This is a genomic window from Pseudomonas trutticola BRTCR10, assembly GCF_056155105.1.
In genome coordinates, this window is the sequence record NZ_CM149552.1 from 5,367,652 (window position 1) to 5,425,322 (window position 57,671).

Genomic DNA, 57,671 nt, shown 5'->3' on the forward strand with positions numbered 1-57,671 from the left:
ATCAACCTTAAATTCGAAACCACACAGATAGCCATCTTAAAAAGAAAAAAAATTAACCACGCGACACGATTAACCATTACTGAATTCAACTCTGAGAAATTTTATTTATTTTGGCTAAGTATATTTTGGCGCGCATCAACATCTTCACTACCAATATTCGACGCCGTCGAGTTACCATCAGAACTTGAAGAAATAATACGAAGCTCCCTTTTCGAGGGTTCGCTAGGCCGGCATACTGATGCTCTTCCAGAGTTACTACAGATCGGAGTATCTAGGTGGTTTTGGGCAGAAAACGACACAAGAGGCGTAATAACAAGCTTTAAGAAATTCACACACAACAACTCGATATGCTTCGTATTCTTAGTTAGCGGCCTGGCTATCATTTATCAGATATCAGGCAAACCTTGCGAGCCTTTACCTGAAGGGTTCAGCGTCGTAAGAAAAACGTTTTCATTCAGAATGAATAAATTATTTATTGGTCAATCGCCTATTCTCGATGAAATCATCGCCGCTGCTCAAGAAGCTGCCAAGCGCAACACAAACTTTTTAGATTGACTGAAATCCACGAGGAATACTCCCTCCAAATATTCAATAAATCGGGCCTGAAATTTCGCCAATTCGCAGTTTGGTCGGCCCATCTGCTGCTACACAGTCAACCATAGACAGATGCGGTCATGGGCAGAATTAAAAGGAAATGAACCACCGTTCATTTCCACTCCCACATCTAGCGTTAGGCCCTGTAACTCTCCACGACTACAGGATACGCTCGATGACTGCCGCAAGCCTTCGACCCATCGTTCCACTTTCACCTTCCGCCACTGATTTACTCACCCCCGATCAAGTGGCTGCCACTCTTGGCCTGTCGCATCGCACGCTCGCCGCCTGGCGCAGTTCGCGCCGTAATCCGCTGCCGTATGTAAAAGTCGGAAGCCGCGTGCGATATCGGCCTAAGGATGTGTCGACGTGGCTCGAAAGCCGCACGCACAGCGCTGCCGCAACTGCGAGGAACGAGAAATGAAAACCTCTCGCCTCCACTCCTCTGCAAACGACTCTACGCCAATCGACCCGTCGCTGACGCTCATCCGCATCGCCGAGGTCATGGCCATCGTCGGACTTGCGCGCCCCACCATCTACAAGCTGATGAATGAGCCAGAAAGCGGTTTTCCTAAAACCGTAAAACTCACGAACAGCAACGCTCGCGGCGCTCCAGTGGCCTGGGTTTTGTCGGAAGTTCAAGCGTGGGCACGTGGTCGCATTGAAGCACGTGATGAGGTGGCCGCATGAGCCGCTCAATTGCCAATCAAGCCTTGATGCATCCCTTTTCAGTGCTGCGCCGCATCGGCTTTTCAGCCGCCACGATGCAGCGCCTCGAGCGCTATCGCGGCCGACAAGACAGACAGGGGCGCGTGGTCAGCGTACTGAGCTGGGCCGACGGTACATGGTGCGCCCTCGCGCTTCGTTGCGAAAAATTTGGTGCGGTGATCGTTGATGAAAACCAGCAAACGGAAGCCTACGAAGACGCCCGCTCCATGATCGATGACGGCTTCCTCCCCCTGCTCAACCTGCGTTGGGAAGCCCACGCCTGAAACGAAAACGCCCCCGGCGGCAACCGGGGGCGTTTGAGGTCAATCTGTATGCCCGATCAATTTATGTCGCATCAAAATAATGCGCAAGGCTTCGTGCCGGTTGCGCTTGTAAAAACACGGAGTTATCCTGCCGCAGTCGTTGCAAATTCAACGACCGGGCGTAGGAACCCGAGAATTAGTAGGCGCATCAGCGCCCAGATCACAACTGCCGGCGTTTTTTTTCGCCCGCAGTATCGTGTTATGGCGGCTGTGTGTGGGCAGGCTTCGGCCTGGCCGGGTGCCTACTATCCCGGTATTCCTACCCCGCGCACAGCTGCCACCCAATCCCGTAGGAAGGACGGTGGCGGCTCCAGTCAGAAAGTAGGAGCCTCACCCATGCACGCCCTCATTCCATCCAAAAATCGCGCCGCTGCACACCGTGCAATGGCTCTCGCCGCTCTACACGCCAACTCCAGTCTTGCTACACGTCTTGCCCGCTACAACGCACATATGGCCAAAGCTCGCGCGCTCGAAGCCGCAGGCGGTGTCCAATGAACAACGCCCTGAGTTTTGCCCTGCCCGAAGACATTCTCAGCGTCAGCCAGCGCGCCGGGACCGGTGTACCGATTGACGCCATAGCCTGCGCAATTGAGCGCGCGGACTCGGTGCTGACGTTGCTCGAAGACCACTTTGAAGGTGAGTCGCGCCTCTCCAACCGTGTTATTGCCGCCGTCATTTGGGACGTTCGCGGCACCCTCGGTTTGATCAAAACCCTCGCTCTGCACGGTGATACCACTTCCGTTCCAGCGGAGCAGGAAGGCGGTGCGTTATGAACGCGTTGACCACGATCGGCCGCACGGATTTTTCGCCTGCTAATGCCAGCGGCTTGAAGTTATTTCGCGTCAACGCAGGCATCCCCATCGAAGATGCTCTGGAGCTAGCCTCTCAGTTGCAAGACCACGTAAATCTGCTCAACCGCGACGCCGCCATGAGCGACCAAGACGAACGGTTTAGTTGGCCTGCTCTGTATTTAGGTGAAATGGCAAAAGCGCTGCTTGATGACGTGGCTGACACCCTGTTCTCGCCGAGGGCCGACACATGAGCCAGCACCAGAGCAGCAAAGCGAAACGTCCGAGCTTCGCCGACGTAAAAGCCGCATCGCTGAAGGACATTGAACGTGTCCTAGCGCACTGGCTGCCCAACGAAAAGCGTGTCGACGGCGGCAAGGAATACACCGCCCCCAATCCGACTCGCACCGATAAGCGCGCCGGCTCGCTCAAGGTCAATTTGAACAAAGGCACGTGGGCTGACTTCGCCACTGGCGACAAGGGCGGAGACCTTATCGACTTGGTGCGCTACTTGGACGGCGGCACAGATATCGAGGCGTGCGTGAAGCTCACCGAACTGCTGAGCGTGAGCGTCGGTGCGGCGCGGTCGGCTGCCGCTCAAGGTAAAACCAAAGCGCCAACATGGACCGCCATACAGCCGATCCCGGCCGAAGCGATGCAACGTTGCCCGGTCCGCCATCGAGATCACGGTGCTCCGTCGAAAGTCTGGATATACCGTGACGCTAGCGGTCAGCCACTCATGGCGCTTTACCGCTTTGATCTCGGTCCAGATGAAGACGGCAAGCCTAAAAAAGTCTTCGCTCCACTGACTTGGTGCCAGCGCTCCAACAGCGAAACCACGCAATGGCGATGGCAGGGATTGCCTGACCCGCGTCCGCTCCTGCGCTTGGAAGAATTGGCACTGCGCGATTCAGCACCTGTCGTGTTGTGCGAGGGCGAAAAAGCCGCCGATGCGGCAAGCGAATTGATGCCGGACTTCGTGGCCATGTGCTGGCCCAACGGGTCTAACTCTTGGCACAAGGCCGACCTGACACCACTCAAAGGGCGCTCGGTTGTGCTTTGGCCAGACAACGACAGCAGCGGCAAGTCGTGTATGGAAGAAGTCGCCAAAAAGCTGCACGAAATCGGCGCCGAATCGGTCCGGTTCGTCGCGCTCAATGTGTTCAAACGCAAGCCCACTTTGAAGGACGATCAAGCAGCCTTCGCCAAAGGTGGCAAGTGGGACGACGGGGACGATGCCGCCGACGCACTCAGTAAAGGTTGGACGGCAGCACACGTCGCCGAGCTGGCGCGCAGCGGTGAGCTTTTAGTTCCTCTCCCACACGAGCAAGCTGACGAACCCGCAGAGCCAAAAGCAGCAGCCAAACAACTGGCAAAATCGAAAACTGATTTGCTGCCCGGTGGTTTTCGATTGGCCCCTGAAGGAGTGTTCTATACCGGCGATGATGGTGAGTCGCGGCCTGTTTGTTCCTCCTTGGAGATTCTCGCTCGTACCCGCGATGACAAGGGTCACAACTGGGGTTTGCTGGTTGAATTCGATGATCCAGACGGCGCTAAAAAGCGTTGGAACATTCCCGCTCGCAACATGACCGGCGACTTCGGCAAAGACGTATTGGGGCCGCTGGTGGATATGGGATTGCGCTTGCCTGGTACGCGCTCCGGCCGCAATGCCCGCAACGATCTTCAGAGCTACCTGCAAGGTTTCGATAGCAACGAACGGGCGCGCTTGGTCACTCGCCTTGGATGGCATGGACCTGCATACCTGCTACCCGATCAGCAGATCGGCAATAGCCATGAGCATCTATTTTTTTGTGATGCTGGGGCGCAGCTTCCTCCCATCAGCGAGGCCGGCACACTGAAGCAATGGCAACAGCAAATCGGCGCACTTTGCGTAGGCAATCACCGCTTAGCGTTTGTCGTCAGCGCGGCTTTTGCTGGGCCGCTGCTGCACTTGCTGGGTCATGAATCAGGTGGCTTCCATCTGTATGGCGACAGCTCCGGCGGCAAGACGACTCACCTACAAGTTGCCGCGTCGGTGTACGGCGGGCCGAGATTGGTCCGGTCGTGGCGCTCCACCGACAACGCGTTGGAGTCGATTGCCGCCGCGCATTCGGACGGCGTCTTGGTACTCGACGAAATCGGTATGTGTGATCCGCGCATCATCGGTGAAACGGTGTACATGCTCGGCAACGGCACGGGCAAAGCTCGCGCCAATGATCGAGGGCTAGCGGGCCGTCAGGTGCAAGAGTGGCGTTTGCTGTTTCTTTCGACCGGCGAAAAGACACTTGCACAGCACATGGCCGATGCAAACAAGGAGCTAAAGGCGGGGATGGAAATCCGCATGCTCGCCGTGCCTGCAGATGCGAGCAAAGGGCTGGGCATGTTCGACGTGCTGAACGGATTCGAAGACGCCGCCGCCCTGTCGGACGCGCTCAAAGCCCGCGTAGGCAAATACTACGGTACGCCGCTTACCGCGTTCCTTTCGGCACTGTGCAAGCCCGGTGAAATGCTCGGCTGGACAGCCATGCTGCGGCGCACGGTGGAGCGCTTTATCGCCAAAGCTCTTCCTGCATCCGCCAGCGGTCAGGCGCATCGAGCCGCTGCTCGCTTCGGTCTCGCCGCTGCAGCTGGTGAACTGGCGACGGCACTTGGCGTTACTGGCTGGCCGGAAGGTGCTGCGACCACAGCGGCGCAGGTTTGCCTCAATGCTTGGCTCGAAGAGCGCGGCGGTGCCGGGAACATGGAAGGCGACGCCATTGTGAGTCGATTGCAGCAAGTGATCGAGCGATTCGGTGAAAGCCGTTTCACACGCTGGGACGGTCTTGCCGCCAAAACCGACGATCACGCACCACGGACGACCGACCGCCTCGGCTTCCGGCGCACAGTTGAACACGGCATGGGCGATGGGGTTTACACGTTAGTCACCTACTACTTCCTGCCCACTGCGTGGAGGGCCGAAGTGTTCAAAGGCATGAGCCTCACCTTGGTCAATCGGGAACTGATCGAGCGCGGGATTTTGGAAGCCAGCGCGGAAGGTCGGGCTGCGCAATCGGTGCGGCTCCCTGGGCTCGCAAAAACGAGAGCGTACGTGGTTCACGCCAACGCCCTCCTCTCCTCTGAAACCGAAGCCGCGTGAAGTATTGGCGGATCGAGGAGAGCTGCCGGCCGCTTCGGGTCTGGCCCGCCCGGAATAATGCGTACAAACACTACAAATTTTGAAATGGAAGAATTCTAATGAGCGAACTTCAAAAGCAACTCAAGCACCATCAAGCGGAACTGGAACGTCTCAAAAAGGCGCTACCGAATCTTAGCGCGGCGGCAAAGGAGGCCAAACGCTTCCACGCAAACAACCGCATCAATAGAGCGCCTTATCCTCGCGAAATCACTGATGCGTTTGATAACGCTAAATCTGCTATCGAGGGTCACGCTTCGGAGATCAAGCGTATTCAAAGGCTGATCGACTGGGAAGATGGCACCCGGTTCGCGAGCGCCAACATCAAAAAGGCTCAGAAAGGAATCAGTCAGGTACAGAGCGACCTGCAAAAGCTGCAGGACAAACGCCTAAAACTGTCGACCAAACTGCAAAAGCTTGAGGATGAGAAACGAGCCGAAGTCGAGAAGGCCCAATATGCGGAGAAACAAGCCGCGGCGAGTTATGCGGTAGCTCTCAGTGATGGAGACGATGCAGATGAGCAGCATGCGGAGAAGGTGCTGCGTCTCGCCTCCGAAGCACTGGCAACGGTGACACGTGGCAAGCGAGGATTGGCAGCGACCGCGCAAGCCTTGAAAAACGAAGTAGAGAAGCTCGATGTGGAAATCATAGAGATCAGAGAGGTTTTGAAAGATCTTCGTCAGCGGCAGCTACGCGTAGCGCGGATCATGTGGGCTGACCGCATGGACAAGGCCGCTCAGGAATTTGCCGCTGTCGCAGCACACTTGGAAGCCACCGAGAAAGCCTTGGGATGGAGAAGCTCGTTGAGTGAGCTCTATGTGCCTTTACAAACCCCGTATGGGGCTTCGTGCATCAGCGAGAAGACGATCCGAGATAAAGCACATGCGCTGTCCATGGAGCAGTTGCTAGCCGCCTGACTCACCGCATCGCCGATACCTACGGCGATGCTTTCCACCCATAACCGGATCACCAAATCGCGGAACACCAAACGTGTTCCGTATAACTGGTGTTCCGGTTATTTGTATTTGGTGTTCCACCTCTGGAAGCCCCTAATTACTTGGCCTCTAGCGTTTCTGGAACACATGGAACACATGGAACACCGCGTTTTCACTACCTACGAATTAGCCTCCCCTCGCCCCTATTCACGGTGTGAACCTTCAGCACGAGCGGACGCGACGGATCGCTCCAGATCCACCGATCTACTGTGTCTGACTCCTCCCAGGCGAAGGAGTCGGAGCGGCAGATTTTACGGGTCCTCCCTAAGGGGGGCCCCCTACACGGGTTATCAGACTCGCAGCTTTCCTCTAGCTGAGACTTTCGTAGAGATGTCCGTCTTTATAAAGGAGTTACTGCCACGCTGGCATGACGTGTACCAAATCACTCAAAACGCTGCTCGCGTGTTAAATCTTGACTAGCCTCTTTTTCTCGCTGAGCCTTAATGAACTTCCCAGCAAGAATATTTTTCTCTTCCACTACAACACGCACTTCTACCATTGGAAAATCTAAAAGCGCTGAAAAAGCTTTCGCCCTCAACTCTAAAATATCAGCCAATGAATTCGTCCATGAGTCAGGGCTAATCTTTTCAAAGAACACTTCTATAATGTCGGTTTTATTAGCAGCTGCTGCCAATACCGCTAGCGCATGCTCGCTAATTAAAAATCCTTTTGGAGGATCAATATTTTGGAGACTATCAGCAACTGGCAAATACACAGTTAACGCAGAAGCGATAAACTGAAGTTTTTGTTCATCCTTCTCACACCAATCAATTAGCCGATGGACAGGCACAGAATTTAACGGAGAAGCCTCTCTAGAAACCCTATCTTTAAAAAAAACATGAACCGCTTGTTCAACAGGCTTATCTTTTCGAAAAATTCTATCCAGCAACAATTCTGGAAAATTTTTAACAACAGCTTCGATTATATTTAAAATTTCAAAATTATATAAACGATACGACATCAGCCCCTCGTATAGCACATCTATGATCTCGACAACTTTAGTAGTTATCACAGAGGCTGAAAGACAAACAGCCAACACTAAATCGATGCTATGACTGGGGAGGCCTTTAATTTCATTTCGATGCATCGTCAAAAGAACATGGAGTGAGTTGGTCCCTATAGATACCAACTCATCTGACGGAGAATAGCTATTACCTTTCTCAGCAAAAAACCTCATACCTAAGATATCCAGCGAAGTCAGAACACCGCAATCCAACCTATTTATGGATGTTAATATGCAACATAAATCAGAGTCGGAAATATTGCTGTGAGCTTGGCCATGTCCAAGCTGTCGAAAGCGCCACGCATCTACCTCTTTACTGTCAGCTAATAAAATAAGCTTTTGGATGCCCCAATCATCTATAGGGCTGGCGCACAGCAAAAATATGAAATAAGGAGAAAGCTCAGGTGCCTCAAGAACGCATTGCAGAATGAAGCGAGCACATTCAGTATCTGCGGTGTACACCTCATTAATAAAGCCTGCGAATAACCCTGGCTCTATAGTTTCCTGCTTTTGGTCTCTCATCAATTGCAGAAGATACTCAAACATTCCATACGGCTCACTACTCCCTCGCGCAAGCCCTTTACCAAACAACCGAAGTGAATCGATTTGTTTACTCCACAACTTATCTCCGATTGATTCGAGTAGCCTGTAGTCCGACGCAGCGCGGACACCTAATAAAATAACCCTCTCATGAATCGCATCCACTTGCGCGGTATAATTATCTGAAAAACTTTCCGACTGATCCCAAGTATTGGTTAGTGCATAAGCCTCAATCTCAGCATTAACCCCCATGGGAGCCGTCAATTTTTCCAGCGCTTCCAAGCGAAGTAAAAGCTCACCGCCAAAATTTTTACCACGAAACTTAATGGTCCGTTGTATGGATCTCCAAATTTCAGTCCACTTTCCTTCAGCGCCATACTTTTTAATCACTTCCTCCAATTCTTCAATGCATCCCGCGAAGGTCCACAACCCCATAAAATGCCTTGCAATTAGAGTTTTCGCGAGTGACTGTGTTTTTTTATCTGTAGATTCCAGACAAGCGTGAAGTTGCTTGATAAACCCTCTATACCAAGCCAGGCCTTCACTCTTATTTGCTGGGACCCAACCATATGTTCTAGTCCTCGCACCAAAATTAAAACTAGCTGAAGATGACCAATTAGAAACTTGAAAAGCAGAGTCAAATAACTTTTCTGCAATTTCCTGATGACGACCATTACTCGAAACTATTAGCTGCCCAGCAACTTTCTGCCGTAACGAAGGTGGCGCATTAGTTCCTGACAAATAAAGAGAAAACAACTGATCAAGCCTACCAACAATACTATTATTATTCTCATCAACCTTCTCAGACTCAGCAAACTTCAATATAACCTGCACAGCTCTATCAAACAAACTTTCATCATAAGCAATTTTACATAACAAATTCACAAACCGATTGAAAGACTTATTATCTCTAGATGCAAACCCCTTCTCATTCGACGCCAAATCAATTGCATTAAGAACCACAACAGGAAATACCGGAGCTACATATTCCAAAGCCTGCAACTGTTCATCGTTACAAGTTGCTACATCCTGCAAAGGCCCTCCAAGCCTAACCCAAGAGCCCGCCAAATCATAAGCAAGGTCTATATCGTGCAAATAACCAATTCTGTGCGCACACGACACTAATAGCCGTGAATTCTCAGGTTTAAACAACTCAGAATTTATCTCATCTACTGAAATATTCTCCAAAGCTCGCTTTGCCAACCGATTGGCAAGAGCATGTGGAAGCACGGCACGCCAATTTCCGCGTTTTTGTGACAGTTGTCGCCTCAACAACTCTGCGTGAGATTTATATAGCTCGCGTCGACTAGCCCCACCAATTAAAGCCAAAACCTCCAGCTCGTTATTCAATAACGCCGAGTCCACATTGAATGAATATACAAGCGATAAAATCGCAGCATGCTCCATTAAATTTTCACTGCTTTCCTTTCGCTGGGTAAATAAACGATAAAACAGCTCCTCATCGGTAAAATTTGAAAGTGTTTCACCTGCCTTTACCCGGTCAGCCAACGCTAATGCAATACGGGCGTTACCTCCGGCAAACTCTGATATCTTATCGGCATTAGGCGGCCCCAGATTTGGAAATCGTTTCTGCACCAACTTTGAAACGTTTCCCTCACTAGATGGCTCCATATGGAACACCATAGTTTCTTCTGGATGATCATCAGAAATATCATACTCAATAGTTAATAAACTTAGTTTTACACCGCCTTTAAAAATCAGCTTCTGCAACCTTCGATGAACATCAGGAGGACAATTATCTAGCACAACATAGGCGCAAAAATTATTAGCAATCAGATAGGAAACCAACTCTGAGGCAGAAGGAGAGATCTCATCACCCAAATCTGCATAGATCACATCGGTCGAAGGAATCACATCTTTGCCAACACTTGACTCAAATAGTGCCTGAGCAAAACGTGTTTTCCCTACTCCCGACAGGCCAGTAATACGTACTACGCTCCCAGCGGCGCGAAGCTGCTTACGTACCAAATTTATCCCATCTAGTAATGACACAGGGTCCGCCATACCAGAACTTTTATCCAGAATGCAGGGGTGTTCATCCTGTAGGAAATCATCAGAGCCAGCAGGAGCGGACGTCCATCGGCCAAATGGAAGCCAACCTGATAATTGTTTACCTAATTTTGATCGAACCCATAAACCAACGCCAGGATGTTGCCGTAGCCAAACGGCTAAGCGATCCCTACCGTAAAAATCGACGACTAGATTATTTTTATCCTTTAAATCAACAAGTGCTGCCTTCATGCTTGCTACACGTTCAGAAAGCATTTTATCGGTGCAGTCATCTTTCCCACTTACAATTATGTAAGCGCCATTCTTGCCTGCCAAGCTCCTAATAACTTCCTTTGGCTGCCCTTTGTATAGCATTTCCTTCTTACATGCAGCTTTGCCCATGCTGTTTTTCTTTACTTGAAATCCTGTATTATCTCGAACTACAAAACCCGGCTTCGTGAGACTTCCTGCCCCCCTGACATATACATCCAATCCACCATCCGGAGCCTCTTGAGCGCCTCCCCAAAATACACAGGAGGGCTGTATTTCTTGTCGAGACAACTCTGCTTCACACAATCTCGCCACCAACTCTCTTAGATCGCCGTCGGTAAGATCAGATATATCAGCCGGGTCGAGCTCAAAAAACTTCATGAAAGCACTCTTTTAAAGATTATTTTCGGACCCACTGCCCATGCATCCTGCGCGTGGACCAGTTTACGGCTACATTCAGCTTTTTAAGCACTCTTATAGGCTCAATTGATAGCTTTAATAAAAGTAGACTAATAATTGGAATCGACCATCATGATTTCATTACTTTGTTCCAATCAATATCGTATCCGGCTTCTTGAAGTTCCCGGCCCAACGCCTGCTTCCAATTGCCCTCCATCGATTCATAAACCACTCCAGCGTAATCAGTCGGAATTTCCAATGTCCCTCGCTTGAGCGCGCAGACTTTCCCTCGCCCAAGTCGACCAATGAAATAACCGAGCTCTAGGATCACATTTTGCCGAGCACGTGGCCCAGGTGTTCCCCCACGAACGCAGCCCTCATCATCAGGAGTGAGCAGCACCACAGCAAATCCAACATCACCGTATGCCTCTACTTTCTCGATGACGGTTCGTCCCTGGTTTGCTTGCTCATGCAAAATGACGGCTTCAAAACCAATTCTTTCGAGAAAACGAGCAACCATTTCGCGTGAACCATCATCATGGCCATGAACCACGAACACGCGACGCGAGAGCGCTTCAGAAACGGCCAATGTGGAAGTAGTGCCGTGGGATTCGAGCTCAAAGTCTGCGAGATCCTCTCTCAACGTCCGCAGGGCTTGATTTAGGAGAGCGATAGCTGTCTTGATGTGCTTCTCGATCGGCCCAATGTAATCGGGCGAGACGTCACCCGCCCAGAACCTTGGGTAGTACGTGAGTTGAGCAGCACCTTGAAAATGGTTGTAGGTGGATGTGTTTTCGCCAAAGCATCGTGCCAAGGTGTCCTTGATGGCTATCTCTAGACCTTCAAGCTCGGGCGTATTACCGCGACGAACTGTGTTCACCTCAAATGCTTCAAGCTCAGAAATTCGATCTTGGAGTCGATCGATTCCTCGCTCAATATTTTGACGGGACGGTTGAGGCTTTACAGCGGTTGGCATCGCTGGGGGCTTAGCTCGAGCCATCGAGGACATACTCCTTTAAGTGGTGAAGGCATTATTCCATAATGGGAAATGTGCCAGCATCCATCAGGCTGTATCCCTGCATGTATCCCTGACCATAAAACCTTGCTGCAAGCCACGGTTTATATGGTGCCCTACAGTCTCCCTCGGGCACCAAAATTAAGAAAGGTCTTGCTTAGCAAGGCCTTTTTTTTCGCCTGCAATAAAGCTCTGACTTGTGTAGGAGCTGCCGCAGGCTGCGATCTTTTGATCTTCCGCTTCTTGGCCATCAGCCCCGAAGGAACCATCCCATGGAAACGTCACTGGAAACAGTCGCCCTTTTCTCCCTCAAACTCGCTTATGAGGAAGAAGGCCTGAGCCCGATTTTGCGGGACGATATGGTCATGGGTGACTATCAGAAAGACATTTTCGAACTGCTGGTGCGCCGGGGTGATGTGCAGACCATTCAGTTCAAAATCAATGAATGCCTGGGCTTGGCGATGGATGCTTTGGGCGGTGTCGAGAAGCCGCTCGGCCGTGAGCTGCACAAATTATCCGCCGATTTGAGCCAGGCGCAGTCGTTGGAGCAGCTTGATCAGCCGCTCCTCGCGCTCAAGGGATACTTGAAAGACATTCTGTAATTGAACGCGCCACGCGCTTACAGCAAATGCCTGGAGATGTACTTCGAAATTTCCACCATCGACGTTTTCCCGGTGAACTCGAACTTCACCTTTCCCAGCGAAGAAAAATAAATCTCCAGCTCCGAGTCCAGATCGAACGTGCCCGACGTTTCCACGGAGTACGCGACGATGTTCTTGTACGGCAGTGACGTGAAATCCTTCTTGCTGCCGGTGATGCCCTGCACATTGACCGCGATGATGCGTTTGTTGGTGAACACCACGCCGTCGCGCATGGCTTTGTAGGAATCGATCACCTCTTCGCCTTCCAGCAGCAATGCCGTCACACGCTCGGCGTATTCGTCGTTCTGCTTGAGTTTGAAGAAACCTTTGTTGTTGAAGTCGATCATCTGTCCATCCTTTGGTTGAGAAAGATCCCGTCCTCATCAAAGTCCGTTACGCCGATGAAGAGCGTGGCGCGACGCTACTATTTTGTTATCTTGCCGTCCATCTTCAGCGCGGCTCATCAGCACGCGCTGTTTCAAAGTTTTTGCAGGTTAAGGAAAGGATCGAATGGAGTTTCTGTGTCTACTCGCATTTCTGGCGGCATGGGGTTTCATGTGGCGCTGGGTGGTGAAGAACCGCGGTAACTGGAATCTGTTTGTCGGCAACGTTCTCGGTGCGGGGGCGGGTTTTATTGTCGGCATTGTGGTGTTCTCCATCACGTTCTCGCTGTTCGTGCCGGAGCGCAAAACTGCGCAAAAGCAGATTCAAGAGACTGTCACTCAAAAGGTCGAGCCTGTTGCAGTGATGCCTGAAGCTGAACCTGCCCCAGAACCGGCTCCGACGCCGCCCCCCGTTACAGTCGTGCCGCCTGCACCTGCAACTGCAACTGCAACTGCAACTGCAACTGCAACTGCAACTGCAACTGCAACTGAAAACCTTCCGGCCTATGTCGCCAGCAGTCCACAGAATGAGCCTTCGCCGCCCGAGTCCGCTTTACTGCCTAACTTCGGCAAACGCCTGCCCGCTGCACTGGCCGAGAAGGACTTCAAGGATAACGTGAGCAACGACTTCGCCGTTTTGCGCCGATTGGCCGGCAGCAATCCAAATGCCGACAAATCCTTGATGGCTTTCATGATTTGCGAGCCCTTCATCAAGAGTGCCATGCGTTTTTCAGCGTCGACGGTGATCTCGAGTGCCCGGGACGCCAGCAGCCAGCGCTTCAAGGATCAGACCTACACCGTCAGCAGTACCGCCACTGCCCGCAACATGTTGGGCGACGATGTCCGCTACCATTTTGATTGTTCAGTGCAGCAACTGGACGGCAACGATGCCGGCAAGGCTGCGTGGCGACTGCTCGATCTGAAGTTGAAGAAGAGCGACTCTTAAGCCTCGTTTAAGAGATCAAGGCGTCGGCTGCGCTATCATCGCCGGCCTGTGCGCCTTGAGCTCTGACCCGGATGTCTCCAACACTTGATGACCTGAACTCCCTGCCTGCTGTTTTGGCCGGCCCACTACTGCGACGGCTGGAGCCGACACGACTGGTGATGTGGCTGGTCGGTACGCGTCCACTGTCGCTGACTTTGCGCCTGCAAGGTGTAGGAGACATCCCTCTCGATTCTGCGAAGTGCACGGTCATCCCCGTAGGCAGTCGGGCGTTCGTTCACCTCATCGATATCACTCTCGATTGCGCCCTGCCCTTCGACACCTTTATCGACTACGACTTGCTGATCGATGGCGAGAAAGGCATAGCCGATTGGGCGCCGCACCTGCTTTATGCCGATACCACCCGCCCGAACTTTGTCCTGCGCTCCCGGATAGATCAGTTGCTCCACGGCTCCTGCCGCAAACCGCATCACCCGGCGGCGGATGGTTTGCTGTGTGTCGATCAACTGCTGGCGGCGCAAACCGATCCGCAACAACGCCCGGCGCTGTTGATGATGAGTGGCGATCAGGTCTACGCCGATGACGTAGCCGGCCCGATGCTGCGGGCGATCCATGCCTTGATCGAGCGCCTCGGCCTGCTCGACGAACACCTCGAAGGTGCCGTGGTCAGCGACAGCGCGAAACTCTACGAACACCCGGCCAGTTACTACCACCGTGCGGATTTGTTACCGGCTCTGGAGAGCAACGAGACGTTGCGCGAGCGATTTTTCGGCGGTGCGCGTAAGCCGATTTTCACCAGCAGCAGCGCCGACAATCACCTGGTGACGTTTGCCGAAATCATGGCGATGTACTTGCTGGTGTGGTCACCGGTTGCGTGGACACTGATCAATCCGCAGCCTCCGCTACTGACGCCGGATCGCCTCAAGCGATATGCACTCGAACAGACCCGGATCGACGCCTTCAAGGCAGGCCTGGACAACGTCGCCCGAGCGCTGGCGCATCTGCCGAGCCTGATGATTTTCGACGATCACGACATCACCGATGACTGGAACCTTTCCGCGCAATGGGAGGAAACGGCCTACGGCCATCCTTTCTCCAAACGCATCATCGGCAACGCGCTGATTGCCTACATGCTGTGCCAGGGCTGGGGCAATAACCCGGATGCCTTCAAGGATGTACTGGAGAAAACCCGACGCCTGGCCGCCAGTGGCGATGACCATTACCTCGACAGCCCGGTGCAGGACGAACTGATCGATGACTTGCTGCGCTTTCAGAACTGGCACTTCGTGATGCCGACCAGCCCGGCGCTGGTCGTGCTTGACACGCGTACCCGACGCTGGCGCAGCGAAATGACGCTCAAGCAACCGTCGGGTCTGCTCGACTGGGAAGCCTTGAGCGAACTGCAGCAGGAGCTGCTCGATCACCCGTCGGCGATCATCGTTTCGCCCGCGCCGATTTTTGGTGTGAAGCTGATTGAAACGGTGCAAAAGGTCTTCAGCTGGTGCGGTTACCCACTGCTGGTGGATGCCGAGAACTGGATGGCCCATCGTGGCGCCGCGCAGGTGATCCTGAATATTTTCCGACACACACGTACGCCGGGTAACTACGTGGTGCTGTCCGGCGATGTGCATTATTCCTTCGTCTACGAAGTACTTATCCGACACCGCAAGGCCGGCCCACGGATCTGGCAGATCACCAGCAGCGGGATCAAGAACGAGTTTCCGAAAACCCTGCTGGAGTGGTTCGACCGTCTCAACCGCTGGCTCTACTCACCGCGCTCGCCACTGAACTGGCTGACCAAACGTCGACGTATGCGCATCGTGCCGTACACACCAGAACATGCCGAGGCAGGTGAACGACTGTGGAACTCAGCGGGGATCGGTCAGGTGTTTTTCAACGAGCAAGGCCAGCCACGCGAGATCATTCAGCACAACTCCAATGGAGCGGCGAAGACACGGATGCTGGCGCCGGATTTGTCGGAATACCCGGACTAAGACCTTGCACTGTGATTGCGGAAGCGAGCCTGCTCGCGAAAGCGATCAATCATCCAGCACAGATGCCGACTGATAGGCCGCCTTCGCGAGCAGGCTCGCTCCTACAGTGCTACTTGCAAGCCGTCAATGCGCGGTCAGTGCCCGCACCACACCTCTGACAATCATCCCCACCTCCCGCTCATCAATCGTCAGCGGCGGCAGCAGCCGTATGGTCTTGCCGCGCGTGACGTTGATCAGCAGCCCATGATCCCGCGCCGCGATCAGCGTCAGGTCACGAATCGGCTGTTTCAACTCGATGCCGATCATCAAACCCTGACCACGAATCGCCAGCACATTCGGGTTATCCGCGAGTTCTGCGCGTAACAGGCTCAACAGACGCTCACCCTGTACCCGCGCATTTTCCAACAAGCCTTGCTCATCAATGATTTCCAGCACCGTACAGCCCACCCGACAGGCCAGCGGATTACCGCCAAACGTACTGCCATGGCTGCCGGGCGTGAACAGATCCGCCGCCCTGCCCCGCGCCAGGCATGCACCGATCGGCACGCCATTGCCGAGTCCTTTGGCCAGGGTCATGACATCCGGGACAATGCCTTCATGCTGAAACGCAAACCACTCGCCCGTGCGGCCGATACCGGTCTGAATCTCGTCAAGCATCAGCAGCCACGCATGCCGGTTGCATAGTTCACGCAAGGCTTTCAGATAACCCGGCGGTGCCAGTTGCACACCACTTTCCCCCTGAATCGGTTCCACCAGAATCGCGACGATCCGCTCACCGTGTTTGCGTTGAACATGGTCCAGTGCAGCGAGATCACCGAACGGCACTTTGACGAAATCCCCCGGCAATTCGTTGAAACCCAGGCGCACCGCCGGCCCATCACTGGCGGACAACGTACCGAGTGTGCGGCCATGAAACGCGTTGGCCATCACCACCACCAGCGGCTGCTCAATGCCCTTGCGCCAGCCGTACAACCGCGCCAGCTTCAAAGCGGTTTCGTTGGCCTCGGCCCCGGAGTTGTTGAAGAACGCCTTGTCCATTCTCGACAACTCAGTCAGCCGGTTGGCCAACTGTTGCTGCCAATCGATGCTGTACAGATTGGACGTATGCAGCAGCAATCCCGCCTGTTCGCTGATCGCCGAAACGATGCGCGGGTGCGAGTGGCCGACATTGGTCACCGCCACCCCGGCGACCGCGTCCAGATACTCGCGACCGGCCTGATCCCACAGGCGCGTGCCCAAGCCTTTGGTGAAACTCAGGGCCAGTGGTTGGTAGGTGTTCATCAGCGCGGCGGTCATGACTTCAAACTCCAGTGAAGGTCGGTGTGCTCGCAGTATGGTTAGCCACCAGAACTGGATAAACTCGGTAAAACTTCAATCATTTAAAAGCCGGACTTGATAATGGACCTGTTTCAGTCGATGAGCGTCTACGTCAAAGTGGTCGAATCGGGGAGCATGACGGCGGCCGCGTTGCAGTGCGACATGTCGACGACGATGGTAGGCAATCACCTGCGCGCGCTGGAGCAACGGCTCGGCGTGCAACTGCTGCAACGCACCACGCGGCGCCAGCGACTGACCGAGTTCGGCAGCGTCTATTACCAGCGCTGCCTCGAAGTGCTGGGACTGTTGGCTGACTCTGAACGCCTCGCCGAGCAGGCCCTTGATGAGCCTCGTGGCATCCTGCGTATTACCGCTCCTCTGACCTTCGGCGTTGAGCGCCTGGCGCCAGCGCTGAGTGAATTTTCCCTGCAATGGCCGAAGGTCAAACTCGACGTGGTACTGACCAATAGCCGCCCGGATCTGCTGGAAAGCGGCCTCGACGTCGCCTTCCGCCTGGGTCACTTCGAACAGTCCAACTTGATAGCCCGGCCCCTGATCGACTACACCCTGACCGTCTGCGCGGCGCCGGAGTATGTCGCAAGACGAGGCATGCCGCTGACGCCACAAGACCTGCAACAGCATGACTGCCTGTCCTTTGCCTACCCCACCGGCGATGACTGGCAATCGGTGGAAAAGCGCTGGCGCCTCAGCGGCCCGGACGGCGAAATCATGGTCGACGTCAGCGGGCCGATGCTGATCAACAGCTCCGCCGGCCTGCATCAGGCGGCACGTACGGGCATGGGCATCGTGATGCTGCCCGATGCCCTGGTGGAAGAGGATTTGCGCGATGGCCGACTGGTGACGGTCATCCCCGACTACCAACCCCCGAGCCGACCTCTACACCTGTTGTATGCCCCGGATCGTTATCGCCTGCCCAAGCTGCGGCGCTTCGTCGATTTCGCGATGCAGGCATGGGGCAGATCCTAGTTCCTCTAACTCACCACGTCCGCGACAAGGAGTCGACCCACCGATGAACAACTACCTGACCGTACGCGATCTATTGCCCGCCGAAGTGGAATCAGTGCGCCTGTTCCTCGGCCAGCATGGATGGGGCCATCGAACCGGTTCAAGCGAAGACTTTGCACAGCTCATCGCCAACTCCCAACGCACGGCCATTGCCCTCAAAGGCACATGCATCGCAGGTTTCGCCCGCGGTATCAGCGATGGTTTATCCAACGGTTATCTGTCGATGGTCGTGGTCGACGGGCAGCATCGACGCGAAGGCATTGGCCGGGCATTGGTTGAGCACGTCATGGGGGATAACCCCGACATCACCTGGGTGCTGCGCGCAGGCCGTGAAGGCGCCGAGGCGTTTTTTGCCCGCCTGGGTTTTCAAACGTCGCTGATTGCGATGGAGCGCCCACGACTGAAGTAACCCTTAACGCTATGACACCAGCTATGATCTCCCCTCTTTTTTCAGCAAGGACGCTGCGCAATGCTCGCCATTTTGCAAAACACCCCACTGTGGGTTTATGTGGTTTTTCTGATCATGGTGTATTTCGGCCTGAAGGCTCGCAAGCCTCAGCACGAGACCCGGTTTTCGCTGCTGTCGACGCCGCTGGTCCTGCTGGTCTGGTCGCTGCTTTCGCTGAACCTGTCGGTTGATCCCGGTTTGACGCTGGGCGGCTGGTTGATCGCTTTGACCCTCGGTGCCCTGTCGGCATGGCTGATCTTTTCCCGCAAGGGCGTAGAGCTCGACGACCCGGAAACCGGATTAATCGTGCCGGGGACCTGGAAAGCACTGGTGTTGTTGCTGCTGTTTTTTGCGGTGAACTACTACTTCGGCTACCAGGATGACGTGCACCCGGACCGCACTACCGAAGCGGACATGTTGTTGCTCAAGGCTGTAGCGTCGGGATTTGTCTGCGGACTGATCAGCACCCGCTCGCTAAAGTTCTATTGGCTGCTGCGAACGCTTCAGGCGCAACGCCCGCCTTTGGGTGCTTGATGAGTCAGCGGTAAAAAACTCGACCGCCAGCCCGTTGCTCCGTGACAACGCCGCCCCGCTCCCCTAAATTAGTCGGCCTGAAAAAGCCCTGTGCTTTCTCATCTCCACTCAAGTTAAAAAGTAGTGAAATTTCAATGTCCGATTTCAACACCGCTGAATCCGTCGTTACCGAATCGTCCAAAGCGGAATACGAAAACTCCATCAATCTTTCACAACACCTGCCACAAGCCAAAATCATCAGCGAGATGGTCCTCGACGCTTTTCAGTCGAACCGCGAAAGCGACCAGATTCGCGAGCTGCGCGCCGCGATCCGTCAGGCCCACGACAGCTTCGATGACGACAAGGCCTATGAGCTGATGGGCGAACTCAAGGCTCTGAAAGACGCCGAAGCCGCCGACATCGCCGCACTTGAAGACCTGAGCAGCAAGTTCTCGATCGGCCGCATCCTGTCCTGCTTCAAGGACGATCCGGCCTTCCAGGAAATCGTTTACGGTCTCGCGCTGAAAGTTCTGAATCAAACCCATCAGGCGATCAGCAACCCGAGCGGCGGCAAGAGCAAGGCCGCCAAGAAGAAAGAACTCGAAATCTTCACCATCAGCAAGGACGGCGCCAGTGTGACCTTGCCGCTGCGCACTCCACGTTCGCGCTTGAGCGTTGACCGCGAAGCGCTGGAGTTCCTCGGTTTCACCTTCGTCGGTGAAGGCGAAGAGGCGGAACTGGAAAGCGAAATATTCGTTGATAACGCCGGTACCGAGCAGGCTGTAAACCGCAAGAACATCATCACCGCGCTGCAACAGCAGACCGCATTCGATGGCTACAGCATCGCCGCGCAGTAATATTTCGGCGCTGACGAAAAAGCCCCGCACTGAGATTCAGGCGGGGCTTTTTGGTTTTCGGCTTGGGAGTTATGCGTCGGAGTGCAATGCCGCAATCATGTCGACTTCGATCGCCGCATTCTTCGGCAACTGATACACACCGACAGTGGTACGCGTGTGCCGGCCGGCATCGCCGAGCACATGGCTGAAAACATCCGATGCACCGTTGGCCACTTCACTCAGGTCAACAAAGTCCGGCGTCGACTTCACGTACACAGTGACCCGTAGCAACGCCTTGATCTTGTCCAGCGAACCGACTGCATCGACGATCAGCGCCAGGCAACGCATCGCACTGATGCTCGCAGCAGCCTGGGCATCCTTGAGGGTCAACTCCAGACCCACCCGACCGGGGTACTGAATCTTGCCGTTAGTGCGCGGCACCATGCCGCTGATGTACAGCTCATCATGATGACGGATCAACGGTGCGTAATTGCCACCGGCGGTGTTCTCGCCATAGATGTCGTAATTCAGCTCTTGTGCCAGGGCAATGAAGCGCTCGTCGCAGGTCATCCTCTCAGTCATTTCGCCCAGCCTCTGAATCGATGCGTGAAATATCGCGGAGTAGAACAGTTGAGCGCCGAGGGAATGGCATGGCGCTATCACTGGATCCAAATCTAGGTCTTTTGAAAGTACTCCGCAACCTTCGAAATCGGCGGCGCACGCCATCGCGAGCAGGCTCGCTCCCACATTCGATTGGCGTCGTTCACAAATCCCCTGTGGGAGCGAGCCTGCTCGCGATGGTGTCACCTCGATTCAGCATAATTCACCCAATAAAAAACCCCGCACATCTCTCAATGTGCGGGGTTTTTCTTCAAGCCTTTGAGCCTTACGGCGCGTACGTCAGCAGCAGCTCGCTTGGCACCTTGAAGTCCAGGGACATCATGACGCTCAGGGCGGTGATGGTGAAGATCGAGAACACGAACAACTTACGTGCCCAGACCGTGTCATCCACTGCCTTGTAGCCGGTCCAGGCCATGTACAACCAGTACATGCCCATGGCCGCGGCGACGGCGAGGTAGCTCATGCCGGCGTAACCGCTGAAGGTCAGCATCAAGGTCGCCACGAGGAACGCCAGGATGTAGAGCAGGATGTGCTTCTTGGCCACTTCAATTCCGCGCTTCACTGGCAGCACCGGAATCGATGCGGCCAGGTAATCGTTGAAGCGGAAGATCGCGATGGCGTAGGAATGCGGCATCTGCCACAGGCTGAACATCACCAGCAACGTCAGCGCGGCCATGTCGAAGCTGTTGGTTACGGCGACGTAACCGATCACTGGCGGCATGGCGCCCGACAGACTGCCCACCAACGTGCCGTGAACCGACTTGCGCTTGAGGTACAGGCTGTAGAAGCCGACGTAGATCACGAAGCCGATTACCGCGAACAGGGCGGCCAACGGGTTGGCCACCTTGTACAACAATGCAACGCCGAGAACACCAAGGATGGTCGCGTAGACCAGGGCCAGTTTCAGGGAGATCAAGCCCTGCACCAGTACCCGGTTCTTGGTGCGTTCCATCTTCAGGTCGATGTCGCGGTCGATGCAGTTGTTGAACACGCAACCGGAGGCGACAACCAGGGATGTACCGATCATGGCAGCCAGAAACACCGCCAGATCGACATGCCCTTTCGAGGCCAGGAAAAACCCGCCTGCCACAGAAAGCACGTTACCGAAAATGATCCCCGGTTTGGTGATTTGGATAAAGTGCTTGAGCGACATCGGGTCTTACCTCACTTCGCCATCATGAACGTGTGGATGCTGAACATGATCCACAACGACAGGCCAACCAGCAGCAGGATCACGATGGCCGTGAAGACGAACGCGATCACGTTGTTACGCTGTGCCACCGAACGGTCCAGGTGCAGGAAGTAATACAGGTGAACGATCACCTGGATCACTGCGAACAGCAGGACGATTGCCAGTGTGGTGGCCTTCGGCAGGCTCGGGTACATCACCAGACCGAACGGGATGACGGTCAGAATCACCGACAGGATGAAGCCGATGGCGTACGACTTTACGCTGCCGTGGCCAGCATCATGGCTGTCATGGGAGTGTGCATTAGCCATTACAGAGTCCCCATCAGGTAAACAACGGTGAATACGCAGATCCACACCACGTCCAGGAAGTGCCAGAACAGGCTCAGGCAGCTCAGACGGGTCTTGTTGGTCGCCGTCAGGCCGTGCTTGTTGACCTGGTACATCATGATGCCCATCCAGATCAGACCCGCAGACACGTGCAGACCGTGGGTACCGACCAGGGTGAAGAACGCGGACAGGAAGCCCGAACGGCTAGGACCGAAGCCCTCGGAGATCAGCAGGTGGAACTCGTTGATCTCCATGGCGATAAAGCCTGCGCCGAGCAGGAAGGTCATGAACAACCAGCCCAGAACCTGCTGCTTTTTACCTTTGTACAACGCCAGCATGGCGAAGCCGTAGGTGATCGAACTGAACAACAGCAGAGCAGTTTCGCCCAGCACGTATGGCAGTTCGAAGATGTCGTGGCCCGACGGGCCACCGGCTACGTTGTTTACCAGTACTGCGTACACCGCGAAGATCGACGCAAACAGAATGCAGTCGGTCATCAGGTAGAGCCAGAAACCGTATACGGTCATCTCGCCCGAATCGTGGTGATGGTCATCGTGCCCATGTTCACCATGGGCGTGTCCGGCATTGGTCACTAAATTCGACATGGTTTAAGCCTGTTCCAACGAGGTTTCAACACGGGTGGCACCGGCCGGGATTTTCCCTGCCGCGACCAGACGCTTGTGCTGCTCGGCTTCGATGCGCTCGATCGTTTCAACCGGAACCATATAGCCCTGGTCGTCACGTGCAGCGTGGATCACGAAGTAGATGACAGTGCCGGCCAGGCTGGCGATTGCCAACCACCAGATGTGCCAGATCATCGCGAAACCGAAGACGGTCAACAGTGCGCCCATCACTACGCCAGTGGCGGTGTTGTTCGGCATGTGGATCGGCTCGTACTTGGCCGGACGCTGGTACGCGGTACCGTTTTCCTTGGCTTCGGTGAACGGGTCGATGCAGTCAGCCTTAGGCAGCACAGCGAAGTTGTAGAACGGAGGTGGCGACGAAGTCGACCATTCCAGGGTGTGTGCATTCCACGGGTCACCGTGATCGCAAACGTTCTCTGGCTTGTTGCGGTCACGTACCGACACGTACAGCTGGATCAGCTGGCAGGCGATACCGACAGCGATCATCACCGCACCGAACATGGCAACGTACAGGTACGGTACCCACTCAGGGTTGGTGGTGGCGTTCAGGCGACGGGTCATGCCCATGAAGCCCAGTGCATAGAGCGGCATGAACGCGACGAAGAAGCCCGAGATCCAGAACCAGAACGCTGCTTTACCCCAGCCTTCGTGCAGCTTGAAGCCGAACGCTTTCGGGAAGTAGAACGCGAAACCTGCGATGTAACCGAATACCGCACCGCCGATGATCACGTTGTGGAAGTGCGCGATCACGAACAGGCTGTTGTGCAGAACGAAGTCAGCACCCGGGATGGCCAGCAGTACGCCGGTCATGCCGCCGATGGCGAAAGTCACCATGAAGCCCAGAGTCCACAGAACCTGGCTGGTGAAACGCAGACGGCCCTGGTAGATGGTGAACAGCCAGTTGAATAGCTTCACACCCGTCGGGATGGAAATCAGCATCGTCGCCAGACCGAAGAAGGCGTTGACGCTTGCACCCGAACCCATGGTGAAGAAGTGGTGCAGCCAAACCATGAAGCCCAGTACCGAGATCGCGCCCGAGGCGTAGATCATCGAGTGGTGGCCGAACAGTTTCTTGCCGGTGAACGCCGAGATCACTTCCGAGAAGATGCCGAATGCCGGCAGGATCAGGATGTAAACCTCAGGGTGGCCCCAGGCCCAGAACAGGTTGACGTACATCATTGGATTGCCACCAAGTTCATTGGTGAAAATGTGGAAATCCATGTAACGGTCGAGGGTCAGCAGTGCCAGGGTAGCGGTCAGGATCGGGAACGAAGCCACGATCAGAACGTTTGCCCAGGTGCAGGTCCAGGTGAAGATCGGCATGTCCATCAGTTTCATGCCAGGGGTACGCATTTTCAGCACGGTCGCGAGGAAGTTAACCCCCGTTAGCGTCGTACCCAACCCGGATAGCTGTAGCGCCCAGATGTAGTAGTCCATCCCCACGCCAGGGCTGTATTGCAGACCCGACAGCGGTGGATAAGCAACCCAACCGGTCTTGGCGAATTCGCCGACGCCCAGGGACAGGTTGATCAGCACAACGCCGGACACCAGCAGCCAGAAGCTCAGGGAGTTCAGGAACGGGAACGCAACGTCACGCGCGCCGATCTGCAGCGGCACTGCAAGGTTCATCAGGCCGGTGAAGAATGGCATCGCCATGAAGATGATCATGATCACACCGTGAGCGGTGAAGATCTGGTCATAGTGTTCAGGCGGCAAGTAGCCAGGCGAACCCTCGGTGGCCATGGCCAGCTGGGTACGCATCATGATGGCGTCGGCAAAACCGCGCAGCAGCATGACCATGGCGACGATGATGTACATCACGCCGATTTTCTTGTGGTCGACCGACGTCAGCCACTCGGTCCACAAGTAAGTCCACTTCTTGAAGTAGGTGATTGCAGCGAACAGCGCCAGACCACCGAGGGCGATCATGGCGATGGTCACCATCACGATCGGCTCGTGGAATGGGACTGCTTCCCAACTTAATTTACCAAACATCGTTTACTCCTCTGCCCCGGCAGCTGAATGCGAACTCGAGTCAATTTCCGTGGCCGCCACTTCTTTCTCTTTCTTCTCGTGCTTCAGCGGCTTGCCCGGCTTCATACCTTCGTACTTGTCGACGATGATCTGGAACTGGTTCGGCGTGACCGAGGAGTAGAGCTCGACTGGGTTGTTCTGGCTTGGCTTGGCAAGGGCTGCGTATTCAGCTTGATCAAGCTGTTTAGGTGACTTCTTGACTTCACTTACCCAGGCGTCGAAATCTTCCTGAGTGGTGGAGATAGCTTTGAACTTCATGCCGGTGAAACCCGCGCCGCTGTAGTTGGCGGAGATACCGTCCATTTCAGCGTTGCGGTCAGCGATCAGGTGCAGCTTGGTCTGCATGCCCGCCATCGCGTAGATCTGGCCGCCCAGACCCGGGATGAAGAACGAGTTCATCACAGCGTCAGAGGTGATCTTGAAGTTGATTGGCGTGTGCGCCGGGAACACGATCTTGTTGACCGTGGCGATGCCTTGTTCCGGGTAGATGAACAGCCACTTCCAGTCCAGCGCGACCACTTCGATGGTCACAGGCTTGACGTCGGATTGAATCGGACGATAAGGGTCCAGTTCGTGGGTCGAGATGTAAGTGATGTAACCCAGGGCAATGATGATCAGGACCGGGATGGTCCAGACTGCCACTTCGATTTTGGTCGAGTGCGACCATTTCGGGGTGTAGACAGCGTTCTTGTTCGACGCGCGGTATTTCCAGGCGAACAGGAAGGTCATGACGATAACCGGCACAACGACCAACAGCATCAGCAGCGTGGCGGTGATGATCAGGTTGCGCTGTTCCAGGCCGACCTGGCCCGTTGGATTGAGCAAGGTCATGTTGCAGCCTCCCAGCAACAACGTGCCGAGCAGCGGCACTAGGCCTAGTAATCTGGGGTACCTGTTTTTACTCATCTCACGACCTCTAAAGCAGCTTGCGCAATGCAGTTGGGTTTTGATCGCCAACACTTCACCCTGCCAAGGGTTGGCATTTTCTTTGGATTGAATAAGGGCCGCCCGTCGCGCGTCAGACGCTCGACAAAACCTGGGACAGCGGTCAGTTCTTATTCGAATTCGTGGTCAAAGGCCTTGTTACAGACCAATTCCATTTGGTGCGGAAAGTTGGAAGGCACCGACACCTGGGTGTCTTGAAAGCCTCACGACTTGCTCGACACCCGACTTCCTGCTCACTCCTTAATAAAGGCTGAACAGTGCCGGGAATTCAGTGCGGGCGATTGTAGATAGGTAGCGCCCTATACACCATGTCTTATCCCGAAATAATTTTTATCCGTTCGAGCAACAATCCATCGCCATTTTTTGCAAAAGTGCCGCATGTTATCGAAATCGATTCTCAACAAAAACAACAAAATTTGTAGGTGTAGCCGCCTCAATTCAGACAGCTCTGACGGCATTTTCTGCAGGCCCGATCAGCGCAAAGCCCGATACCCCAAGGCTTTTGGCCATCTGCCAGGTCTTGTTAAAACTGCCTGATCTGGCACACACGTGCAAAAGCGCAAAAACACCGAAACAGACCAATCCTTTTTTGTAACAGCACACCAATCCGCGTCACTGAAGAGACCTGCGACACGGCGTGTGTGACAACATGTCGCACACCTGTCACACCCTCCCTTGCCGTTCGTCACGGTGTTTTCACAAACACTCTGAAATGCAAAACGCCCCGATTTGCTGATACGCAAATCGAGGCGTTTTCTGTATCGGCCAATGCGCCGAATAGTTGATTCAGCGCAGGGCTTTTCGGTTACGCGAGGTCAACAGCGGCACCAGGATCACCACCAATACAAATGCCACCAGTGCCCATTGCGCCAACGACAGACCGAGGATCGGCGGGTACGGCGTCGAGCAGAAACCGTCGACCTGGAAACCCAGCGGGAAGATCTTCGCCAGCGGCAGATCATCGACAATCGGCTGCAACACATCGATGCCGCAGCTCACCGCCGGATAGAACTGGGTGTACACGTGATGCCCGGCCACACCGGCCCCAGCTATCGCACAAATCACCACCAGCACTTCAAACACGGTGATGCTGCGCCGCGTGCGCATGGCCGCGCCAATGAAGGCGAACAGCGCGATCAGCAGCAATGCATAACGCTGCAAGATGCACAGCGGGCACGGCGCCTCGCCGAGCACGATCTGCATGTACAGCGCGCCACCGATCAATGCCAGGCAGATAATGCCCAGCAGCACCAGAAAGCGCCGCTCACGTCCCAATCGAATCGTTTCCTCGCTCATCGCGTTTCCCTTGTATGTCCATGGTTCAGCTGGCCGGCGGCTGCGCTTGCAGTTGCGCCATCAGGCTGATGCTGTCTTCGATATGCCAATTGGCCGCGATGCGACCGTTGTCGATCTGATAGATATCGGTTGCCCGGAAGTCTACACGCTGGCCCTGCCCTTTGAGAGCCTTGAACGTGCCAGTGAAATGCCCGCGAAAGTGCAGATGCACCACCACGCGATCTCCGGCGACGATCATTTGCTCGATGTCGCAGCTCAAATCCGGCACCGCCGTGCGAAAGAACTTCGACGCCAGCAACGGCCCCGTCGGCCCCTGCACCCGGCCTTCGGGCGGCGTCTTGTCGACAAACTGCGGCGACAAGGCGGCCGTGGCCAGTGCCTCTTCGCCACTGTTCCAGAAACTGCCGTAACGCCGTGCTGCCAGTTCCATGGCTGCAGCCTGTGCCTTGGGCAGGCTCTGATCGACAATCAGGGTCTGCGGTGTGATCAAAGCAGATTCGGCAGAAGCAAACGGGCTGGCCAGCAAAGTGGCCGACAGGCTCAGGGCAGCGAAGCTGATACGACGGGCCAAGGTGAGGTGCGACATGAGGGCGATCCTGATCAGGTAAACGAACGAGCGCCTATCATCAGCATCGGGGAATAAACGATAAACCGGTTAAGAAACGATTAACCTTTAAACACTTTTTAAGAATCAAGACCGCGTAACGGCCAATCGCGGGCAAGCCCGCTCCCACAGGTTCCAGCGTCGTTCACAAACTCTGTGCACGCCACAAATCCTGTGGGAGCGGGCTTGCCCGCGATGCAGACGACTCGGTCTCAGGAATTATTCCAGAGCAGAAGCCGGCCCGAAGAACTCGTAACGGCTCTGCTGCTCCGGCACGCCCAGCGCTTTCAGATGGCGCTTGATCGCCCCCATGAACCCCTTCGGCCCAAGGAAGTAAGCGTCGACATCACGCTGCTGGGGCAACCACTCGCCGAGCAACTCCTGACTCAACATCCCGACCTTGTCCGCCGCTGGGCTCACACCATCGTCTTCGGCGTAGCAGTAGAAGCGCTTGAGTTGCGGATGACGCTCGGCCAGGCCGTCGATCCAGTCGCGGAACGCATGCACGCTGCCATTGCGCGCGCAGTGGATAAAGTGCACCGGACGTTCAGTCTCCAGCGCCGCTTCCAGCATCGCCAATGTCGGGGTGATGCCGACGCCGCCGCTGATCAGCACCAACGGCTTGTCGCTGGCAGTCAGGGTGAATTCGCCCGATGGCGGGAACAGCTGAATGCTTGCGCCGACATGCAGTTGATCGTGCAAGTGATTGGAAGCACGGCCACCCGGTTCACGCTTGACGCTGATGCGGTACTGACCTTTGTTTGCCAGTGCTGACAGCGAATAGTTGCGGCGGATTTCCTCGCCGTCGAGAATCAGTTTCATGCCGATGTACTGGCCGGGCTCAGCCGCGAGGATGGGACCTTTGTCGGCCGGTTCGAAGTAGAACGAAATGATTTCCGCGCTCTCCTCGACCTTGGCCGCGACGATGAACTCGCGCGCCCCGCGCCAGCCGCCGACGGCTTGTTCTTTCTGGTCGTAGATTGCCGTTTCGGCGCCAATCAGGATATCGGCCAGTTGTCCGTATGCCGCGCCCCACGCACTCATCACTTCTGGCGTGGCGATTTCTTCGCCGAGCACTTCGGAGATGGCGCGCAACAGGCAGGCACCGACGATCGGGTAGTGCTCCGGCAGGATTTGCAGAGCGACGTGCTTGTTGATGATCTTCGCCACCAGATCACCCAACTGGTCGAGCTGATCGATGTGACGGGCATACATCAACACGCCGTTGGCCAAAGCCCGGGGCTGATCGCCGCTGGCCTGATGCGCCTGGTTGAACAATGGGCGAACTTCCGGGTATTCGGCGAGCATCATCCGGTAGAAGTGGGTGATCAGCGCTTCACCACCGCTTTCCAGCAGAGGCACGGTGGATTTGACGATGGCACGATCCTGGACGCTAAGCATGGGGTGACTCCTGAGCTTCGATGAAAAGTTACCTTGGGTTTATCAGTTTCCGTGCCAACTTATTTATCGTTGAAAATCAATAGCTTAAAAACAACGTAGTCAAATCGACTCAAAGCACCTTATAGTCATCGCGACTACATCTTGTCTCTTTGACTACAACACCATGACTGCCAAATCCTTGCTCACTGCTCTGCTGCCTCTGGTTTCCGACCTGTCCCGCGAATTGCCTGAGGGCGAACGTTACCGACGCTTGCTCGAAGCCATGCGCGCCCTGCTGCCGTGCGATGCCGCCGCACTGCTGCGCCTGGACGGCGAATCGCTGGTGCCGCTGGCGGTCGATGGTTTGAGTGCAGACACCCTCGGTCGGCGCTTCAAGGTCAGCGAGCATCCGCGTTTCGAGATTTTGCTGGCCGGGAATGGGCCAACCCGTTTCGCCGCCGACAGCGACTTGCCCGATCCTTACGACGGCCTGGTTGATGGCCTCGACGATCACCTTGAAGTCCACGACTGCCTCGGCTGCCCGTTGTTCGTCGATGAAAAACTCTGGGGCCTGATCACCCTCGACGCCCTTGATCCCGAGCGTTTCGAACCCATCGAACTGGATGCCCTGCAAGCCTTCGCCAGCCTCGCCTCGGCCACGGTCAACGCTGCCGAACGCATCGAGCGGCTGGCAATCCGTGCCGAAGACGAACACCAGCGCGCCGAGGTCTACCGTCAGGCCAGCGGTCAGCAGAACCGCGAAATGATCGGCCAGAGCAAAGCGCTGAAACGTTTGGTGGAGGAAATCAATCTGGTCGGCGGCAGTGACCTGACCGTGTTGATCACCGGCGAAACCGGGGTCGGCAAGGAACTGGTGGCTCAGGCCATTCACGCCGCCTCACCGCGCGCCGACAAGCCGATCATCAGCCTCAATTGCGCCGCGCTGCCGGACACGCTGGTGGAAAGCGAACTGTTCGGCCACGTGCGCGGCGCGTTCACCGGCGCCACCAGCGACCGTCGCGGCAAATTCGAACTGGCCAATGGCGGCACGCTGTTTCTCGACGAAGTCGGCGAGTTGTCGCTGACCGTGCAGGCCAAATTGCTGCGCGTGTTGCAGAGCGGCCAGTTGCAGCGCCTGGGCTCGGACAAGGAACATCAGGTCGATGTACGCCTGATCGCCGCAACCAATCGCGACTTGGCCGAAGAAGTGCGCAGCGGTCGCTATCGTGCCGACTTCTATCATCGCCTGAGCGTGTACCCGCTGCGGGTGCCGGCCCTGCGTGATCGCGGGCGTGATGTGTTGCTGCTCAGCGGCTTCTTCCTCGAACAGAACCGCTCACGCATGGGCCTCAACAGTCTGCGCCTCAACAGCGACGCCCAGGAAGCGCTGCTCGCCTACACTTGGCCGGGCAACGTGCGTGAACTGGAGCACTTGATCGGGCGCAGTGCGTTGAAGGCGCTGGGCAACTGCAAGGTAAGGCCGAAGATTCTCAGTTTAAGTGCCGCCGATCTCGATTTGCCGCGGGAGGTTGTGGATAACCCGGTGGAGCCGGTTACCGGGGTGGTGGCTTCGTTACCGCTGATCAGCGGGGATCTGCGCGCCGCTACCGAGGAATATCAGCGGCGACTAATTGCTGCGGCGCTGGAGCGCAATCAGGATAACTGGGCGAGTGCGGCGCGGGAGTTGGGGCTGGATAGAGCCAACCTCGGCAGAATGGCCAAACGCCTGGGCATGAAATAGTCACTTCCTGTTGCTCGAATGAGTCCCTGTGGTGAGGGGATTTATCCCCGATAGACTGCGAAGCAGTCCCTTCTTTTGAAATAAGGAGCAGGGCCGCTGCGCGCCCCATCGGGGATAAATCCCCTCACCACAGATACATCCCTGCCCACCCGACAACCAACCTAAAGCCCAACCTTTTGACGCCGATAACCCGGCATCAATAGTTTCTGGCGATTTGCACCCTCGCCCATCACCTTTTTCCACAGAAGGTTTATATGTCTTCCACCAAAGCCCGCGCAGATTCACTTTCGCTTCTGCTGTTCACTTTGCGCAGCGGCAAGCTGATGGCGATCAACCTGCTGAAAGTCAGTGAAATCATCCCTTGCCCGCCGCTGACCAAGCTGCCGGAGTCGCACCCGCACGTCAAAGGCATCGCCACGTTGCGTGGTGCTTCACTGTCGGTGATCGACCTCAGCCGCGCCATCGGCGAGCGTCCACTGGAAGACCCGAACGGCGGTTGCCTGATCGTCACCGACGTCAGCCGTTCTAAACAGGGTCTGCACGTTCAGGCAGTGAGCAAAATCGTCCACTGTCTGACCACTGACATCAAACCGCCGCCGTTCGGCTCCGGTGGTTCGCGCGCCTATATCACCGGCGTGACCTCGGTGGACGGTACGCTGGTGCAAGTGCTGGACATCGAAAAAGTCATCCACAGCATCGCCCCGGCACAGATCGAAATGGCCCCGACCGACCTCTCCATGGAAGACGCCGACGTCCTTGGCAACGCACGCATTCTGGTGGTCGACGACAGCCAGGTGGCGTTGCAGCAATCGGTGCACACCCTGCGCAACCTCGGCCTGCAATGCCACACCGCACGCAGTGCCAAGGAAGCCATCGACTGCCTGCTCGACCTGCAAGGCACAGCGCAGCAGATCAACCTGATCGTCTCCGACATCGAAATGTCCGAGATGGACGGTTACGCCTTCACCCGCACCTTGCGCGAGACTCCGGATTTCTCCCACCTTTACGTGCTGCTGCACACCTCGCTCGACAGCGCGATGAACAGCGAAAAAGCGCGACTGGCCGGGGCCAATGCCGTGTTGACCAAGTTCTCGTCGCCGGAACTGACCCAGCGCTTGATCGAAGCGGCCAAACACGTCGCCGCCAACGGTCACTGAGCCTTGGGCGAGACGTATTGCTTGTTGATGCGGCGGGATCTGGGCACCGCCGTGCCGGATATCGTCTGGCCGAAAGGTATCGAGATCAGCACTTACCAACCGCAACTGGCGCCCGCCGTGCATGACCTGATGCAACTCGGCTACCTACAAGGAGGCGGTCGGGTCCCAGCGCTCGAGGTCTGGCAGCAGCGCTTTGAACGCGATCCGGAATACGATCCGCAACTGTGCTTCATCGCCATGGATGCCGAGGGTGTCGTCGGTGTGGCGCAGTGCTGGACCAGTGCCTATATCAAGAATCTGGTAGTGCATCCGCGCGCTCAGGGTCGAGGTTTGGGCCGGGCGTTGCTGTTGAATGCATTCATAGCGTTTCAACAGCGGCGTGAAGGATTTGTCGATTTAAAGGTGCTGGAAGATAACGTTCGGGCGCAGCGGTTGTATGAAAGTGCCGGAATGTATGTGGTCCGCCGGGAGATTGTGCCGGACTGATCGTCCGTCATCGCTGGCAAGCCAGCTCCCACAGAGATCGGCGCCGCTCACAACTCTTGTGAGAGCTGGCTTGCCAGCGATGGCGACCTCAAAGACAACTTTTCACCCTGAGGCATACTCCAACCTTGGCCACTACCCAAGGACGCCCACCATGAAAACCGTGACCCTCAGTTTGCTTAGCCTGCTCTGCCTCACCGCCCTCGCCTCCCAGGCCCACGCCTCCAGCCCCGACGCCTGGGCGGCCTACGACAAGACAGTCCTGGCCAGTTGCACCAAGGCCAGCGGTTTGAAAAACGCCAAACCCATCGGCACTCCCGCGCAATTCGATGACCGCGTCGGTTACACCGCCGTGTTGCTGCAAGGTCAATACCCGCAAAAACACATGAAAGGCCAGCAAGGCACCGAACTGTGCCTGTTCAACAAACAGTCGAAAACCGCGTTTGTCACCGAGTGGGACTCAATCCGCCCGACCGCCAAGACCCGGTAAATGGCGCATAATTTGCTTCGATCCCGGTCTGCATGGCGGCTTTACGTCGCTGCTTAACACCTTGATTGAAGATTGATCGTCCCATGAATACGACGTTTTCCTGCGTCGGTTGCGGCAAGTGCTGCACCGACCACCATGTGCCCCTGACCCTCGCCGAAGCCCGCATGTGGGCGGCGGATGGTGGTCAGGTGATCGTGCTGGTGGAGGCCTTTCTCGGCAATGGCCTGGGCTTGCCGGCGCAGCAGCGTGAACACGCCGAACGGCGATCGGTGGTGGTGCGCAGCGGCGCAACCGATGCGCACGTGGCAATCACCTTTGCCGCGTACAACGTCGGGCCGTGTCGAAATCTTGACGAAGACAAGCTGTGTCGCATCTACGAGCGACGGCCATTGGTGTGTCGCATTTATCCGGCCGAAATCAATCCGCACATCCCGCTCAACCCGGCTGCCAAGGAATGCCCGCCGGAGTCTTGGGAACAGGGGCCGGCGTTGATTGTTGGCGGCGAGTTGGTTGATCAGGAACTGGTCGAACTGATCCAGCGCTCGCGGCAGGCGGATCGCGATGACATTCGGCTCAAGGATGCAATTTGTGCGGCGCTGGGGATTCGTACCACGGCGCTCAAGGGCGACGGGTTTACCGCATATCTGCCGAACATGGACGCTTTTGCGGCGGTGGTTGATCAGGTGAGTGCGCAACCGTTGAGCGACGTAGCCAGTGAATGGCTGTTTCATTTGTCCGGGGATGATGTTGCCGGGCAAGTGCTGGCAGCAGGGGCGCAGGTGGTGAGCGAGCCGGCGCAGACGTATGCGTTTATTCCGTTGCGGGTGGCTTGATCAGCGTTTTGTAGAGACTGGACCGGCCCCATCGCTGGCAAGCCAGCTCCCACAAGGTTTTGCCTCGTGCGCCAATCAGATGAACACCGGCAAAACCTGTGGGAGCTGGCTTGCCAGCGATGGCGCCAGTTCAGGCAACTTCAATCCCGAACCCGCCGCCGCCCCCAGAATTCCCGCGCCAGCAAGCGCAAGTCCCCCGCCAGCCCCGCCACATCCTCGGAATTGCGCTGACTCTCGCGCCCCTCATCCACCGTCACCTCGCACGCCGTGCGGATGCTGACGATGTTGCGATTGATGTCCTCGCTCACCGCACTCTGCTGCTCCACCGCCGCCGCAATCTGCAGACTCATCTCGGTAATCTGTTCGACCCGCTCGCTGATCCCGTCCAGCGCCCGCGCCGCGCGCTGCGCTTGTTCGACGCTGTTTTCCACATGCTCGCTGCTCTGCTGCATCACCAGCACCGCGTCGCGCGCGCCGGTTTGCAGGGTGCTGATCATGCGCTGAATTTCGTTGGTCGATTGCTGCGTGCGTTGCGCCAGCCCGCGCACCTCATCGGCCACCACTGCAAACCCGCGCCCGGCATCCCCCGCCCGGGCCGCTTCGATCGCCGCGTTGAGCGCCAGCAAATTGGTCTGTTCGGCGATGCTGCGGATCACCTCCAGCACCCCGGAGATCTCACTGCTGTGGCCTTCGAGTTGATGAATGACCTCGGTCGCCCGGCCAAGCTCTTGCGCCAGGCGCAGGACAGCGCTGCGACTTTCACCTACAAGCAAATGCCCTTCGCGGGTTTCCGTCCCGGCCAGGTCCGCCGCCACCGAAGCCTGCTGCGCATGGCTGGCAACCTGCGCGACGCTGGCGGCCATCTGATGAATCGCCGCCGCGACCTGATCGGTTTCCGCCTGCTGCGCCAGTGAACTGCTATGGCTGCTTTGCAGATGATCGACCAGTTGCGCCGCATGCCCGGCCAACTGCTGCGACGCGTCGCCAATACGCCCCACCACTGCGCCAACCTGTGCTTCGAGCATCTGCAAGGCAAACTCGATCTGCCCAAACTCATCGCGCCGACCGGTATAAATGCCTTGGCTCAGCGGATTGTCCGCCACCTTGCGCGCACGCTCGGTCAAGCGCTCCAGCGGCCGCAGGATCCAGCGCACGCCCAGCGCACAACTGCCGCTGCCGATGACAAACGCCGCAGCATTAATCTCCATCAATTCCGGTCGCAGCCAAGACTCAAGCGTCAACAGCCCACCGAGCAACACACTGGCCAGCGCCGTAATCCGCGCTCGCACACCGATATTCGGCAATCGCCAACGCGCCACCTCCTCGCCGCGCAACTGTGCATACGCCCGCTCCGCTGCCGCGACTTGCCGCGCATCCGGCCGGGTGCGCACCGACTGATACTCAACGGCGGCGCCGTTCTGCGTCACCGGTGTGACATAGGCACTGACCCAATAGTGATCACCGTTCTTGCAACGATTTTTCACCATGCCCATCCAGGATCGCCCGCCCTTGAGCGTCTGCCACATATGCGCAAACGCCTGCGCCGGCATGTCCGGATGGCGCAGCAGGTTATGCGGCGTACCGAGCAATTCGTCGCGGCTGTAACCGCTGATATTGATGAAGTCGTCGTTCGCGTAGGTGATCGCGCTGGTCAGATCAGTAGTCGAAAGAATATTCGCATCCAGCGCAACATCGACGTTGCGGCCGGTCACCGGGAGATTGATCTTCATGGATAGCGCGCTCGTATTATTGGAGGAGTCGGCAGGGCTGCTGACTCTAAGCGCACTCATTGGTTAAATATTGATCTGGCTCAGGGGATGAGCACTTAGCCATCACTGCGACGGAAAATCGCAGTAGATGGCTGAAGGCGGGATGAAACTCAGCGCTTGCCCATCGAGCGACGGGTACCCGGCGGCGCCATGCCCGGGGTCTTGGTGTGGCCGTTCTTGGCGCCGTTCTTGTACCACGGCTGATTCGAGCCTTTGGCAGCGGCCAGTTCACCCGGTTTGAACGGGAACTTGAACGCCGGGATCTCGGCTTTGGTTTCGTTGGCGTCAGCCATTTCAGCCATTTCAGCCGCGACATCGCTCACGGCGTCGTCAACCGGCGGTTGGGTCGGGGAAGTCATAAAAGCTCCGGAAAGCATAAAGTCGGGCCCGAACAGTGAGCCGCGAAGGCGCGCAGTATACCTGTGCGCCGCAACTCGGCAGCTGAAGATTTAAGCCACAAGCCGAACGGTTTACAGGTACGTGATGGTGACGATGCCTTTGTCGGTCGAAGTCTTCAGTGGCTCAAAGGTCATGGTCATTGGCAGCGTTTCATGGCTGCACACATTGCGATAGGCATCGATGTCGAGCTTCAGGCCGGGCTTGAGTTCGACCTGGCGTGATTCGCTGGAACTCAATGCACCGACTCGACCGACTTCACAGCCGGAATCGACGATCTGCCCGGTAAACCGGATCTCGCCGGATTGATTGCCAGGCGCGGCAAAGGATGTCAGTGGAAGCAAGAGAAGCACGTACGGCAGAGCGGTTTTCAGCTTCATTTCAAGACACTCCGGTGTGAGCGGCCCAGAGAAAACCCGGGCTACACAATTTTTATCCGCGAGCAGGGACGGATCTTGAGAAGCGTAGTTGGCAAATGGGTCCCGAATTGGGACTGATCGGTCCCTTTTGGGGACCGTTATACCGCCATCGCGAGCAGGCTCACTCCTACAGGGGGAATGCATTTCAAATGTAGGAGCGAGCCTGCTCGCGAAGAACGATGACGCGGTGTTCTTGCGTGATCAGGTTTGCGGATCAACCCGATCCAGCGCCCTGTTTACCGCCAGCTCGGCGAGTATGACGATCTGCTGGATCGCCAGCGCTGTACTGCGCTGCGGGCGACTGAGCTGGTCGGCCAGGTCACCGGCCATGACATTGGCAGAAGCCAGAGATTCGCAAGCGTGGGCGAGCAGACTTTCGGTGTCGATGTTCGGCTGGATAAGGAACATCGTACTGGGCTGACGCGGTTTGACCGGTTCGGGGCAGAGGTAGAAGTCGAGGGCGCGTTTTATGGCTTCGCGGGTTTTGATCTGATCTTCGGCGCGGATGGCGTCTTCGAGTGGGGTTGGGGTTTCGAGGGGTGGATCGGGTACGGGCTTAGTCATGAAATCGGTTCTCACTGATCGGAGCCAACCAATTGCCGTTTCTCACGCGACGAATTGGGTGGCAGCTATGTGCAGGGTGAGAAACCGGGCAAGAACCACCACCTCCGGCCGGACCGAAGTCCGCCCGCACACAGCCGCCATAGAAATGCAGGCAGCGATGAACTGGCGGCAATTATGACGATACTGCAGGTGGAATAATACTTAGCCCGGGTTCTCACACCCGATCGCCGAGTTTTCGGCGACAACCCAAGACTAGAGAGCCCACGTCCGACGGACAACCTGAAAACCTTGTGGGAAGGTTCTGGTTATTTGACTCATATTTAAACAGCCCAAAGTAATCGGCTGACTGGACAGACCTCTTCGCGAGCAGGCTCGCTCCCACACTGAACCGAGTACACCTGCCAGAGATTGGTCGGCTATCAGGTCGCCATCGCTGGCAAGCCAGCTCCCACAAGGGTTGAGTACACCTGCCAGAGATTGGTCGGCTATCAGGTCGCCATCGCTGGCAAGCCAGCTCCCACAGGGGTTGCGTTCATCTGGCAGAGATTGGTCGGCTATCAGGCCGCCATCGCTGGCAAGCCAGCTCCCACAGGGGTTGCGTTCATCTGGCAGAGACTGGTCGGCTATCAGGTCGCCATCGCTGGCAAGCCAGCTCCCACAGGGGTTGCGTTCATCTGGCAGAGACTGGTCGGCTATCAGGCCGCCATCGCTGGCAAGCCAGCTCCCACAGGAGTTGAGTTCATCTGGCAGAGACTGGTCGGCTATCAGGCCGCCATCGCTGGCAAGCCAGCTCCCACAGGGGTTGAGTTCATCTGGCAGAGACTGGTCGGCTATCAGGCCGCCATCGCTGGCAAGCCAGCTCCCACAGGGGTTGAGTTCATCTGGCAGAGACTGGTCGGCTATCAGGCCGCCATCGCTGGCAAGCCAGCTCCCACAAAAGAGCAAAATAAAAATCAAAATCAAAATCAAAAGATCGCAGCCTGCGGCAGCTCCAGGGAAGATAAGTACAACCCGCACGCGGCGCATGCCGCCCCACTCAACACAATGAGCGTTAGCTCGAGTACCGCTCTTGATCTTGATCCACGGGCGACGTCGGAAGGCTGAGCGGAGGGATTGATTCGGGCGTGGGAGCGCAGCGACCGTTTGGCGAAGCCAAACACAGCGAGAGGAGGTGCAGCGAAGCAAACCGTAGGCGCTGCGCCCGGATCGATCCCGGAGCGAAGGAACCCCGAGCCCCAGCGAGCGGGCCGCACGTAGGAGCAAGCGTTTTTGGTTACTTTTTAGGCGTTTGTAAAAAGTGACCCGCCGTAAGGGCGGAACCGTAATCAGCCACACCCGCAAAAACGGATATACACACAGAGAAAACTGACAGCGCTGACAGCCAGCCGTCACCCTCCTGACCCCCTAACAAGTTTATAAAGACCCTAACCCTACCCAAATTCCGTCCGGCGCCGACTTCGCATGCGAATCCAAAAGAACAAAGCCCTGCTAGCCCTAGTGATCGTCCTGGCCGCCGCCGGCACATGGTGGGCAATGAAACCCGCCCCAACCAAACTCGCCACCCCCACCGCCATCCCCGTGCGAGTCATAGCGGTCAGCGAAAAAGACGTCCCCCGCTACACCAGCGGCATAGGCTCCGTACTCTCCCTGCACAGCGTCGTAGTGCGCCCACAAATCGACGGCATCCTCACCAAAATCCTCGTCAAAGAAGGCCAGCTCGTCAAAGCAGGCGACCTGCTGGCCACCATCGACGACCGCTCCATCCGCGCCAGCCTCGACCAGACCCGCGCGCAACTGGGCGAAAGCCAGGCACAACTGCAAGTCGCCCTGGTCAACCTCAAACGCTACAAACTGCTCAGCGTCGACGACGGCGTATCCAAACAGACCTACGACCAGCAACAAGCCCTGGTCAACCAACTCAAAGCCACCGCCCAAGGCAACCAAGCCTCGATCGACGCCGCACAGGTACAACTTTCCTACACGCAGATCCGCTCCCCAGTCACCGGCCGCGTCGGCATTCGCACAGTCGACGAAGGCAACTTCCTGCGCATGACCGACACCGCCGGCCTGTTCACCGTCACCCAGATCGACCCGATCGCCGTGGAATTCTCCCTGCCGCAACAAATGCTCCCGACCCTGCAGGGCCTGATCAACGACCCACAGCGCGCACAGGTCAAAGCCTACATCGGTGCCGACACCGACGGCGAAACCGGCAACCTGCTCGGCGAAGGCCACCTCACCCTGATCGACAACCAGATCAACGCCAACACCGGCACCATCCGCGCCAAAGCCGAATTCGACAATGCCAGCCAAAAGCTCTGGCCCGGCCTGCTGGTCACGGTAAAAATTCAGACAGCCCTCGACAAAGATGCGCTGGTCGTACCGCCCACTGTCGTACAACGTGGCCTCGACCAGCACTTCGTTTACCGGGTCAACGGCGACAAGGTCGAAGCCGTGCAAGTGCAGATGGTTTACCAAGGCAGTGGCCAGGACATCATCAAAGGCGTGAAGGCCGGTGATGTGCTGGTCACTGACGGCCAGTCGCGGCTCAAACCCGGTTCCACCGTGCAGGTCATGAGCGAGCCGCCGCAAGTGGTGCAGTCGGAGCCGAAACCATGAAGGCGCACAAAGGCGTCTCCACCTGGTGCATCAATCACCCGGTCGCGACGATTCTGCTGACGATTGCGTTGGTGCTGGTCGGCGCAATTGCCTTCCCGCGCTTGCCGATTGCCCCACTGCCGGAAGCGGAATTTCCTACGATTCAGGTCTCTGCGCAGTTACCCGGCGCCAGCCCCGACACCATGGCCTCGTCCGTGGCCACGCCGCTGGAGGTGCAATTCAGCGCCATCCCCGGCATGACCCAGATGACCTCCAGCAGCGCCTTGGGCTCAACCCTGCTAACCCTGCAATTCACCCTCGACAAGAGCATCGACACCGCCGCCCAGGAAGTGCAAGCGGCGATCAACACCGCCGCCGGCAAACTGCCCAAAGACATGCCGACGCTGCCGACCTGGAAGAAGGTCAACCCGGCCGACAGCCCGGTGCTGATCCTCAGTGTCAGCTCGACGCAGATGCCCGGCACCGAACTCAGCGACTTGGTGGAAACCCTGCTGTCACGTCAGATCAGTCAGATCGACGGCGTAGGCCAAATCAACATCACCGGTCAGCAACGTCCGGCGATTCGTGTGCAGGCTTCAGCGGACAAACTGGCCGCCATCGGCCTGACCCTCGCCGACATTCGTCTGGCGATCCAGCAGACCAGCCTCAACCTGGCCAAAGGTGCGCTGTACGGCGAATCGAGTATCTCGACACTGTCGACCAACGACCAATTGTTCCACCCCGAGGACTACAGCCAACTCATCGTTTCCTACAAGGACGGTGCCCCGGTTCACTTGCGTGATGTCGCCAAAGTCGTCAACGGTTCAGAAGACGCCTACGTGCAAGCCTGGGCCGGTGATCGCCCCGGAGTAAACCTGGTGATCTCGCGCCAGCCCGGCGCCAACATCGTCGAGACCGTAGACCGCATTCAAGCCGCCCTGCCCGGCCTCGAAGCCATGCTGCCAGCGTCGGTGGAGGTGAAAACACTGATCGACCGCACCCAGACCATCCGCGCCTCGCTGCACGAGGTGGAGATCACCCTGTTGATCGCGATCCTGTTGGTGGTGGCAGTGATGGCGCTGTTCCTGCGTCAGTTGTCGGCGACCCTGATTGTCTCGGCAGTGCTCGGCGTATCGCTGGTCGCCAGTTTCGCCCTGATGTATATCCTCGGCTTCAGCCTCAACAATCTGACGCTGGTAGCCATCGTGGTGGCCGTGGGGTTTGTGGTCGACGATGCGATTGTGGTGGTGGAGAACATCCACCGGCATCTGGAGGCTGGCGACGACATGCGCGAGGCCGCGATCAAGGGTGCAGGCGAAATCGGCTTCACCGTGGTCTCGATCAGTTTCTCGCTGGTGGCAGCGTTTATTCCGCTGCTGTTCATGGGCGGCGTGGTCGGACGGTTGTTCAAGGAATTCGCCCTGACCGCGACCTCGACCATCATGATTTCCGTGGTGGTTTCGCTGACGTTGGCGCCAACGCTGGCGGCGTTGTTCATGCGCAAACCGGTGCATCACGCCAGCGATAAACCGGGCTTCAGCGAACGCTTGCTCGGCTGGTACGAAAAAGGCCTGCGCCGCGCCCTCGCCCATCAGAAACTGATGATCGGCGTGTTCGGTTTGTCGCTGGCGTTGACCATCACCGGTTACATCTTTATCCCGAAAGGGTTCTTCCCGGTGCAGGACACCGGTTTCGTCCTCGGCACCACCGAAGCCGCTGCGGACATTTCCTACGGCGACATGGTGAAAAAACACTTGGCGATGGCCGAAATCGTCGCCGCCGACCCGGCCGTGCAGGCGTTTTCCCATTCGGTGGGTGTGTCGGGCAGTAACCAGACCATCGCCAATGGCCGTTTCTGGATCGCTCTGAAAAAGCGCGGCGACCGCGACGTCAGCGCCAGTCAGTTCATTGACCGGATTCGTCCGCAGCTGATGAAAGTCCCCGGCATCGTGCTTTATCTGCGCGCCGGTCAGGACATCAACTTAAGCTCCGGCCCGAGCCGTGCGCAGTACCAATACGTACTCAAGAGCAACGACGGCGCGACCCTCGCCACCTGGACGCAACGCCTGACCGAAAAACTGCGCAGCAACCCGGCGTTCCGCGACATTTCCAACGATCTGCAACTGGGCGGCAGCATCACTCACATCAGCATCGACCGCAGCGCCGCCGCGCGTTTCGGCCTCACGGCAAGCGATGTCGATGAAGCGTTGTACGACGCCTTCGGCCAGCGGCAAATCAACGAGTTCCAGACTCAGGTCAACCAGTACAACGTGATTCTGGAACTGGACACCAAACAGCGCGGCAAGGCCGAAAGCCTCAACTACTTCTACCTGCGTTCGCCGCTGAGTGGCGAGATGGTGCCGCTGTCGGCGCTGGCCAAATTCGATGCGCCGACCATTGGCCCATTGTCCATCGCCCACGACGGCATGTTCCCGGCCGCCAACCTGTCGTTCAACCTCGCCCCCGGCGTGGCGCTGGGCGATGCGGTGATTCTGCTCAATCAGGCCAAGGCCGAAATCGGCATGCCGACCGCGATCAGCGGCAATTTCCAGGGTGCGGCGCAGGCATTTCAAAGTTCGCTGGCCAGTCAGCCGTGGCTGATTCTGGCGGCGCTGGTGGCGGTGTACATCATTCTCGGCGTGCTTTACGAGAGCTTCGTGCATCCGCTGACGATCATTTCGACGCTGCCGGCGGCGGGTCTCGGTGCGGTGATCATGCTGTGGATCTGCGGTCAGGACTTTTCGATCATGGCGTTGATCGGGCTGGTGTTGCTGATCGGTATCGTCAAGAAGAACGGCATTCTGATGATCGACTTTGCCCTGGAAGCTCAGCGCAATCGCGGGTTGGCGCCACAGGATGCAATCTTCGAAGCGTGCCTGACGCGGTTCCGGCCGATCATCATGACCACTCTCGCCGCGTTGCTCGGTGCGCTGCCGCTGATGCTCGGCTATGGCACCGGCGCCGAACTGCGCCAGCCGCTGGGGATCGCGGTGGTCGGCGGTTTGCTGGTCAGCCAGATGCTGACGCTGTTTACCACTCCGGTCATATACTTGTGGCTCGAGCGGCTGTTCCATCGGCCTAAGCCTGCGTCTGTAGCGACGCTGGCCACCACAGACTGAGGCGGGTCATGCGCGTTCTGATTATCGAAGACGAGGAAAAAACCGCGGACTATCTGCACCGTGGTCTGACGGAACAGGGTTACACCGTGGATCTGGCCCGCGACGGTGTCGAAGGCCTGCATCTGGCGCTGGAAAGCGACTACGCGGTGATCGTCCTCGACGTCATGCTGCCGGGCCTTGATGGCTTCGGCGTGTTGCGCGCGTTGCGGGCGCGCAAGCAAACCCCGGTGATCATGCTCACCGCCCGCGAACGGGTCGAAGACCGGATCAAGGGCCTGCGTGATGGCGCCGACGATTACCTCGGCAAACCGTTTTCCTTCCTTGAACTGGTCGCACGCCTGCAAGCGCTGACCCGGCGCAGCGGCGGCCATGAGCCGGTGCAAGTGAGCATTGCCGACCTGTGGATAGATTTGATCAGTCGTAAAGCTACCCGCGCCGGCACGCGGCTGGATCTGACCGCGAAAGAGTTTTCCCTGCTCAGTGTATTGGCGCGGCGTCAGGGTGAAATCCTCTCGAAAACCGCCATCGCCGAGATGGTCTGGGACATCAATTTCGACAGCGACGCCAACGTAGTCGAAGTCGCGATCAAGCGCCTGCGCGCCAAGCTCGACGGGCCGTTCGACGAAAAACTGCTGCATACCATTCGCGGCATGGGTTATGTGCTGGAGAGCCGTGGTGTCCAGTAATTCGATTGCGCTGCGTCTCAGCGGGATGTTTACGCTGGTGGCGTTGCTGGTGTTTCTGTTGATCGGCGGCGCGCTGTATCAGCAGGTAGACAAAGGCTTGGGATTGTTGCCGGAAGCCGAACTTGATGCGCGCTACAGCGTGCTTGAGTCAGCACTCAATCGCTTCGGCACACCCGAGCATTGGGTGAAGATCAACGCCAAGTTGAAGCTGCTCGGCGAAGAGGACAAACGCATTCGTTTCTGGGTGGTGAGTGGTGATCCGGGTTACGAATATGGTCAGCCGGACGCCGCGATCCGTGCCTTCGCCAAAGGCCCGCTGGGCATGCATGACCTGCAGTTGGCCGACCATCCTTATCCGCTGAAAGTGTTGTTGACCGAGTTGCCGGCCAAGGATCAGCGCCCACCGCTGCGTTTCATGATCGGCATCGACACCGAGACCTTCCACGAGACTCAACACAATCTGCTGATCGCGCTGATCGGCCTGGCGATTGCCGGTGTGCTGATGGCTTCGGCGCTGGGCTATTGGGTCGCGCGGATTGGCTTGAAACCGTTGATCAAACTGTCCCACGAAGCGCAACGCCTGGCGCCGCCGCTGCGGGCCGGGCGCTTGCGTTTGTCGCCGCTGCCGCCGGAGCTGGAGCAGTTCGTCGACTCGTTCAACTCGACGCTGGAGCGGGTCGAACAAGCCTATTCGCGGCTGGAATCGTTCAACGCCGATGTGGCCCATGAACTGCGTTCGCCGTTGACCAATCTGATCGGCCAGACCCAGGTGGCGCTGACGCGCGGGCGTTCCGCCGAACACTACTTCGAAGTGCTGCAATCCAATCTCGAAGAGCTGGAACGGCTGCGTTCGATCATCAACGACATGCTGTTTTTGGCCAGTGCCGATCAGGGCAACAAGGCCACCAAACTGACCTCGACGTCGCTGGCTGATGAGGTGGCAACCACGCTGGAATACCTGGATTTCATTCTCGAAGACGCGCAGGTTCAGGTGCAGGTCAGCGGCGATGCGCAGGTGCAGATCGAGGTTGCGCATTTGCGCCGGGCGTTAATCAATTTGTTGAGTAACGCTGTGCAGCACACGGCACCGGGCCAGGTCATCGAAGTGCGGATCGAGGTGGCAGAGCATCAGGTCAGCATTGGCGTGGCCAACCCAGGATCGCCGATTGCCAGCGAGCATTTGCCGCGGCTGTTCGAACGGTTTTATCGGGTGGATGCGTCGCGCAGTAACAGTGGCAATAACCATGGGTTGGGGCTGGCGATCGTCAAGGCGATTGCGCTGATGCACGGTGGGGATGTGTTTGTGAAGAGTGATCGGGGGATGAATACGTTCGGCATCCACCTTCCCGTCTAACTCTCCCGCACCGCTCGTTCCCTCGCTCCGCGTGGGAATGCAGCCGGGGACGCTCTGCGTCCTTCCAAAGCCGAACGCGGAGCGTCCGATGAGACATTCCCACGCAGAGCGTGGGAACGATCAAAAACCCCATGTGGCAGGGAGCTTTTGTGGTGAGGGGATTTATCCCCGATGGGCTGCGAAGCGGCCCCAAAACCAGCGATCGCGATCTTTCTGACACAACATGCACACAGAATTCAGGACTGCTTCGCAGTCCATCGGGGATAAATCCCCTCGCCACAGATAAATCCCCTCGCCAAAAGTGTCTCTGCACCTGCGGGAATGTGTGATCTTTGCTTCTGCTGTAACAGTCATTTATGAAAATCACGCTGTTTCCCAACGCCCGGCAACCTTATCTTTGCCCGCACCAAACAGCACTCGCCAAGCGAGAAGGTTTTCAGAATGTCCAACAGTATGGGTATTGCCAGCGCTTTCGTTTTGTCCTCATTGTTCCTGTCGCCGATGGCGATGGCTGAAGAGTCCCACGCCTTCGTTGCGCAAAACAGCGCACGGGCGCAGGCGTACGATCAGCATCAGGCTGAAATGATGGCCAAGGCCAAAGACGCGACGCAGGCACCTCAAGCTGCCGCCACCCAGGCTCAAGCGTCCGAGAAAGACAGCTGAGTCACGCCCCGCACCGTTTCCCTCGACGCGGTTGTTTGGCTCTTCCCGTTCAACCGTCGTCATTCCAGGCCGCTGATTTTCAGCGGCCTTTTTTCGTTGTGGTCTGAAAGCTGTTTGGTGCGTCTTTTACAACAAGAAACATCTCGTGCCTCAAGCCAATGAGGCGCCGCTGACCCAAGGAGCTTTACAGCACGTGCGTTACCCAGTCCGATTCACTCCGCTGTTCATTGCAATTGCCGCAACGATTGCCCCTTCCGTTCACGCCGACGAACCGGCGCAAGAAGGTTTCGTCGCAGGCTCTAGCCTCAACCTTAACGCTCGCAACTACTACATGAATCGCAACCGCTTGCAGAAAGCGGACGACAACATCGAGTGGGGCCAGGGTTTTCTCGGGATCTTCCAGTCGGGTTACACCGAAGGCACGGTCGGTTTCGGCATTGATGCCCATGCGATGCTCGGGCTGAAACTCGATGGTGGTGGCGGCACGGACGGCTCCAGCATCCTGCCGATCAGCGATGGCAACGGTAAAGCGCCGGGGTCGTTCTCGACAGCAGGCGGTACGCTGAAAATGCGTGCGTTCGACACCGAGCTGAAGGCCGGTGACCTGTTCCTGACCAATCCGGTGATCGCCGGCGGTGACAGCCGCATGCTGCCGCAGACCTTTCGCGGTGTCAGTCTGACCAACCACAGCTTCGACGGCTGGTTGATCGAAGGCGGCCAGGCCAGTTTCACCAAGCCGTACAACCAGAGCGGTCACACGCGCATCGGCACCTCGTACGGGACGTTGGCCGATGGCGACGAGAGCCAGCACCTGAACTGGGCCGGCGTGGCCTGGAGCGGTGTCGAAGGTCTGACCAGCAGCCTCTACGCCTCCGAGCTCAAGGACATCTGGAACCAGTACTACTACGACCTCGACTACACTTGGCAGTTGAACGACCTGATCAGCCTCAACCCGGGCCTGCACTTCTATCACACCCAGGACACCGGCGATGCGCTGCTGGGCAATATCGACAACAACACCTACAGCCTGCATTTCACCGTCGGCATCGGCAGCCACAGCGTGACCGCCGCGTACCAGCGGATCAACGGCAACACACCGTTCGACTACATCAGTCAGGGCGACAGCGTTTACCTCGACAACTCGCAGCAATACTCGGACTTCAACGGTCCGAACGAGCGTTCGTGGAAACTCAAGTACGCCTATGACTTTGCCGGTCTAGGTGTACCGGGGCTGACCTCGGCGGTGTCCTACTCGCGCGGCACGGTTGACCTGACCAAGGTCGACCCGGACAGCAAGGGCTACGCCAACTGGTACAGTGCCGATGGACGCAACGCCAAGCACTGGGAACGCGACCTCGACTTGAAGTACGTGGTGCAGAGCGGTCAGGCCAAAGATCTGGCCGTGCGCCTGCAATGGGCCACCAACCGCGGCGGTAACGGTTATGGTGTGATCGATTCAGACACCGACGAATACCGCGTGATCATCGACTACCCGATCAACGTCTTCTAAGCTGTGGCGAGGGGATTTATCCCCGATGGGGCGCGCAGCGCCCCCCTGTCTTCACTGAAAAATCAGGGCCGCTGCCCAGCCCATCGGGGATAAATCCCCTCACCACACAAATCCCCCAACCGATAACTCCATCATGATCGCGAGCCGTACCCCACCTGTTGCGGGCAAGACCGGACGCCCCGAGCTGCTGCTGATCTCCGGCAGCCTGCTGAGCGTGATCGCGATCGTGTGCATCGTCACTTTCCTGTTGATTCGTGAGCACGCCAGCGCTCAGGAGTCGGCCACCCGCAGCGCCACCACCATTGCGCAATTAATCGACGCCGACGTGTTGCGCACCGTCGAGCTGTACGACCTGACACTGCAAGGCCTGATTGCTGCCTCGCAGCGCGATGACTTGCGCGACGTTACCCCACAGATCCGCCATCTGGCGCTGTTCGACCGCTCGACCACCGCCCGCTTCAAGGGCGACATCCTGTTGCTCGACAAGCACGGCGATGTGGTCGCTGACTCCTCGCGGATCGAGCCAAAACCCGGTAATTTCGCCGACCGCGACTACTTTCTCGCGCACGCCTTCAATCGTGACGTCGGCATGTTCATCAGCCGCCCGTTCAAGACCCGCTGCGACTGCGATGAAGCCAACCAGTGGCGCATCAGCTTCAGCCGGCGCATATCCACGGAAACCGGGGAGTTCGCCGGCGTCGCTGTTGCGTCGCTGAAGCTCGACTACTTCGACCAATTGTTCAACAGCCTCGATATCGGCAACGACAGTACCCTGAACATCATCGACAACGACGGCATCCTGCTCGCGCAGAAGCCGTATCTGCAAAGCGACTCCATTGGCAAAAGCTTCGGTAACCGGCCCAACGTGGTGCGAATTCTGCGCGACAGTGATGGCAATGGCAGCTTCAACAGCGTTTCCAGCATTGATCATCAGCAACGGCTCTACACCTATTCGAGGGTGGGCAACTTACCGCTGACGGTGATCGTCGCGTTGTCCAGCGACGAGGTGTTCGGCACCTGGCGGCGCACGGCATTGTTGATCAGTGGTGCGACCGGCGTGCTGTGCCTCGGCCTGCTCTGGCTCACATGGCTGCTCGCCCGGGAACTGCGCTTGCGCCAGCGCGCCGAGCACGAACTGGCGCAACTGGCGGCAACCGATGCGCTGACCGGCGTGGCCAATCGGCGGATGCTCGATCAATCACTGCGCCACGAATGGTTCCGCGCCCAGCGCTCGGGTAAGCCGCTGTCGGTGATGATGATCGACGCCGACCACTTCAAGGCCTTCAACGACCAGCACGGGCATCAGGCCGGCGATCAAGCATTGAAGCGGCTGGCCCAGGTCATTACCGAGAATGTGCGGCGACCAGCGGATCTGGTCGCACGTTATGGTGGTGAGGAGTTTTCGGTGATTCTGGCGGAGACCGACAGCCACGGTGCGCAGCAGATTGCCGAGCATATTCGCCAGGCGGTGGAGCAACTGCCATTGGTTGACGGGGCTGAGCTGCCGATGACCGTGAGTATTGGCATCGCTACGTGGACAGCGACGAGTGAGATGAAGCTGGAGCAGTTGTTGTTTGCGGCGGACAAGGCGTTGTATCAGGCCAAGGAAGGTGGGCGTAATCGGGTGGTGGTGGCTGCCTGATTGATGTAGTGGCTTCAACGGCCCCATCGCTGGCAAGCCAGCTCCCACAGGTTTGCGCGTTATTCACAGATCTTCAATACACTCAAAATCCCTGTGGGAGCTGGCTTGCCAGCGATGGGGCCAGTAGAGGCAATACAAAAACCGCAGGCATAAAAAAAGGCCATCCGAGGATGGCCTTCAAAAAACTAGAGAGGTTTTTTACTTACACGGCCGCAACAGGGCGCATGTAAGAGATCGGTGCAGTGCTGGCGTCTTCGAACGTCACGACTTCCCACGCATCTGTCTGCTCAATCAACTTGCGCAGCAGCTGGTTGTTCAGTGCATGACCGGACTTGAAGCCTTTGAACTCACCAATCAGGCTGTTACCCAGCAGGTACAGGTCACCAATGGCATCGAGGATCTTGTGCTTCACGAATTCGTCTTCGTAGCGAAGACCGTCTTCGTTCAGTACACCATCGGCATCGACCACGATTGCGTTTTCAACGCTGCCGCCGAGTGCGAGGTTGTGCTTGCGCAGGTACTCGATATCACTCATGAAGCCGAAAGTACGCGCGCGGCTGACTTCTTTTACGAACGAAGTGCTGGAAAAATCCACGCTTGCACTTTGGGTGCGGTCCCGGAATACCGGGTGATCGAAATCGATCTCGAAGCTCACCTTGAATCCTTCGAAAGGGACGAAAGTGGCGCGCTTGTCGCCGTCTTCCACTGTCACTTCACGCAGGATGCGGATGAATTTCTTGGGGGCGTCCTGTTCTTCCAGGCCAGCCGATTGAATCAGGAATACGAAGGGTCCAGCGCTGCCATCCATGATCGGGACTTCGGACGCGGAGAGCTCGACGTAGGCGTTATCGATGCCCAGGCCAGCCATGGCCGAGAGCAAGTGCTCTACCGTGTCCACTTTGACGTCGCCATTGATCAGCGTCGTCGACATAGTGGTTTCACCAACGTTTTCCGCGCGGGCAGGAATCTGCACCACAGGGTCGAGGTCAGCGCGACAAAACACAATGCCAGTGTCGACAGGCGCAGGCTTGAGAGTCAGATAGACCTTCTCACCGGAGTGCAGGCCTACACCTGTGGCACGGATAATATTTTTCAGTGTGCGTTGTTTAATCATGGCTTGGGCCGCTTCAGCGCAAATTGCGAACTGGTATCAACAAAGGCTGGCGATGATAGCAGACCATGCCTTTGCTGAACACCAATCACCTTCATAGCCCTGATACATTCCATCAATCGGCCTGACGACGCAGGAATGCCGGGATGTCCAGGTAGTCCAGGTCATCTTGCGGATTCATCTTCGCGGCAGCCGCAGCACCGGCCTGAGCCTGGTTGCGCATGACGGTCGGACGGTCCAGATCACGGTAGTTCACCGCTGGCGCTTCCTGACGGGCCGGAGCCGGTTGCTGCACCTGAGCCGAAGCCATGGAGGTGTGAACGGTGTTGTCGATGACCTTTACAGGCTTCTCGATTTTCGCGCCCAGACCAGTGGCAACCACGGTCACGTGCAGCTCGTCGCGCATGTCCGGATCGATAACGGTACCGACCTTGACCATCGCGTGTTCGGAAGCGAAGGCTTCGATGATGCTACCCACGTCGGAGTACTCACCCAGGGACAGGTCAGGACCGGCAGTGATGTTCACCAGGATGCCGCGTGCACCTTGCAGGTTCACGTCTTCCAGGAGCGGGTTGCGAATTGCAGCTTCAGTGGCTTCACGTGCACGGTTCGGACCGCTGGCGCAGCCAGTGCCCATCATCGCCATGCCCATTTCGCTCATCACGGTACGGACGTCGGCGAAGTCGACGTTGATCATGCCCGGACGCTTGATGATGTCGGAGATACCGCGAACGGCACCGGCCAGTACATCGTCTGCCTTGGCGAAAGCCGACAGCAGGCTTGCGTCTTTACCGAGGATGGTCAGCAGCTTCTCGTTGGGAATGGTGATCAACGAGTCGACGCTTTCGGAGAGCATGCGGATGCCTTCGTCGGCGATCTGCATACGCTTGCGGCCTTCGAACGGGAACGGACGGGTCACGACCGCAACGGTCAGGATGCCCATTTCCTTGGCCACTTCGGCGATGATCGGCGCAGCACCGGTACCGGTACCGCCGCCCATGCCGGTGGTGATGAACACCATGTTGGTGCCCTGCAGGACTTCGGCAATGCGCTCACGGTCTTCGAGAGCGGCCTGACGACCTACTTCAGGGTTTGCGCCAGCGCCCAGACCTTTGGTCACGCCGGTGCCCAGTTGCAGGATGGTCCGCGCGCCGATGTTTTTCAGCGCTTGAGCATCAGTGTTGGCGCAGATGAACTCAACGCCTTCGATGTTGCTCTTGACCATGTGATTGACAGCGTTGCCGCCGCCTCCGCCAACACCGATAACTTTGATTACCGGGCTTGCGGGGATGTTGTCTACGAGTTCGAACATTTTCCCTCTCCTTACATTCTCTAGTTTTTTCGCCTACTGCTTTTTGTTGCGGTGCTGCGGTAAATCTTTAGAAATTGCCTTGGACCCACTTTTTCAGTCGGTCGAGCAGCGGCGCCTGTGGCTCTTCGCTGCTATAGCTGTCGCGGCTGCCGATGCCGGAGAACGAAACCCCGTCGGACTGCTTTTGCAGGCCGTACATCAACAAGCCAACGCCAGTGGAATAAATCGGGTTGCGTACCACGTCATCCAGACCTTTCACGCCATGCGGGACGCCAAGGCGTACCGGCATGTGGAAGATCTCTTCGGCCAGCTCGGTGGCACCTTCCATCTTCGAAGTGCCGCCGGTCAGGACGATGCCGGCCGGGATCAGGTCTTCGTAGCCGCTGCGACGCAGTTCAGCCTGAATCAGGGTGAACAGTTCGTCATAACGCGGCTCGACCACTTCGGCCAAAGCCTGACGCGACAGTTCGCGCGGTGGACGGTCGCCAACGCTCGGCACCTTGATGGTTTCGCCGGCACCCGCCAGTTTGGCCAGTGCGCAGGCGTAGCGAATTTTGATCTCTTCGGCGTACTGGGTCGGGGTGCGCAACGCCATGGCGATGTCGTTGGTCACTTGATCACCGGCAATCGGGATCACCGCGGTGTGTCGGATCGCGCCTTCGGTGAAGATCGCGATGTCGGTGGTGCCGCCACCGATATCGACCAGGCACACGCCCAGTTCTTTCTCGTCGTCGGTCAGCACCGAGTAGGCCGAGGCCAGTTGCTCGAGAATGATGTCGTCGATTTCCAGACCGCAGCGACGCACGCATTTTTCAATGTTCTGCGCGGCGTTGACGGCGCAAGTCACTACGTGAACCTTGGCTTCAAGGCGCACGCCGGACATGCCCAGTGGCTCGCGAACGCCTTCCTGGTTATCGATCACGTAATCCTGCGGCAGGGTGTGCAGCACGCGCTGGTCAGCCGGGATCGCCACGGCCTGGGCGGCGTCGAGAACACGCTCAAGGTCAGCCGAGCTGACTTCGCGATCACGGATCGCGACGATGCCGTGGGAGTTCAGGCTGCGGATGTGATTACCCGCCACGCCGACGAACGCCGAGTGAATGCGGCAGCCCGCCATCAGTTGGGCTTCTTCGATCGCGCGCTGGATCGATTGCACGGTGGACTCGATGTTGACCACCACGCCCTTCTTCAGGCCACGGGACGGATGGGTACCGATCCCGACGATTTCCAGCGAGCCGTCGTCGGAAACCTCGCCGACCAGCGCCACCACCTTGGAGGTGCCGATATCGAGACCGACGATCATTTTGCCGCTTTGCACGTTTGCCATGGGTCCTGCCTCTTCTTAATTCTTTGCGACAGCGGGTTGGGCTGTCGTCGGCGCTACTGGTTCCCGCCAGCCAACAGCGAGGCCGTTGGCGTAGCGCAGATCGATGCGCGCAATGTTCGTAATCTGTTCTTTGAGCGTCTTGTCATAGATGGCGATGAAGCGGCGCATCTTTTCCACCAGGTTGCCGCGTCCCAGCAGCAACTCGATGCCGGGGCCGGAGCTGCCGGCACCGGTGGTCAGGAACCAGCTTCCGCGTTCACGCAATTCCAGGCGTGCGATCGAGAAGCCCAACGGCCGCAGCATCTGGCTCAAGACCTGATACTGCTGCATCACTTGCTGCTGAGCCCGTTGAGGGCCGAACAGCTGAGGCAGATGTTCGTAGTTCGCCAGCTCCTTGGGCGTAAACGCCTGGCCCTGGTTGTTCAGCAACGACTCGTCGCCCCAGCGGGCCACCGGCAGTTGCTCTTCGAGGCGGATCACCACTTGATCCGGCCACACCCGGCGCACTTCGGCGTGGGCGATCCAGGGCATTTGCTCAAGCTCGGTGCGCATGCCCGCCAGGTCAATGGTGAAGAAGCTAGACGCCACGTACGGGGCGATTCGCTGTTGCACCGCTTGCTGGCTGATGTAGCTCAGGTCGCCCTGCACGGCGATCTTGGTGATCGGCCGGTCGGCGTACGGCAGCAAACGCTGTGCGCCTTCGTAAGTACCGAACCCGAGCGCCACCAGCAGCACTGGCCAGAACAGGCTTTTGAGAAAACCGAAGTTGGCTTTCGGCAGGCGCGCGGACATCGGCTCTTTGGCCACCATTCGGCTGGCACCACGCGGCACCGGCTTGCGGCCGGGTGCGGGTGGCTGATGTCTGAGCTGAGCGCCTTGCATCGTCTTAACCTCTAGCGTCTTCAACACTGGCGGCCAGAATGGCCAGAACCAGTTGCTGGAAATCCAGACCGGCCGCGCGGGCCGCCATCGGCACCAGGCTGTGATCGGTCATGCCCGGGGCGGTATTCACTTCGAGGAACCAGAACTGCCCGTCGGCGTCCTGCATCACGTCCGCCCTGCCCCAACCGGCAATACCCAGCGCCTCACAGGCCTTGGCCGTGAGATCCATGAGTTCCTGTTCTTTGTCCGCGTCCAGCCCGCACGGAATGCGGTACTGGGTATCGTTGGCGATGTACTTGGCGTCGTAGTCGTAGAACGTGTGCGGTGTACCCAGGGCAATCGGAGGCAACACCTGGTCACGCAGGGTGGCGATGGTGAACTCCGGACCTTGAATCCATTGCTCAACCAAAACTTGCGAATCGTAGGTACTGGCCGCTTTCCATGCGTCGATCAACTCGGACGCAGAACTCACTTTGGCCATCCCGATACTTGAACCTTCATGCGCCGGTTTGACGATCAAAGGGAAGCCCAGTTCCGTCGCCGCGGAAATACAATCGGCTTCGCTGCACAGCACGGCGTGACGCGGCGTCGGAATCCCGAGGCTGTGCCAGACCTGCTTGGTGCGCAGTTTGTCCATCGCCAGCGCCGAGGCCAGAATGCCGCTGCCGGTGTAGGGAATCCCGGCGACTTCGAGCAAGCCCTGCATGCTGCCGTCTTCACCGCCACGGCCGTGAAGAATGATGAACGCGCGGTCGATTTTTTCACTCAGCAGACGCTGCAGAATATCGGTGCCAACGTCGATGCCGAACGCGTCCACGCCAGCGCTTTGCAGCGCGTCGAGCACGGCGTTACCGGATTTCAGCGACACCTCACGCTCGGCACTCAGACCGCCGAAGAGCACGGCGACGCGGCCGAAGTCTTTCGGCGCGACAGTGGAAAACAGCTTGGCGTAGGCAGCAGTCATTTCAACTTCCCCTCGACCGACGCCGCCACGGCGCCAGCGAACAATTCACTTTTCAGCAGCTTCGGCGCGAGGCCGCCGATATCACCGGCGCCCTGGCACAGCAGAATGTCGCCGGCACGCAGCAGCGGCTTGACCAGCGGCGCCAGATCGACGCCACGCTCGATGTAGATCGGGTCGAGCTGACCGCGCTGGCGGATGCTGTTGCACAGTTTGCGGCTGTCGGCACCCGGGATCGGCTCTTCGCCCGCCGGATAGACTTCCATCAACAGCAGCACGTTGGCATCGGCCAGTACATTGACGAAGTCGTCGTACAGATCGCGGGTGCGGCTGTAACGGTGCGGCTGGTAAACCATCACCAGACGGCGCTCCGGCCAGCCACCGCGCACGGCTTTGATCACGGCGGCGACTTCGGTCGGGTGGTGACCGTAGTCATCGACGAGCATCACGTTGCCGCCGTCCACCGGCAATTCGCCGTAGACCTGGAAACGTCGACCAACACCCTGGAAGCCCGACAGGCCCTGAACGATGGCTTCATCGCTGACGCCTTCGTCAGTGGCGATGCAAATGGTCGCCAGCGAGTTGAGCACGTTGTGGTTGCCCGGCATGTTCACGGACACATCCAGCGGCTCGCGGTCAGGACGCAGCACGGTGAAGAAGGTCTGCATGCCTTGCTGACGCACATTGATCGCGCGCACGTCGGCGTCTTCGCTGAAGCCGTAGGTCACGGTCGGACGCTTGACCAGCGGAAGGATTTCACGCACCACCGGATCGTCCAGGCACATCACCGCCAAACCGTAGAACGGCAGGTTGTGCAGGAACTCGACGAAGGTTTTCTTCAGTTTGTTGAAGTCACCGTCGTAGGTCGCCATGTGGTCGGCGTCGATGTTGGTGACCACGGCCACCAGCGGTTGCAGGTGCAGGAAGCTCGCATCGCTTTCGTCGGCTTCGGCGATCAGGTAACGGCTGGTGCCGAGCTGGGCATTGGTGCCCGCCGCATTCAGACGGCCACCGATCACGAAGGTCGGATCCAGACCACCGGCGGCGAACACCGAAGCGATCAGGCTGGTGGTGGTGGTTTTGCCGTGAGTACCGGCGACGGCGATGCCGTGGCGATAGCGCATCAGCTCGGCGAGCATCTCGGCACGCGGCACTACCGGAATACGACGCTCAAGCGCAGTCGCCACTTCCGGGTTGGAGGTATTTACAGCGCTCGACACCACCAGCACATCGGCAGTCGCGGCGTTTTCGGCACGGTGGCCGATGTAGATGTGTGCGCCGAACGACTCCAGACGCTCGGTGACCGGCGACGCTTTCAGGTCGGAACCGGACACTTCATAGCCCAGGTTCAACAACACTTCGGCAATCCCGCACATGCCCACGCCGCCGATACCGACGAAGTGGATGCGACGGATGCGGCGCATTTCCGGTTGCGGCATGGCTTTCTGATTCTCAACCATGGGCCACCTCCAGGCAGGTATCGACCACGCTACGGGTGGCATCGGGTTTCGCCAGACGGCGGGCCGCTTGGGCCATATCTTCGAGTCGTTGCGGTTGCATCAAGACCTCTGTCAGGCGCGCGGCAAGGTCCGCGGCACCAGTCGTTCTTTGCGGCATCAGGAAGGCAGCGCCTTCGCGGGCCAAATAATCGGCGTTGCGGGTCTGGTGATCGTCGATCGCGTGGGGCAAAGGCACCAGCATCGAGGGCAGACCGGCGGCAGCCAGCTCACTGATGGTCAACGCGCCTGCACGGCACACCACCAGGTCAGCCCAGCCATAGGCCTGGGACATGTCTTTGATGAACGGCTGCACCTGCGCTTCCACGCCGGCGGCGCGGTAGCGCTCTGCAGTCACTTCATCGTGGTTTTTGCCGGCCTGATGAAACACTTCCGGGCGCAAATCGGCAGCGACTTGGGCCAGGGCTTCAGGCAGCAACTTGTTCAACGGTTCTGCGCCCAGGCTTCCGCCGAGGATCAGCAAACGCGCTTTGCGACCGGCCAGAGCAGGTCGCGATGTGTCGAGGAACAGCTCGCTGCGCACCGGGTTTCCGGTGGTACGGCGGGTGTCCGACAGAGTAAAGGTGTCGGGGAACGCTTCACACACCCGGGCGGCGAACGGCACCAGCAACCGATTGGCGGTGCCGGCCACAGCGTTCTGCTCGTGAACGATCACCGGCACACCGGCCAGTTTCGCGGCGAGACCGCCGGGGCCAGTCACATAACCACCGAAGCCGACCACACACACCGGCTTCAAGCGACGAATGATCGCCCGCGCCTGCCACACCGATTTCAGCAGCATGAATGGCGCCTTGAGCAGCGACAGCTTGCCCTTGCCGCGCAGGCCGGTGGCGTTGATCCGGTGCAATTCCAGCCCTGCGGCCGGCACCAGTTCGTTTTCGATACCGCGTGGCGTGCCGAGCCAGTGCACGGTGTAGCCGCGCGCCTGAAACTCGCGGGCACAAGCCAGCGCCGGGAACACGTGGCCGCCGGTTCCGCCGGCCATGATCAATACGTTAGCGCCCATGATTCGGCTCCTCGGCGAAGTCGCTCTCATGGAATTCCATTTCTTCACTGCCCAGGTGGGTTCGGCTCTCCCACTCGATCCTCAGCAACAAGCCAAGACAGGCGCAGCAGATCACCAGCGAGCTGCCGCCGTAACTGAGGAACGGCAAGGTCAGCCCCTTGGTTGGCAGCAGACCGACGTTCACACCGATGTTGATCAGGAACTGACCGATCCACAGGAACGACAGACCGTAAGCCACATACGCGGCGAAGAACTGCTTGGCTTTTTCGGCCCACAAGCCGATGTACATGCCGCGAATACACACGAACACGAACAGCGCCACGGTGCACAACGAACCGACCGCACCCAGTTCTTCGGCCAGAACCGAGAACACGAAGTCGGTGTGCGCTTCCGGCAGGTAAAACTGCTTCTGCACGCTGTTGCCCAGACCGACGCCGAGCCACTCACCGCGACCGAACGCAATCAACGCTTGCGACAACTGATAACCGGCGCCGAACTGGTCGGCCCACGGGTCGGCGAAGTTGGTCAGACGCGCCATCCGGTACGGCTGCATCTGAATCAGCAAGACCACGGCGCCGACCGCCAACACCACCATCAGCGAAAAGCGGAACAAGCCGACCCCGCCGAGGAACAGCATCGCCGCTGCTGCGCCCATCATCACGACGGTGGCACCGAAGTCCGGCTCCATCAGCAACAGACCGGCCATTGGCAGCAGCACGATGAACGGCTTGAAGAAGCCCATCCAGCTCTCGCGCACTTCTTTCTGGCGCCGCACCAGGTAACCGGCGAGGTAGATCACCACGAACACCTTGGCGATCTCGGACGGCTGCACGTTGAAGAAGCTGAAACCGATCCAGCGCATCGAACCGTTCACTTCGCGGCCAATGCCCGGGATGATTACCATCACCAACAGTCCGAATGCACCGATCAGCATCAACCAGCCCAGACGCTGCCAGGTGGCGATCGGGATCATCATGGTGACGATGCACGCGCCCAGACCCAACACCACATAGATAAGGTGGCGAGTCATGTAATACAGGGCACTGCCCGACTGCGCCGCACCCACTTCGGTGGACGCCGAAGCAATCATGATCAGGCCGAGACCGAGCAGCGCCAGACAACCGGCGAGCATCGGGAAGTCGAGGTCGATGCCGCGCCCGGTGATGATCGG

Annotated in this window: 51 protein-coding genes and 3 pseudogenes (2 of these 54 only partly in view); 28 read left to right on the plus strand and 26 right to left on the minus strand. The window is 57.7% G+C overall.

Annotated elements, in window-relative coordinates; all coding sequences use genetic code 11:
- The 8 genes from ACVVH8_RS24275 to ACVVH8_RS24310 form a co-directional block, all read left to right on the plus strand.
- Window positions 1-555, plus strand: the 3' portion of a protein-coding gene (locus ACVVH8_RS24275; protein WP_475226755.1) for a hypothetical protein. It extends 201 nt beyond the left edge of the window; 555 of the gene's 756 nt are visible here — the last part of the coding sequence; its start codon lies beyond the left edge, outside the window; it ends in the stop codon at window positions 553-555.
- Between the two features lie 214 nt (window positions 556-769).
- The gene (locus ACVVH8_RS24280) at window positions 770-1,018 is read left to right on the plus strand and encodes a helix-turn-helix domain-containing protein (protein ID WP_475226758.1); all 249 of its coding nucleotides are present in this window, start codon (window positions 770-772) and stop codon (window positions 1,016-1,018) included.
- Window positions 1,015-1,284 (plus strand): helix-turn-helix transcriptional regulator, encoded by a 270-nt coding sequence (locus ACVVH8_RS24285; protein WP_339496054.1) that lies wholly within the window; start codon window positions 1,015-1,017, stop codon window positions 1,282-1,284. Before ACVVH8_RS24280 ends, ACVVH8_RS24285 begins: the two co-directional genes overlap by 4 nt.
- Entirely contained in the window at window positions 1,281-1,586 is a 306-nt protein-coding gene (locus ACVVH8_RS24290) for a hypothetical protein (RefSeq protein ID WP_475226760.1), read from the plus strand. The genes ACVVH8_RS24285 and ACVVH8_RS24290 overlap by 4 nt, the downstream gene beginning before the upstream one ends.
- A gap of 530 nt (window positions 1,587-2,116) precedes the next feature.
- Complete coding sequence (locus ACVVH8_RS24295; protein ID WP_475226762.1) at window positions 2,117-2,398, plus strand: hypothetical protein; 282 nt, start codon at window positions 2,117-2,119, stop codon at window positions 2,396-2,398.
- The gene (locus ACVVH8_RS24300) at window positions 2,395-2,667 is read left to right on the plus strand and encodes a DUF3077 domain-containing protein (RefSeq protein WP_475226765.1); all 273 of its coding nucleotides are present in this window, start codon (window positions 2,395-2,397) and stop codon (window positions 2,665-2,667) included. Before ACVVH8_RS24295 ends, ACVVH8_RS24300 begins: the two co-directional genes overlap by 4 nt.
- On the plus strand, window positions 2,664-5,549 hold the full coding sequence (locus ACVVH8_RS24305) for a DUF927 domain-containing protein (protein WP_475226767.1): 2,886 nt from the start codon (window positions 2,664-2,666) through the stop codon (window positions 5,547-5,549). The genes ACVVH8_RS24300 and ACVVH8_RS24305 overlap by 4 nt, the downstream gene beginning before the upstream one ends.
- Window positions 5,550-5,647: 98 nt before the next feature.
- Window positions 5,648-6,502 carry a hypothetical protein gene (locus ACVVH8_RS24310; protein ID WP_475226769.1) on the plus strand — a complete coding sequence of 285 codons (855 nt, stop codon included), beginning with the start codon at window positions 5,648-5,650 and terminating at the stop codon, window positions 6,500-6,502.
- 460 nt (window positions 6,503-6,962) lie between these two features.
- Here ACVVH8_RS24310 and ACVVH8_RS24315 read toward each other — a convergent pair whose 3' ends face one another.
- A complete protein-coding gene (locus ACVVH8_RS24315) occupies window positions 6,963-10,784 on the minus strand; it encodes a hypothetical protein (RefSeq protein ID WP_475226771.1) in 3,822 nt (1,273 codons plus the stop codon).
- 148 nt (window positions 10,785-10,932) lie between these two features.
- Window positions 10,933-11,802 carry a TIR domain-containing protein gene (locus tag ACVVH8_RS24320; protein ID WP_475226774.1) on the minus strand — a complete coding sequence of 290 codons (870 nt, stop codon included), beginning with the start codon at window positions 11,800-11,802 and terminating at the stop codon, window positions 10,933-10,935.
- Window positions 11,803-12,089: 287 nt separating this feature from the next.
- Here ACVVH8_RS24320 and ACVVH8_RS24325 point away from each other — a divergent pair, with 287 nt between their 5' ends.
- Entirely contained in the window at window positions 12,090-12,419 is a 330-nt protein-coding gene (locus tag ACVVH8_RS24325) for a hypothetical protein (RefSeq protein ID WP_103304523.1), read from the plus strand.
- 17 nt (window positions 12,420-12,436) lie between these two features.
- Here ACVVH8_RS24325 and ACVVH8_RS24330 read toward each other — a convergent pair whose 3' ends face one another.
- On the minus strand, window positions 12,437-12,805 hold the full coding sequence (locus ACVVH8_RS24330) for a PH domain-containing protein (protein ID WP_103304522.1): 369 nt from the start codon (window positions 12,803-12,805) through the stop codon (window positions 12,437-12,439).
- 208 nt (window positions 12,806-13,013) lie between these two features.
- Here ACVVH8_RS24330 and ACVVH8_RS24335 point away from each other — a divergent pair, with 208 nt between their 5' ends.
- Together ACVVH8_RS24335 and ACVVH8_RS24340 are read left to right on the plus strand one after the other, a co-directional pair.
- A complete protein-coding gene (locus ACVVH8_RS24335; RefSeq protein WP_475226776.1) occupies window positions 13,014-13,787 on the plus strand; it encodes a hypothetical protein in 774 nt (257 codons plus the stop codon).
- A 71-nt stretch (window positions 13,788-13,858) separates the two neighbouring features.
- Window positions 13,859-15,778, plus strand: coding sequence for an alkaline phosphatase D family protein (locus tag ACVVH8_RS24340; RefSeq protein ID WP_475226778.1), 1,920 nt, complete (start codon window positions 13,859-13,861; stop codon window positions 15,776-15,778).
- A gap of 123 nt (window positions 15,779-15,901) precedes the next feature.
- On the opposite strand, the gene ACVVH8_RS24345 is transcribed toward ACVVH8_RS24340, so the two are convergent.
- Complete coding sequence (locus tag ACVVH8_RS24345) at window positions 15,902-17,074, minus strand: acetylornithine/succinylornithine family transaminase (protein WP_475226781.1); 1,173 nt, start codon at window positions 17,072-17,074, stop codon at window positions 15,902-15,904.
- A gap of 102 nt (window positions 17,075-17,176) precedes the next feature.
- Between ACVVH8_RS24345 and ACVVH8_RS24350 the strand changes: the two genes are divergently transcribed.
- The 4 genes and pseudogenes from ACVVH8_RS24350 to ACVVH8_RS24365 all read left to right on the plus strand — a co-directional run bounded on the left by ACVVH8_RS24350 (window position 17,177) and on the right by ACVVH8_RS24365 (window position 19,939).
- Window positions 17,177-18,082 carry a LysR family transcriptional regulator gene (locus tag ACVVH8_RS24350; protein WP_103304518.1) on the plus strand — a complete coding sequence of 302 codons (906 nt, stop codon included), beginning with the start codon at window positions 17,177-17,179 and terminating at the stop codon, window positions 18,080-18,082.
- 43 nt (window positions 18,083-18,125) lie between these two features.
- The gene (locus ACVVH8_RS24355; RefSeq protein WP_315446697.1) at window positions 18,126-18,530 is read left to right on the plus strand and encodes a GNAT family N-acetyltransferase; all 405 of its coding nucleotides are present in this window, start codon (window positions 18,126-18,128) and stop codon (window positions 18,528-18,530) included.
- A 54-nt stretch (window positions 18,531-18,584) separates the two neighbouring features.
- Window positions 18,585-19,103 (plus strand): annotated as a pseudogene (locus ACVVH8_RS24360) (DUF6622 family protein); the annotation flags it as partial.
- 134 nt (window positions 19,104-19,237) lie between these two features.
- The gene (locus ACVVH8_RS24365) at window positions 19,238-19,939 is read left to right on the plus strand and encodes a hypothetical protein (protein ID WP_475226783.1); all 702 of its coding nucleotides are present in this window, start codon (window positions 19,238-19,240) and stop codon (window positions 19,937-19,939) included.
- Window positions 19,940-20,008: 69 nt separating this feature from the next.
- On the opposite strand, the gene ACVVH8_RS24370 is transcribed toward ACVVH8_RS24365, so the two are convergent.
- The 9 genes from ACVVH8_RS24370 to hmpA form a co-directional block, all read right to left on the minus strand.
- Window positions 20,009-20,500, minus strand: a complete 492-nt coding sequence (locus ACVVH8_RS24370) for a RidA family protein (RefSeq protein ID WP_475226786.1) — start codon at window positions 20,498-20,500, stop codon at window positions 20,009-20,011.
- 304 nt (window positions 20,501-20,804) lie between these two features.
- On the minus strand, window positions 20,805-21,692 hold the full coding sequence (cyoE, locus tag ACVVH8_RS24375) for a heme o synthase (protein WP_103304513.1): 888 nt from the start codon (window positions 21,690-21,692) through the stop codon (window positions 20,805-20,807).
- An 11-nt stretch (window positions 21,693-21,703) separates the two neighbouring features.
- The gene (gene cyoD, locus ACVVH8_RS24380) at window positions 21,704-22,039 is read right to left on the minus strand and encodes a cytochrome o ubiquinol oxidase subunit IV (protein ID WP_103304512.1); all 336 of its coding nucleotides are present in this window, start codon (window positions 22,037-22,039) and stop codon (window positions 21,704-21,706) included.
- Window positions 22,039-22,662 (minus strand): cytochrome o ubiquinol oxidase subunit III, encoded by a 624-nt coding sequence (gene cyoC, locus ACVVH8_RS24385; RefSeq protein ID WP_042560958.1) that lies wholly within the window; start codon window positions 22,660-22,662, stop codon window positions 22,039-22,041. The genes cyoD and cyoC overlap by 1 nt, the downstream gene beginning before the upstream one ends.
- 3 nt (window positions 22,663-22,665) lie before the next feature.
- Window positions 22,666-24,696 carry a cytochrome o ubiquinol oxidase subunit I gene (cyoB, locus tag ACVVH8_RS24390; protein WP_007916945.1) on the minus strand — a complete coding sequence of 677 codons (2,031 nt, stop codon included), beginning with the start codon at window positions 24,694-24,696 and terminating at the stop codon, window positions 22,666-22,668.
- Window positions 24,697-24,699: 3 nt separating this feature from the next.
- Window positions 24,700-25,641 carry a ubiquinol oxidase subunit II gene (gene cyoA, locus ACVVH8_RS24395; protein ID WP_007916947.1) on the minus strand — a complete coding sequence of 314 codons (942 nt, stop codon included), beginning with the start codon at window positions 25,639-25,641 and terminating at the stop codon, window positions 24,700-24,702.
- 825 nt (window positions 25,642-26,466) lie between these two features.
- Window positions 26,467-26,976 (minus strand): disulfide bond formation protein B, encoded by a 510-nt coding sequence (locus ACVVH8_RS24400; RefSeq protein WP_025109264.1) that lies wholly within the window; start codon window positions 26,974-26,976, stop codon window positions 26,467-26,469.
- A 25-nt stretch (window positions 26,977-27,001) separates the two neighbouring features.
- Window positions 27,002-27,562 (minus strand): ester cyclase, encoded by a 561-nt coding sequence (locus ACVVH8_RS24405; RefSeq protein ID WP_475226788.1) that lies wholly within the window; start codon window positions 27,560-27,562, stop codon window positions 27,002-27,004.
- A 237-nt stretch (window positions 27,563-27,799) separates the two neighbouring features.
- Window positions 27,800-28,981, minus strand: a complete 1,182-nt coding sequence (hmpA, locus tag ACVVH8_RS24410; protein WP_103304509.1) for an NO-inducible flavohemoprotein — start codon at window positions 28,979-28,981, stop codon at window positions 27,800-27,802.
- 163 nt (window positions 28,982-29,144) lie between these two features.
- On the opposite strand from hmpA, the gene norR reads away from it, so the two are divergent.
- The 5 genes from norR (at window position 29,145) to ACVVH8_RS24435 (ending at window position 33,664) form a co-directional block, all read left to right on the plus strand.
- Complete coding sequence (gene norR / locus ACVVH8_RS24415; RefSeq protein ID WP_475226791.1) at window positions 29,145-30,701, plus strand: nitric oxide reductase transcriptional regulator NorR; 1,557 nt, start codon at window positions 29,145-29,147, stop codon at window positions 30,699-30,701.
- Window positions 30,702-30,955: 254 nt separating this feature from the next.
- The gene (locus tag ACVVH8_RS24420) at window positions 30,956-31,858 is read left to right on the plus strand and encodes a chemotaxis protein CheV (protein ID WP_103304507.1); all 903 of its coding nucleotides are present in this window, start codon (window positions 30,956-30,958) and stop codon (window positions 31,856-31,858) included.
- Window positions 31,859-31,885: 27 nt separating this feature from the next.
- Window positions 31,886-32,344, plus strand: coding sequence for a GNAT family N-acetyltransferase (locus ACVVH8_RS24425; protein ID WP_103304506.1), 459 nt, complete (start codon window positions 31,886-31,888; stop codon window positions 32,342-32,344).
- A 151-nt stretch (window positions 32,345-32,495) separates the two neighbouring features.
- Entirely contained in the window at window positions 32,496-32,831 is a 336-nt protein-coding gene (locus ACVVH8_RS24430) for a hypothetical protein (protein WP_475226793.1), read from the plus strand.
- An 83-nt stretch (window positions 32,832-32,914) separates the two neighbouring features.
- Window positions 32,915-33,664, plus strand: a complete 750-nt coding sequence (locus ACVVH8_RS24435; RefSeq protein WP_475226796.1) for a YkgJ family cysteine cluster protein — start codon at window positions 32,915-32,917, stop codon at window positions 33,662-33,664.
- Between the two features lie 140 nt (window positions 33,665-33,804).
- Here the strand turns inward: ACVVH8_RS24435 and ACVVH8_RS24440 are convergent.
- From ACVVH8_RS24440 to ACVVH8_RS24460, 5 genes and pseudogenes are all read right to left on the minus strand, one after another.
- Window positions 33,805-34,809 (minus strand): annotated as a pseudogene (locus ACVVH8_RS24440) (methyl-accepting chemotaxis protein); the annotation flags it as partial.
- A gap of 303 nt (window positions 34,810-35,112) precedes the next feature.
- A pseudogene (locus tag ACVVH8_RS24445) lies at window positions 35,113-35,454 on the minus strand (PAS domain-containing protein); the annotation flags it as partial.
- Between the two features lie 89 nt (window positions 35,455-35,543).
- Window positions 35,544-35,792 carry a hypothetical protein gene (locus tag ACVVH8_RS24450; protein ID WP_475226799.1) on the minus strand — a complete coding sequence of 83 codons (249 nt, stop codon included), beginning with the start codon at window positions 35,790-35,792 and terminating at the stop codon, window positions 35,544-35,546.
- Between the two features lie 111 nt (window positions 35,793-35,903).
- On the minus strand, window positions 35,904-36,209 hold the full coding sequence (locus ACVVH8_RS24455) for a type 1 fimbrial protein (RefSeq protein WP_213026535.1): 306 nt from the start codon (window positions 36,207-36,209) through the stop codon (window positions 35,904-35,906).
- 240 nt (window positions 36,210-36,449) lie between these two features.
- Complete coding sequence (locus ACVVH8_RS24460) at window positions 36,450-36,812, minus strand: DUF6124 family protein (RefSeq protein WP_475226802.1); 363 nt, start codon at window positions 36,810-36,812, stop codon at window positions 36,450-36,452.
- A gap of 408 nt (window positions 36,813-37,220) precedes the next feature.
- On the opposite strand from ACVVH8_RS24460, the gene ACVVH8_RS24465 reads away from it, so the two are divergent.
- From ACVVH8_RS24465 to ACVVH8_RS24500, 8 genes are all read left to right on the plus strand, one after another.
- Entirely contained in the window at window positions 37,221-37,916 is a 696-nt protein-coding gene (locus ACVVH8_RS24465) for a hypothetical protein (protein WP_475226805.1), read from the plus strand.
- Window positions 37,917-38,273: 357 nt separating this feature from the next.
- Complete coding sequence (locus ACVVH8_RS24470) at window positions 38,274-39,431, plus strand: efflux RND transporter periplasmic adaptor subunit (RefSeq protein ID WP_475226808.1); 1,158 nt, start codon at window positions 38,274-38,276, stop codon at window positions 39,429-39,431.
- Window positions 39,428-42,529 (plus strand): multidrug efflux RND transporter permease subunit, encoded by a 3,102-nt coding sequence (locus tag ACVVH8_RS24475; RefSeq protein WP_475226811.1) that lies wholly within the window; start codon window positions 39,428-39,430, stop codon window positions 42,527-42,529. The genes ACVVH8_RS24470 and ACVVH8_RS24475 overlap by 4 nt, the downstream gene beginning before the upstream one ends.
- 8 nt (window positions 42,530-42,537) lie before the next feature.
- A complete protein-coding gene (locus tag ACVVH8_RS24480) occupies window positions 42,538-43,215 on the plus strand; it encodes a heavy metal response regulator transcription factor (RefSeq protein WP_007916978.1) in 678 nt (225 codons plus the stop codon).
- Complete coding sequence (locus ACVVH8_RS24485; protein ID WP_475226814.1) at window positions 43,205-44,569, plus strand: heavy metal sensor histidine kinase; 1,365 nt, start codon at window positions 43,205-43,207, stop codon at window positions 44,567-44,569. Before ACVVH8_RS24480 ends, ACVVH8_RS24485 begins: the two co-directional genes overlap by 11 nt.
- A 441-nt stretch (window positions 44,570-45,010) precedes the next feature.
- On the plus strand, window positions 45,011-45,232 hold the full coding sequence (locus tag ACVVH8_RS24490; RefSeq protein WP_123535685.1) for a hypothetical protein: 222 nt from the start codon (window positions 45,011-45,013) through the stop codon (window positions 45,230-45,232).
- A gap of 193 nt (window positions 45,233-45,425) precedes the next feature.
- The gene (locus ACVVH8_RS24495; protein ID WP_475226817.1) at window positions 45,426-46,742 is read left to right on the plus strand and encodes an OprD family porin; all 1,317 of its coding nucleotides are present in this window, start codon (window positions 45,426-45,428) and stop codon (window positions 46,740-46,742) included.
- Window positions 46,743-46,875: 133 nt separating this feature from the next.
- Window positions 46,876-48,384 (plus strand): sensor domain-containing diguanylate cyclase, encoded by a 1,509-nt coding sequence (locus ACVVH8_RS24500; protein ID WP_475226820.1) that lies wholly within the window; start codon window positions 46,876-46,878, stop codon window positions 48,382-48,384.
- Window positions 48,385-48,586: 202 nt separating this feature from the next.
- Here ACVVH8_RS24500 and lpxC read toward each other — a convergent pair whose 3' ends face one another.
- The 8 genes from lpxC to ftsW all read right to left on the minus strand — a co-directional run.
- A complete protein-coding gene (gene lpxC, locus ACVVH8_RS24505) occupies window positions 48,587-49,498 on the minus strand; it encodes a UDP-3-O-acyl-N-acetylglucosamine deacetylase (RefSeq protein ID WP_103306209.1) in 912 nt (303 codons plus the stop codon).
- 112 nt (window positions 49,499-49,610) lie between these two features.
- Complete coding sequence (gene ftsZ, locus ACVVH8_RS24510) at window positions 49,611-50,807, minus strand: cell division protein FtsZ (protein WP_016986475.1); 1,197 nt, start codon at window positions 50,805-50,807, stop codon at window positions 49,611-49,613.
- A gap of 67 nt (window positions 50,808-50,874) precedes the next feature.
- On the minus strand, window positions 50,875-52,134 hold the full coding sequence (gene ftsA / locus ACVVH8_RS24515; RefSeq protein ID WP_103306210.1) for a cell division protein FtsA: 1,260 nt from the start codon (window positions 52,132-52,134) through the stop codon (window positions 50,875-50,877).
- 15 nt (window positions 52,135-52,149) lie between these two features.
- Window positions 52,150-53,016: a cell division protein FtsQ/DivIB gene (locus tag ACVVH8_RS24520; protein ID WP_103306211.1), complete on the minus strand. Its 867-nt coding sequence runs from the start codon at window positions 53,014-53,016 to the stop codon at window positions 52,150-52,152.
- Window positions 53,017-53,020: 4 nt separating this feature from the next.
- Entirely contained in the window at window positions 53,021-53,980 is a 960-nt protein-coding gene (locus ACVVH8_RS24525) for a D-alanine--D-alanine ligase (RefSeq protein WP_103306212.1), read from the minus strand.
- Entirely contained in the window at window positions 53,977-55,437 is a 1,461-nt protein-coding gene (gene murC, locus ACVVH8_RS24530) for a UDP-N-acetylmuramate--L-alanine ligase (RefSeq protein WP_007961634.1), read from the minus strand. The genes ACVVH8_RS24525 and murC overlap by 4 nt, the downstream gene beginning before the upstream one ends.
- Window positions 55,430-56,500, minus strand: coding sequence for an undecaprenyldiphospho-muramoylpentapeptide beta-N-acetylglucosaminyltransferase (gene murG, locus ACVVH8_RS24535; RefSeq protein WP_475226823.1), 1,071 nt, complete (start codon window positions 56,498-56,500; stop codon window positions 55,430-55,432). The genes murC and murG overlap by 8 nt, the downstream gene beginning before the upstream one ends.
- Window positions 56,490-57,671, minus strand: partial view of a putative lipid II flippase FtsW gene (gene ftsW, locus ACVVH8_RS24540; RefSeq protein WP_103306213.1) — the 3' portion only. The gene runs 36 nt beyond the window's last position; the window shows 1,182 of its 1,218 coding nt (coding positions 37-1,218); its start codon lies off the right edge, out of view; the stop codon is at window positions 56,490-56,492. Before ftsW ends, murG begins: the two co-directional genes overlap by 11 nt.

Coding starts and splice junctions, on each gene's coding strand:
- ACVVH8_RS24280 (WP_475226758.1), top strand. CDS start 770: ATGACTGCCGCAAGCCTTCGACCCATCGTTCCACTTTCACCTTCCGCC.
- ACVVH8_RS24285 (WP_339496054.1), top strand. CDS start 1,015: ATGAAAACCTCTCGCCTCCACTCCTCTGCAAACGACTCTACGCCAATC.
- ACVVH8_RS24290 (WP_475226760.1), top strand. CDS start 1,281: ATGAGCCGCTCAATTGCCAATCAAGCCTTGATGCATCCCTTTTCAGTG.
- ACVVH8_RS24295 (WP_475226762.1), top strand. CDS start 2,117: ATGAACAACGCCCTGAGTTTTGCCCTGCCCGAAGACATTCTCAGCGTC.
- ACVVH8_RS24300 (WP_475226765.1), top strand. CDS start 2,395: ATGAACGCGTTGACCACGATCGGCCGCACGGATTTTTCGCCTGCTAAT.
- ACVVH8_RS24305 (WP_475226767.1), top strand. CDS start 2,664: ATGAGCCAGCACCAGAGCAGCAAAGCGAAACGTCCGAGCTTCGCCGAC.
- ACVVH8_RS24310 (WP_475226769.1), top strand. CDS start 5,648: ATGAGCGAACTTCAAAAGCAACTCAAGCACCATCAAGCGGAACTGGAA.
- ACVVH8_RS24315 (WP_475226771.1), bottom strand. CDS start 10,784: ATGAAGTTTTTTGAGCTCGACCCGGCTGATATATCTGATCTTACCGAC.
- ACVVH8_RS24320 (WP_475226774.1), bottom strand. CDS start 11,802: ATGGCTCGAGCTAAGCCCCCAGCGATGCCAACCGCTGTAAAGCCTCAA.
- ACVVH8_RS24325 (WP_103304523.1), top strand. CDS start 12,090: ATGGAAACGTCACTGGAAACAGTCGCCCTTTTCTCCCTCAAACTCGCT.
- ACVVH8_RS24330 (WP_103304522.1), bottom strand. CDS start 12,805: ATGATCGACTTCAACAACAAAGGTTTCTTCAAACTCAAGCAGAACGAC.
- ACVVH8_RS24335 (WP_475226776.1), top strand. CDS start 13,014: ATGTGGCGCTGGGTGGTGAAGAACCGCGGTAACTGGAATCTGTTTGTC.
- ACVVH8_RS24340 (WP_475226778.1), top strand. CDS start 13,859: ATGTCTCCAACACTTGATGACCTGAACTCCCTGCCTGCTGTTTTGGCC.
- ACVVH8_RS24345 (WP_475226781.1), bottom strand. CDS start 17,074: ATGACCGCCGCGCTGATGAACACCTACCAACCACTGGCCCTGAGTTTC.
- ACVVH8_RS24350 (WP_103304518.1), top strand. CDS start 17,177: ATGGACCTGTTTCAGTCGATGAGCGTCTACGTCAAAGTGGTCGAATCG.
- ACVVH8_RS24355 (WP_315446697.1), top strand. CDS start 18,126: ATGAACAACTACCTGACCGTACGCGATCTATTGCCCGCCGAAGTGGAA.
- ACVVH8_RS24365 (WP_475226783.1), top strand. CDS start 19,238: ATGTCCGATTTCAACACCGCTGAATCCGTCGTTACCGAATCGTCCAAA.
- ACVVH8_RS24370 (WP_475226786.1), bottom strand. CDS start 20,500: ATGACTGAGAGGATGACCTGCGACGAGCGCTTCATTGCCCTGGCACAA.
- cyoE (WP_103304513.1), bottom strand. CDS start 21,692: ATGTCGCTCAAGCACTTTATCCAAATCACCAAACCGGGGATCATTTTC.
- cyoD (WP_103304512.1), bottom strand. CDS start 22,039: ATGGCTAATGCACACTCCCATGACAGCCATGATGCTGGCCACGGCAGC.
- cyoC (WP_042560958.1), bottom strand. CDS start 22,662: ATGTCGAATTTAGTGACCAATGCCGGACACGCCCATGGTGAACATGGG.
- cyoB (WP_007916945.1), bottom strand. CDS start 24,696: ATGTTTGGTAAATTAAGTTGGGAAGCAGTCCCATTCCACGAGCCGATC.
- cyoA (WP_007916947.1), bottom strand. CDS start 25,641: ATGAGTAAAAACAGGTACCCCAGATTACTAGGCCTAGTGCCGCTGCTC.
- ACVVH8_RS24400 (WP_025109264.1), bottom strand. CDS start 26,976: ATGAGCGAGGAAACGATTCGATTGGGACGTGAGCGGCGCTTTCTGGTG.
- ACVVH8_RS24405 (WP_475226788.1), bottom strand. CDS start 27,562: ATGTCGCACCTCACCTTGGCCCGTCGTATCAGCTTCGCTGCCCTGAGC.
- hmpA (WP_103304509.1), bottom strand. CDS start 28,981: ATGCTTAGCGTCCAGGATCGTGCCATCGTCAAATCCACCGTGCCTCTG.
- norR (WP_475226791.1), top strand. CDS start 29,145: ATGACTGCCAAATCCTTGCTCACTGCTCTGCTGCCTCTGGTTTCCGAC.
- ACVVH8_RS24420 (WP_103304507.1), top strand. CDS start 30,956: ATGTCTTCCACCAAAGCCCGCGCAGATTCACTTTCGCTTCTGCTGTTC.
- ACVVH8_RS24425 (WP_103304506.1), top strand. CDS start 31,886: ATGCGGCGGGATCTGGGCACCGCCGTGCCGGATATCGTCTGGCCGAAA.
- ACVVH8_RS24430 (WP_475226793.1), top strand. CDS start 32,496: ATGAAAACCGTGACCCTCAGTTTGCTTAGCCTGCTCTGCCTCACCGCC.
- ACVVH8_RS24435 (WP_475226796.1), top strand. CDS start 32,915: ATGAATACGACGTTTTCCTGCGTCGGTTGCGGCAAGTGCTGCACCGAC.
- ACVVH8_RS24450 (WP_475226799.1), bottom strand. CDS start 35,792: ATGACTTCCCCGACCCAACCGCCGGTTGACGACGCCGTGAGCGATGTC.
- ACVVH8_RS24455 (WP_213026535.1), bottom strand. CDS start 36,209: ATGAAGCTGAAAACCGCTCTGCCGTACGTGCTTCTCTTGCTTCCACTG.
- ACVVH8_RS24460 (WP_475226802.1), bottom strand. CDS start 36,812: ATGACTAAGCCCGTACCCGATCCACCCCTCGAAACCCCAACCCCACTC.
- ACVVH8_RS24470 (WP_475226808.1), top strand. CDS start 38,274: ATGCGAATCCAAAAGAACAAAGCCCTGCTAGCCCTAGTGATCGTCCTG.
- ACVVH8_RS24475 (WP_475226811.1), top strand. CDS start 39,428: ATGAAGGCGCACAAAGGCGTCTCCACCTGGTGCATCAATCACCCGGTC.
- ACVVH8_RS24480 (WP_007916978.1), top strand. CDS start 42,538: ATGCGCGTTCTGATTATCGAAGACGAGGAAAAAACCGCGGACTATCTG.
- ACVVH8_RS24490 (WP_123535685.1), top strand. CDS start 45,011: ATGTCCAACAGTATGGGTATTGCCAGCGCTTTCGTTTTGTCCTCATTG.
- ACVVH8_RS24500 (WP_475226820.1), top strand. CDS start 46,876: ATGATCGCGAGCCGTACCCCACCTGTTGCGGGCAAGACCGGACGCCCC.
- lpxC (WP_103306209.1), bottom strand. CDS start 49,498: ATGATTAAACAACGCACACTGAAAAATATTATCCGTGCCACAGGTGTA.
- ftsZ (WP_016986475.1), bottom strand. CDS start 50,807: ATGTTCGAACTCGTAGACAACATCCCCGCAAGCCCGGTAATCAAAGTT.
- ftsA (WP_103306210.1), bottom strand. CDS start 52,134: ATGGCAAACGTGCAAAGCGGCAAAATGATCGTCGGTCTCGATATCGGC.
- ACVVH8_RS24520 (WP_103306211.1), bottom strand. CDS start 53,016: ATGCAAGGCGCTCAGCTCAGACATCAGCCACCCGCACCCGGCCGCAAG.
- ACVVH8_RS24525 (WP_103306212.1), bottom strand. CDS start 53,980: ATGACTGCTGCCTACGCCAAGCTGTTTTCCACTGTCGCGCCGAAAGAC.
- murC (WP_007961634.1), bottom strand. CDS start 55,437: ATGGTTGAGAATCAGAAAGCCATGCCGCAACCGGAAATGCGCCGCATC.
- murG (WP_475226823.1), bottom strand. CDS start 56,500: ATGGGCGCTAACGTATTGATCATGGCCGGCGGAACCGGCGGCCACGTG.